The sequence below is a fragment of the Rhodococcus sp. IEGM 1408 genome, assembly GCF_033142235.1.
GTDB lineage: Bacteria > Actinomycetota > Actinomycetes > Mycobacteriales > Mycobacteriaceae > Dietzia.
On the sequence record NZ_JAWLRW010000004.1, the window covers coordinates 234,612 to 291,602 of the forward strand.

Sequence of the window (56,991 nt, forward strand, 5' to 3'; positions counted from 1 at the left end):
GCAGGCGGTGGCCTGTCCCCCGGCCGCGCGGATGGTCTCGACGAGCTCGTCGAGCCGATCGGCGCGGCGGGCCCCCACGACCACGGGATGCCCGAGGGCGGCCAGGGCCTCGGCGGAGGCCCGTCCGATCCCGGACGAGGCCCCGGTCACCAGTGCCGGTCGTAGCCCGGTGTCGATCGACGGCGGGAACCTCAGGCTCATCGGCGCCTCACCTCGACCCGCATGGGCAGGTGGGCGAAGCCGCGCACGTTGGAGGAGTGGACGCGCTCGGAACCCGGCAGGAGCTCGTAACCGGAGATCGAGCGGGCGATCATGTCCAGCGCCACTCGTCCCTCCAGCCGGGCGAGGTGGGCGCCCAGGCAGAAGTGGGGCCCCTGCCCGAAGCTCAGGCTGGCCGTGGTGTCGCGGCCCAGGTCAAAGGCGTCGCCACCCGCGAACACCTCCTCGTCGCGGTTGGCCGCGCCGATCAGGAGCAGCACCTTCTGGTCGGCCGGGATCGTCACGTCGCGCACCGTCACCTCCTGCGTGGTCGTGCGCAGCACCATCTGGCTCGAGGTGTCGAAGCGCAGGGTCTCCTCGACCCACGCCGGGACCAGCTCGGGGTCGGCGAACACCGAGCGGGACTGCTCGCGGTACTCGTGCCCCCAGAACAGTGAGTTCGCGAGCAGCTTGGTGGTGGTCTCGTTGCCGGCCACGACCATGAGGAACAGGAAGGACAGGATCTCGTCCTCGTCCAACCTCTCGCCGTCGATCTCCGCGTCCAGCAGCGCGGAGGTCAGGTCCTCGGTGCGGGCCTTCCGGCGCTCGGCCACCATCCCCTGGTAGTAGGTGATGAGGTCGAGCGCGGCGACCATCGAGTCCTGCGGGACGTCCTGGACGCCCTCGTCGCGGTGCATGACCAGGTCCGCCAGTCGGCGCAGTTCGGCGCGATCGGCGTCCGGCACGCCCATGAGGTCGGAGATGACGTCCATCGGCAGCTTGCCGGCGTAGTCGTCGACGAAGTCGAACTCGCCCTTCTCCAGGCATTCGTCCCAGTACTGGCGGGAGATCTTCTCGATCCCCTCGGAGAGAGCGTCCACCCGGCGCGCGGTGAACCCCTTGCTCACCAGCTTGCGCAGGCGGGCGTGGCGCGGGTCGTCCATGGCCAGGAACGACATCGTCTTGTAGGCGTGCGGGCCGTACGCGGCCGGGTCGAGGGAGACACCTTTGGCGTTGGAGAACACGTCCGGGGCGCGGAAGGCCTCACGGACATCCGCGTGCCTGCTCAGCGCCCAGAAGTCCAGGTCAGCATTGTGGTAGACGGGCGCCTCGGCCCGGAGACGGGCGTAGAGGGGATACGGGTCCTCGTGCACGGCGTAGTCGTACGGGCTGAACACGAGCGGGGCGGAAGTCGCAGAAGTCATTACCGGTGTCACCTCAGGATCAGTCGTGCGGCGGATTCGATCGCGTCTGCCATGTCGGTGTAGGTGCCGTAGCCCATACCTGCTCTGACGAGCGCGCCGGCGTAGACCATCTCCAGCGCGCCGACCACCTCGTCGTCGTTCTCCTCCCCCAGCGCTGCCACCAGACGGCGACGGATGTCGGCGCCGATCCGGATACGCAGATGGGAGACCTCGGGGTCGTCGCCCAGCAGGGCGGCGGTGACCGCGGAGGAGAGCTCGGGCTCGTCCGCCAGCAGCAGCGCGACGCTGCGCAGGACCGCCACCACCCGGTCGACCGTGGTCCCACCGTCGACGGGCTCGGTGACGTGGTCCCCCAGACGCCGCCAGAAGACCTCGGCGATCAGGTGCCCCTTGGACGAGAAGTAGGTGTAGGCCGTGGCCGGCGCGACACCCGCCCGGGAGGCCACGGCGCGGACGGCCAGACCGCCCGCGCCCTTCTCACGCAGCTCCTCGACGGCGGCGGCGGTGAGACGGTCGACGGTCTCTGCCTGCTGGCCGTTCAGGCGCCGCCTGGTCGACTCGAATCGAGCATCACTGGACATGTGTCTGGACAGTACACCACCTGCCGGACTATCGTCTAGACAGTTGTCCACCCGTATTTCCCCAACTGAGTCCACCCACTGAGTCCACCTACCGAGTGCACCCACTGTGAGATGTCCATGAATCCCGACGGAAGGCTCCTCGTGACCGCGAGCACCACCGACACCGCCCCGCTCCTCATCGGCGGCGAGCTGCGCCCCGCCTCCGGGGGAGGCACGTTCGACGTCCTCAACCCGGCCACCGAGGAGCTGATCGGCCAGGCGGCGGACGGAACGGCCGCCGACATGGACGCGGCCATCGCCGCCGCCCGCACGGCCTTCGACACCACCGACTGGTCCACCGACCACACGTTCCGGGCGCGGTGCCTGCGTCAACTCCGCGACGCGCTGCAGTCCCACATCGAGGAGCTGCGCGCGCTGACCATCGCCGAGGTGGGCGCCCCACACATGTTCACCACCGGCCCGCAGCTCGAGGGGCCCGTGGCCGACCTCGGCTGGCTGGCCGACCTCGTCGACGCATACCAGTGGGTCGAGGAGTTGGGCGAGTCCGAGGTAATGGGGATCCGCTCCCTCCGCTCGGCGCGCCGGGAAGCGATCGGCGTGGTGGGTGCCATCACCCCGTGGAACTTCCCCAACCAGATCAACCTGGCCAAGCTCGGCCCCGCGCTGGCCGCCGGCTGCACCGTGGTGCTCAAGCCCGCACCGGACACCCCGCTCATCGCCGCGGCCGTGGCCCGGATCGCCGCCGAGGAGACCGACATCCCCGCCGGCGTGCTCAACGTGGTGTCGTCCTCGGACCACGGCGTGGGCGCGCAGCTGAGTACCGATCCGCGGGTGGACCTGGTCTCGTTCACCGGATCCACCGCCACCGGCAAGAAGATCATGGTGGCCGCGGCGGAGACCCTCAAGAAGGTGTTCCTCGAGCTGGGCGGCAAGTCCGCGGCGGTCGTGCTGGACGACGCCGACCTGAACGCCGCCTGCTTCATGACCGCCCTCAACGCCTGCACCCACGCCGGTCAGGGTTGCGCGCTGACCACGCGACTGGTGGTCCCGCGAGAGAAGTACGCCGAGGCCGTCGAGGCCGCCAAGGGCGCCATGGCCGCGTTCGCGCCGGGCGACCCCACCGACCCCGGCACCCTGTGCGGACCGCTGATCTCCGAGCTCCAGCGCGAGCGGGTCGAGGCGTACATCGCCCTGGCGGTGCAGGAGGGCGGGACCATCGAGATCGGCGGCGGCCGTCCCTCCGGCGCGGACAAGGCCGCGGGGTTCTGGGTCGAGCCCACCCTGATCTCCGGTCTCGACAACTCCGCGCGGGTCGCGCAGGAGGAGATCTTCGGCCCCGTCCTCGTGGTCATCCCCCACGACGGTGACGACGACGCCGTCCGGATCGCCAACGACTCCCCCTACGGCCTGTCCGGCGCCGTCTGGGGCAGCGACCTCGAGCGGGTCGAGAAGGTCGTCGCCGGCATCCGCACCGGCACGCTCGGGGTGAACGGCGGCGTCTGGTACGGCGCCGACGTGCCCTTCGGCGGCTACAAGCAGTCCGGGATCGGCCGCGAGATGGGCCGCCAGGGCTTCGAGGAATACCTCGAGACCAAGTCCGTGGCCACCCCGGCCTGATCGGCCGCGCGAGCCTGACCCGCCACACAAGCCCGACCCACCGCACCACCTAGAGAGAGCAGCACACAGACATGGGACGTTTTGACGGCAAGTCCGTGATCGTGACCGGCGCGGCCGGCGGCATCGGAGAGGCGTACGCCAAGGCGCTCGCCGCGGAGGGCGCGAAGGTCGTGGTGGCCGACGTGTCGGACACCGAGGGCGAGCGCGTGGCCGCGGACATCGTGGCCGCCGGCGGCGAGGCCTTCTTCCAGCACACCGACGTCGCCGACCCGGACTCCGCCGGTGCGTGCGCCGAGGCGACCGTGGAGAAGTTCGGATCGCTGGACATGCTGGTCAACAACGCCGCGATCTTCGGCGGGATGAAGCTCGACTTCCTCATCACCGTGCCCTGGGACTACTACCAGAAGTTCATGCAGGTCAACATGAACGGCCAGCTCCTCATGGTGCGCGCGTGCTGGGAGAAGATGGCGGCGGCCGGCGGCGGCGCGATCGTCAACCAGTCCTCCACCGCGGCGTGGCTCTACTCGGGCTTCTACGGCCTGGCCAAGGTGGGCGTCAACGGCCTGACCCAGCAGCTCGCCACCGAGCTCGGTGGCTCCAACATCCGGGTCAACGCCATCGCGCCCGGCCCGATCGACACCGAGGCCAACCGCACCACCACCCCGCAGTCGATGGTCAAGGACATGGTCGACAAGCTGCCCCTCAACCGCATGGGCCAGCCGGAGGACCTGGTGGGCATGCTGCTGTTCCTGCTGTCGGACGAGGCGAGCTGGATCACCGGGCAGATCTTCAACGTCGACGGCGGACAGATCATCCGGTCATGAGCGGGCCTCAGGACACGGGCGCCGCGCGCATCGGCCCGGGCACGCCCGAGGACTCCCCCGCCCCGGTCGGGTTCATCGGCCTGGGCAACATGGGCGCGCCGATCGCCCGGCGGCTGCTGGACTGGCCCGGCGGGCTGGTGGTGTGCGACGTGCGCGCCGAGGCCACGGAGCCGTTCGTCGCCGAGGGCGCGACGGCGGCCGCGACGGGCGCCGAGGTGGCCCGGACCGCGCGCCTGGTGTCGGTGACGGTGCTCAACGACGACCAGGTCCGCGACGTCGTCGACGGTCCCGACGGCATCCTGCGCACCGCGGCCCCCGGGACGGTCATCGCGGTCCACTCCACCATCTCCGACACCACGGCCGTCGAGCTGGCCGGGGTGTGCGCCGCGAGCGGGGTGCACCTGGTGGACGCCCCGGTCTCCGGCGGCGCTCCGGGCGCGGAAAAGGGTCAGCTCGCCGCCATGGTCGGCGGGCCCCGCGAGGTCTACGAGGCCTGCAAGCCGGTCTTCGCCCTCTGGGCCGCCATGCCGGTCCACGCCGGCGAGGTGGGCGCGGGCACGCAGATGAAGCTGGCCCGCAACCTGCTGCACTTCATCTCCTTCACGGCCACCGCCGAGGCCTCGCGCCTGGCGGAGGCGGCCGGCGTCGACATCGCCAAGCTGGGCCGCGTGGTCCGGCACACCGACGCCATCACCGGCGGCGCCGGAGCCGTCATGCTGCGCGAGACCACCGCACCGATCGCCACCGACGACTTCTGGCACGGCGTGTTCACCCACGTCCGTGGACTGGGCGAGAAGGACCTGTCCCTGGCCCTGGCGCTGGGCGAGCGGCTGGGCGTGGACCTCCCGCTGGGCACGATCGCGCTACGCGACCTGGGCACCGGGTTCGGCGTGGGGCCGGGCGAGATCGCGCGCGCCGCGGGCGGCGACCCGGGTGGCGACGCCGGCGGGGACGCCGGTAGTGGCAACAACGACGACGACGAGGGAGCACGATGAGCGACACCGCAGAGTCCGGCACGACACCCGAGCGCGAGCGCGGCCTGGCCATGATGACCGAGGTCTACGGCTTCGACATGTCCGACGGCCCCGGCGACTACTTCGGGGAGACCGCGGACCACCTGTTCGGGCGCATCTGGGCCCGACCGGGCCTGAGCCACCGAGACCGTCGCCTGCTGCTGCTGGGCGCGCTCACCGCCCAGGGCAATTCCGACATCGCGGACATCCAGGTGGGCGCAGCCCTGGGCAACGGCGAGCTCACCCCGGAGGAACTGGAGGAGATCGTGCTGTTCCTCTGCTACTACGCGGGTTGGCCCAACGCCACCAAGCTGGGCAACGTGGTGGGCCCGCACGTGGCGCGAGCCCGTAAGGCCGCCCGGCGGGCCGCAGCCGCGCCCGCGGCCGCGGCGGACGGCGAGGGCTGAGGGTTGAGGGCGGGAGTTCCAGGCCGAGTGTCGGGCGATAGGTTTATTCCATGACCGCACCCCAGATCGACCAGGCGCTGCTCGACGTGGCGCTCGCCGCCCCCGGCTTCATGCCGCTGGACGAGGGCCGCACCCTCTACGAGATCGCCTGCGAGTACCTGGGCGACGGCGTGGGCGTCGAGATCGGCACCTACTGCGGCCGGTCCACCGTCTTCCTCGGCGCGGCCGCGCGGGTGACCGGCGGCAGCATCGTCACCGTCGACCACCACCGTGGGTCCGAGGAGCACCAGCCCGGGTGGGAGTACCACGACACCACGATGGTGGACCCGCACACGGGCCGCCTGGAGACCCTGGTCGCGTTTCGGCACACCATGTGGGACGCGGGTCTCGACGACGTGGTGACGGCGGCCGTGGGCAGCTCGCGCCAGGTCGCGCGGGTGTGGGGCAAGCCGGCCTCGTTCGTGTTCATCGACGGCGGCCACTCCTCCGAGGCAGCGCAGGCCGACTATGAGGGTTGGGCCCCGTGGGTGGCGATCGGCGGCGCGCTGCTGATCCACGACGTGTTCCCGAACCCCGAGGACGGCGGCCGCCCGCCGTACGAGATCTACTGCCGCGCCCTGGAGTCCGGTCAGTTCACCGAGGTCCGCGCCGTGGACTCGCTGCGCGTGCTGCGTCGCGACTCCGGCGTCGTCGGCGCGCCCCTGCCGTAGGGGCCACTACACCGCCCAGCGGCCGCCCGCGTTCCACGGATCACCCGTGCCCGGGCGGCCGCGGCGCGAGTGCAGGAACCTGCCGACCACGGCGGCGCCCAGGTCGTCGACGTCCGGGGCGACCACCGTCCCGCCGACGCGGCGGGCCAACGCGTCGAGGAAGCGGCCGAGCCCTGGGTCCTCGCCCAGCCGGAAGAACGTCGTCTGCGCCCCGAACCGGGCGACCCGGTCGAGTTCGTCGACGGTGGTGCGGATGGTCTCGGGCGCCGGCGGGTAGCCGAACCACGGTTCCCCGCTGCCGAGTAGATGGGCCGTGGGCTCCCCGTCTGTCACCACCAGCAGGACCGGCTGCATGGACGGGTGCCTGCGGAAGAAGCGGCCGGCCAGCAGCAGCGCGTGGTGCAGGTTGGTCCCCATCTCGTACTCGGCGTCCAGAGAGAGCAACTCCTCCACGGTCCGCGTCTGGGCGAAGCGGCCGAACGAGATGAGCTGCAACTCGTCCTGCCGGAAGCGCGTACTGACCAGGTGGTGCAGCGCGAGCGCCGTGCGTTTCATCGGCACCCAGCGGCCCTCCATGGCCATGGAGAACGACGTGTCGACCAGCAGCGCGACCGCCGCCTGGGTGCGCGCCTCGGTCTCGCGTACCTCGATGTCGTCGGGGAGCAGGCGGATCCCGCCCCGAGGATCACCGCCCTCCGCCGCCAGCCGCGTGATGGCGTTGGTGACGGTCCGCGGCACGTCCCACGACTCGACGTCGCCGAACCGCCACTCCCGGCTGGACCCCGTCTGTTCCCCGGCCGCGCCGGAGACGCGGGTGTCACGGGCGCCCGTCCGACCCGAGAGCCGACGTGCGGCATCCCGCAGTAACGATCCCCCCAGCTTTCGCAGCGCGGCCGGGGACAGCCTGAGGTCGCCGTCGGGGCGCCGGGTCAGGTAGCCGGACTCCCGCATCGACTCCTCGAGCTTCGCCAGGGTCCGCAGGGACACGGCCGCCTCGCCGCCCAGGTGACGGGCCACGGCCTCCAGGTCGAGCTCGGACAGCGGCGACCCCTCGGTGCCCCGCGCGAGCTGTTCGGCAAGCCTGTCCAGGTCGCCGAGCTCGGCCATCGCCGCGGCCCCCTCGGAGAAGCCGAGTCCCTGGTCGCCGCCGAAGTCCTCGGAGCCGTCCCAGTCCTCGCCCGGCCGCAGGGACTGCAGCAGACCATCGAGCCGCCCGAGTTGCGCCATGAGTTCGGGCGACCCGAACGCCTGCTGCGAGAGCGCCATGAGCTCCTCGCGCTGCTCCGCGGTCATCGACCGCATCATGCGCTGCGCGGCAGCCGACCGCTTGGCCAGCGCGTCGATCAGCTCGTCGATGTTCTCGGGCTGCTCCGGGAAGGCGTCGGAGTGCTTGTCCATGAAGCGCTCGAAGTCCTCCGGGGTGTCCTCCCCGCGGGAGTGCTTGTCGAGCAGCTCGGTGAGGTCGGCCAGCATCTCCGACACGGCCTCGCGGTCGGCGTCGGTCGCGTTCTCCAGGGCCTGCTTCATTCCGGCGAACCGCGCGTCCAGAGCTTCCGCCCCGAGCAGGTCCTGGATCCGGCGGTACGCCTCCCGCGCCTCGGCGGACGCCCAGTCGTAGTCGGCCAGCTCCCCGACGGCCGCGGCCGGGGAGTCCGGGAGATTCTCGATGGTCATCTCCCGCAGGGTGCGGTCCATCGGGTCCATCTGCGTGTCGCGGGCGAGCTGCCCGCGCTCGGCCAGCAATGCCGAATTCAGGAGCTCGGCCACCTCTTCCAGCGTTCCGCCCAGGTGGTGCCGATCGAGCAGTTCGCGGCGGCGGCGCTGCACCCTGCCGGCGAGCTCGTCCAGGCCGGTCTGGTCGCTGCCGCCGCGGCGCAGGAACTCCCGCATCGACTGCTCGGGCGAGTACCCGGCCATCACCCCCTCGGATACCGCGTCGAGCGCCTCGGACAGGTCGAGCGGCGGCGCGAGCGGGTCCGGGCCACCGGTGAACCGGCCGTAGCGGGCGCGGCGTTCTGCTCGCGACATCGCGAACCTCCTTGTCCGGCGACCTCCCGGCCGCCTCCCGACCGCCTCGAGGCGCCTCGGATCGTCAGCCGTAGACGGCGGCGCCGTCCCCGGTCTCCTTGGACAGGCGCCGGGCGAGGTACAGCCCCTCCAGCGCGAGTTCGATCGCCCCGGCCCGCTGACCCGCGGAGGTCGCACCCAGGCGCTCGGCGATCTGGTCGTACAACCCCGGCTCGGACAGCTCGGGCAGCGCCGCGAGGAACTCCGCCGCGGTCACGCTGGCGCCGGTCGTCAGCGTCACCGAGCCGTCGAACGACTCGACCAGAGGGGCGAAGTCGAGGCCGCGGAAGAGGTCGCGGACGACGTCGACCGTGGCGCTGCGCAGCAGGTAGCGCAGGATCTCGGGCTCGCGGCCCTCCTCACCGGGTTCGAACTCGACCTTGCCGCGTAGGACGTCGACGGCGGCGTCCACGTCCACGAGCCGCGCGACCGCCTCCCCCGGGTCGTCGGTGCCCCGGACGGCCGCGCGCCGCCGAGCCGCCGCGGCGATGGTCTCCGCGCCCGCGATGGCGAAGCGCGCGGACACCCCCGAGGCCTGGTTGACGGAATCGGACGTCCGCAGTTCGCGGGTGAACCTGGCCAGGAGCTCCAGCAGCGCGTCCGGCACCTCCGCGGTCAGGTCGGCCTCCTGCCGGACCACGGCGATCTCGTCGGACAGGTCCAGCGGGTAGTGGGTACGGATCTCCGCGCCGAAACGGTCCTTGAGCGGGGTGATGATGCGGCCGCGGTTGGTGTAGTCCTCCGGGTTGGCCGAGGCCACCACCAGCACGTCGAGCGGCAACCGCAGCACGTAGCCGCGGATCTGCACGTCCCGCTCCTCCATGACGTTGAGCAGCGCCACCTGGATCCGCTCGGCCAGGTCGGGGAGCTCGTTGAGCGCCACGATCCCGCGGTTCGCGCGCGGCACCAACCCGTAGTGGATCGTCTCCGGGTCACCGAGTCGGCGACCCTCCGCGACCCGCATGGGGTCCACGTCGCCGATCATGTCCGCCACGGAGGTGTCGGGGGTGGAGAGCTTCTCCACGTAGCGTTCGGAGCGGTGCCGCCACGCGATCGGCAGCTCATCTCCCTCGAGTGCGATCCGGTCCCGCGTCACCGCGGTGATCGGGGCGAGCGGGTCCTCGCTCAGTTCGGAACCGGCCACCACCGGCGACCACTCGTCGAGCAGACCCACCAGCGTGCGCAGCAGGCGGGTCTTGCCCTGCCCGCGCTCGCCCAGCAGGACGATGTCGTGGCCCGCGATGACCGCCCGCTCGACCTGCGGGATCACCGTCGACTCGAAGCCGTGCATCCCCGGCCACGGGTCCCGGCCCGCGGCCAGTTGTGCGAGGAGGTTCGCGCGCAACTCGTCGCGCAGGGTTCGGCTGGTGTACCCCGCGGCGCGCAGCTGGCCGAGGGTCTGGATGTCCGGCTTGTCGCTCACACCGCCCACGGTAACCCTGCGGGGCCTGCTGCGCTCGTGTCCTGTTGTCGCGCGCCTAGAGTGGGCGGCATGCGTTCCGTCCTGATCCTGGTCCTCAATCTGATCTGGCTCGTGACGGCCGGGATCTGGTTGTTCGTCGGCTACGTCCTCGCGGGGATCCTGGCGTGCGTCTTCATCATCACGATCCCGTTCGGCGTCGCGAGTTTCCGCATCGCGGCCTACGTCCTGTGGCCGTTCGGTCGCGAGGTCGTGGACCGCGGCCGCCCCGGCGGGGTGAGCGCCGCCGCCAACGTCATCTGGTTCGTCGTCGCCGGTATCTGGCTGGCCCTCGGGCACGTGGCCACCGCGCTCGCCCAGGCCGTCACGGTCATCGGGCTCCCGCTGGCCTGGGCCAACCTCAAGCTCATCCCCGTGACGTGCTTCCCCTTCGGCAAGGAGATCATCCGCTCCGACCGCGCGGCGATGCTCCCGGTCGCCAGTCGCTGATCACCCACCGGTTCCGCCGCTGACCGCCCGCTCAGTCCTCCAGCCGCACCTGGTGGTGACTGGCGATCGACACCCGGTTGAACGCGTTGATCAGCACGATCGACCACTCCAACGCCGAGAGTTGATCGTCGTCGAACACCTCCGCGGCGGCCGCCGTGGCGGCGTGACGCTCCGTCACGTCGTCGAGTGTCGTGAGCGTCTCGGCCAGCCGCAGCGCGGCCCGCTCCGGCTCGCCGAAGTCGTCGAGATCCCGCCACGCCGGCAGCAGGTCGAGGCGCTCCTGGGAGACCCCCGCCTTCCGCGCGGCGGGCACGTGCGTAGCCAGGCAGGCGGCGCAGCCGTTGAGCTGTGAGACCCGCACGTTGACCAGCTCGAGGAGCGTCTCGGACAGCCCGGCGGACGTCGACGCCTCCCGGGAGGCGACCGCGGTGCGCACGAGCTGCTTGTAGACCTCGCGCGGGGCGCGGTCCAGTTGCGGGACCCCCACGTCAGTCGTCCCCGCCGGCCAGCCAGGCCCTGTCCTCGGGGGTGGACGGCCGGTAGGCGCCCGAGAACTCCTCGTCGTTCTTCTCCAGGAATCCCTTGACCATGCCGCACTCGGCCACGACGGGTACGCCTTCGTCGCGGGTGGCCTCGACGGCGCCGCGGACCAGCGCGGTGCCCATGCCCCGGCCGCCGAAGCGCTCGTCGACCACGGTGTGGTGGAAGATCCGCTCGCCGTCGCGCTCGCGGAAGTGGGCGTGGCCGGCGACCTCACCGCTGGCGTCGCGGATCTGGTAGGCGTCCTGCGCCGGATCGCGCTCCACGGTCACGGTGGCGCCGGTCTTGTCGGTGTACTCGGTCATCTCGAGTCCTTCCGTCGGTCAGCTGGGTCTTTTCAGTCAGCTGGGTCTTTTCAGTCAGCTGGGTCTCTGGTCAGCTGGGTCTCTGGTCAGCTGGGTCTCCCGGTCTGCGCCCGCGCGGCCGGGTTGGCGCGCGGCGTGAGAACGGTGCCCGGCAGGGTGGGCGCGGGCAACCGGGTGAGCCCGTCCGGGTCATGGCCGATGTACCCGTGGACCCGCCCGAAGCGGTCCGCCCCCGCCTCCCACTCCTGCCGGTAGCGCACGATCTCGTCGTGGGTGCGGCCGATGAAGTTCCACCACATGACGATCTCCTCGTCGAACGGGGTCCCACCGATCAGGATCATGCGCGCCTGGGTGGACCCGGTGTTGCGGATCGTCAGGGAGGTCTCGCCGACACCCGTGTAGCCCAGCTGGGCGGGTTCGACGGTCACTCCGCCCAGCGTGACGTCACCGGCGTCCACCAGCAGCCCGTGCTCGAACTCCGGGTCCACGTCGAGCCGGAGCGCGGCACCGGGGTCCAGGCGGAGCTCCGCGCCGAGGAGAGGTGAGAAGGTCGTGATCGACGACGACGAGCCCAGCAGCGAGCCCAGGAAGACCAGTGCCGAGCCACCCTCGAAGGCCACGGGCTCGGGCACGTAGTGGTCGAACCCGCGGCCGCTGGATTCGCGGTCACGCTCGGGGAGCACGGTCCACAGCTGCACCCCGTGCAGCGTGGTCGTGTCCTGGGTCGAGACCTCCGTGTGGCAGATGCCGGCGCCGGAGGTCATGAGGTTGAGCTCCCCGGGCCGCACGACCGCGTGGTTGTCCCCGGAGTCGTGGTGGGTCACCTCGCCCTCGAAGAGCCAGCTGACGGTCTGCAGGCCGGTGTGGGGGTGCGAGGGGATGTCCATGCCGCCGGAGGCCGTGACGTCGTCGGGCCCGTAGTGGTCGACAAAGCACCAGGCGCCGATGAGCGAGCGTTGCCGCTGCGGCAGCGTCCGCCTGACGGTCATCGCCCGCGGCCCGCCGAGCGGTACCTCTCGCGAGGTGAGGATCTCCACGGCCGCGCCGCCGGGTTCGGGCCCGCCCGGCGCACCGCCCGCCTCGCACTCGATCTCCTCGGGGCGGGACTCCACGTTGCTCATGTCAGATCCTCCGCGTCTGTGTGGATCAGGGCAGATCACTCACGGCAGATCGCTCACGGCCGCGCCTCCGCCTCGGCGACGCTGAGCGCCTCGGCCGCCTCCCGGCGCAGTTCGAGCTTCTTGGCGTCGATCTTCCCGCCGAGAGCCAGGGTGAGCGCCTTGTCCACCAGTGGGACCGGGAGGTGGTCGAGGAGGCGGCGGCCCAGGTCCCACCGCACCGCGTAGCGGTGGCGGGGCCGGTCGGTGGTGCCGGCGGTCCACACGGCTTCGGCGAGGACTCCGGGGTCGGTGGCCTTGTCGTCCTCGCCCGCCGCCATCTCCCCCATCACCGCGGCCATGGCAGCGAACGGCGAGCCCGGGAGCGTGGACTCCTGGAAGCGACGCCGGATCGATGCGGTCATCCCGGTCCGGAAGGGGCCGGGCTGGATCAGCACCACGTCCGGGCCGAGGAACATGAGTTCGCGCCGCAGCGAGTCGCCGTAGGCCTCGATCGCGTGCTTGCTCATGGCGTAGGCGCCGTTCATCGGCATCCCGTGCTGGGGGCCGGTCTCCGAGCTGATGAGCACCACGCGGCCGCCACTGGAGCGGAGCAGGTCGAACAGGGCGTGGACGGTGCGGACGGTGCCCATGACGTTCACGTCGAGCACCTGCTGGACCCGCTCGGGGTCCGTCTCGGCGAGCGGGCCGATCCCCAGCACCCCGGCGAAGGTGATCACGGCGTCCAGCCGGTTGTGCTCGGCACGGACGCGATCGGCGAGCGCCTTGAGGGACGCGGAGTCGGTGACGTCGGCCGCCACGGACGTGATACCGGGGCCCGAGGGCGGCGCGGTGAGGTCGACGGCGACGACGTGCCAGCCGCGGCTGGCGTAGAGCGCGGTGGTGGCGGCACCCAGGCCACCTCCCGCCCCGGTGACGACGACGACGGGGATGGCGGTGACTTCTGTGTCCATGGACCCAACGGTACCGCCGTACCGGGGCCCCGGTCAGCCGGTCGCTGTCATGCGGTCACTGTCGTGCGCCCGCTGTCATGCGGGAACCTGTCATGCGGACACCAGTCATGCGGACACCAGTCATGCGGACACCAGTCATGCGGGAACTCCGAGGCCGAGCTTCCCGGCCAGGCGCTCGATGTAGGCGAGCACCTCCTCCTCCGACTTGTCCGGGGTGCCGTAGACGAGTTCATGCACACCGAGTTCGCGGTACATCTCGATCTTCTCGGGGACGGGCTTGCCGTCCAGGACCACGATGTACGGTTCGCCCTCGCGACCGGCCTCCGCCCACAGCTCGCGCAGCTGTCGCACGCTACCGGCGATGTCCTCGGAGATCGGCGTGGTCATCCAGCCATCGGCGCTGCGGCAGATCCACTTGAAGTTCTTCTCGTTGCCGGCCGCGCCCACGAGCGTGCGGGGCCCGCCCTTCTGGACGGTCTTGGGCCAGGCCCAGCTGGGGCCGAAGTCCACGAACTGCCCGTGGTACTCGGCCTCGTCCCGGCTCCAGAGCTCACGCATGGCCTCCAGGTACTCGCGCAGCATCGTGCGGCGCAGCTTGGGCGGCACGTTGTGGTCGGCCATCTCGTCGAGGTTCCAGCCGTAGCCCACCCCGAGAACGGTGCGGCCGTCGGAGAGGTGGTCGACCGAGGCGATGGTCTTGGCCAGCGTGATCGGGTCGCTCTCGACCGGGATCGCGACAGCGGTACCGAGTCGGATCGTCGAGGTTACCGAGGACACCGCGGCGAGCGCGACCCACGGGTCCAGGGTCCGGGAGTAGCGCTCGTCGGGGAGCTCGGCACCGCCGGTCCCCGGGTGCGCGGCCTCACGCCGGACCGGGATGTGGGTGTGCTCGGGCACGTAGAACGCCGAGAACCCCGCCCTCTCCGCGGCCACCGCGGCGGTGGTCGGCCGGATGCCCCGGTCGCTGGTGAACAGGGTGAGTCCGAATTCCATGGGTCTCCTCGGGGCGCGTCGTCACCGCCGCGGGCCTCCACGGCCCTGACACCTGATCAGACAAGTGTCCAGTGACGGTTTCCGACAGACTAGCGCACGGAGACGGGGACGGGAGGGCAGATCTCGCCAGGAGCGCACTCGGCCGGATCGCCCGGGTTCGACTCCAGTCGCTGCGAGGTGTGGTCCGAGACGTACCGGAAGATCTCGTTACCCGGCGTGGCGCGCGAGAGCGCGTCCGCGGCCAGCAGCATGACCGCCCCGGTCCACGTGCTCAGCTCCACTGGCCAACGCTTGCCGTCCGCGAACACCAGCCCGGTCCAGTAGGAACCGTCGGTGTCCCGCAGGTGCTGCATGTTGGTGAACTGCTCGAGGGCCTGCTCGTGGCGCCCCGCCGCCTCCAGCGCGAGCACCAGCTCGCACGTCTCTGCGCCGGTGACCCACGGCCGGTGGTTGACGCAACGGATGCCCAGGCTGTCGACCACGAACTCGTCCCACAACGAGTCCAGCCTGTCCTGTGCCTGCTGCCCCACGAAGACCCCACCGAGAACCGGGTAGTACCAGTCCATGGAGAACTCGGGCTTGGGCGTGAACAGTTCCGGATGCGCGCGCAGGGCGTGGCCCAGCGAGTCGGCGGCCGCGTCCCAGTCCGGGGCGGTCTCCCCCAGCTCCTCGGCGATCGCCACCCCGCACCGCAGCGCGTGGTGGATGCTCGACGAACCGGTGATGAGGGCCACCTCGTCGAAGCCCTCCGGCCCGGCACCCCACCACATCTGACCCTCCGGACCCTGGAAGGTCAGGACCAGGTCGAGCGCCCGGCGCACCGTGGGCCACATGGACTGCAGGAACCCGGGCTGGGCGGCGACCAGGTGGTGGTGCCACACCCCGACCGCCACGTAGGCGCAGAAGTTGGCGTCGATGTCTCCGTCGACCACCACGCCGTCCTGCCACTTGACCGGCCAGGAACCGTCACTGCGCTGGGTGTCCCGCAGGAAGCCGTACGCCTTCTCGGCGGCCTCCCACTGGCCCGCGACAGACAATCCCATCGCCGATTCGGTGTGGTCCCACGGATCGGTGTGACCCCCCGTGAACCACGGGATCTCACCGCTCGGACGCTGCACGGAGGCGATCCACGCACCCGTGGCACGCGCTGCCTCGGCGTCGAGGACCCCCGGCACACTGGGCACGGGTCGGGAACGGTCGATTCCGCCTGTCATCGTGTGCACGGACGATCAGGCCTCCGCGGGCTTACGCAGGTAGAAGACGATGGACTTGCCCATCACCGGGTTGAGCAGCTTCTCCGCCGTGCGGGTGATCCAGGGCCCCTTCATGAGGTCCCACACCAGGAGCTGGTGGTAGGCCTTGGGCAGCGGGTGGTCGTCGTTCTGGGTACCCACCGCGCACTTGAGCCACCAGTACGGCGCGTGCAGAGCGTGCGCGAAGCCCGTGCCGGTGACCTCCAGGCCGGCGGAGCGGAGCTTGAAGCCCAGCTCCTCGGCCGTGTAGATGCGGCAGTGGCCGCCCGGGTTCGAGTGGTAGGCGTCGGAGAGCTTCCAGCACAGCTTCTCGGGCCACTCGCGCGGCACGGTCACCGCGGCGACCCCGCCCGGCTTGAGGATCCGGACCAGTTCGGCGATCGCCTTGGTGTCCTCGGGGACGTGCTCGAGCACCTCGGAGATGAGCACCAGATCGAACGTGCTGTCCTCGTAGGGCATGTTCAGCGCGTCACCGGTCGTGGCCTCGCCCCTGGACTCCGGCAGGCCTTCGCCCTCGGCTTCCATCGCGGCGAGCATCTCGGTGACCTGGCGCATCTCATCGGCGTTCTGGTCGAACGCGGTGACATCGGCGCCACGGCGGTAGAGCTCGAAGGTGTGCCGACCGAGGCCGGCCCCCACATCGATGGCTCGCATGCCGGGGGTTACCCCTAGACGATTGAAATCAGCGGTCAGCATGCGCGTCCTCCTGCTCACGAATGGCGTACTCCCCGGAATCCGGGAGCACCTCGGGCACGTCATCGGCGACGTGCTCGTCTATCTCTGTCTGATCCGGCCCGATGACCGGGCCGACGGTCAGGTCCGGCAGCGCGTCGCCGCGGACGCGGGCGATCGCCGTCTGGTAGACCTCGACGGTCCGCCTGGCGACGGCCGCCCAGCTGTAACGCTCCATCACCCGCGCGCGCCCGCCCTGCGACAGGCGTAGACGCTCGTCCGGGTCGGACAGCAGGGCGCTGATCTGGCGGGCCAGCTCGTCCACGTTCCCGGGCTCGACCAACCGGGCCGCCGAATCGTCGGTGCCCACGACCTCGGGCAGGGCACCCGCGCGGGTGGCGACCAGCGCACAACCGCTGGACATCGCCTCGACCGCGGGGAGCGAGAAGCCCTCGTACATGCTCGGCACGACCGAGATCTCGGCGGTGCCCACGAGTCGGGCCAACTCGTCGTCGTCGACCCCGGACACCAGGTCGACGCAGTCGCGCAGCCCCAACGACTCCAGCAGGCGGGCGGCCTCCCCCTTGCGCTTGAGCTTGGAGATCAGCGTGAGCCGCACCTCCGGGTGGTCCTCGCGCACCTTCGCCAGCGCACGGAGCAGGATCGGCACGCCCTTGAGCGGCTGGTCGGCGCTGGCCACGCAGACCAGGCGGCCGGGCTCACGGTCGCGACGGTCGTGGAAGCGGTCGGTGTCCACGCCCAGCGGGATGGTGACGATCCGGTCGGGGTCGACCCCGAAGTCGGACGCGATGTCCTCGGCCGAGTTGCTGGAGACCGTGATGATCTCCTGCAGCTTGCGGGAGACCCGGATCTGCATGCCGAGGAAGCCGAACCACCGCCAGGTGGTGAGCTTCTTCCGCAGCGGCGCCTCCTTCATGGCGAGCCCGCGATCCCGGGTGATCGGGTGGTGCACGGTGGCGACGACGGGGAAACCCGCCTTCTCCAGCTCGAGCAACCCGGTGCCGAGGCACTGGTTGTCGTGCACCACGTCGAAGTCGGCGAGTCGGGGCGTGAGCACCCGCGCCGCCCGCAGGCTGAAGGTGCGGGGCTCCGGGAAACCGGCGGTCCACATGGTCAGCACCTCGAGGAGGTCGATCCGGTCGCGGATCTCACGGGGGTGCGGTGTGCGGAACGGGTTGGCGTCGTTGTAGAGGTCCAGGCTCGGGACCTCGGTGAGCGTCGGCCCGGGGTCGAGCTCCGGATACGGCTGACCGGAGAACACCTCGACGGTGTGGCCCAGCGCTGCCAGCTCGCGGCTCAGGTGCCGGACGTAGACGCCCTGCCCGCCGCCGTGTGGCTTGCTCCTGTACGAGAGCAGTGCGATTCGCACTTCTCGATCGCCCCCTTCCGGTCGTCGGCCCCGCTCCCCCGCGACGGACGCGGCGGACCAGGGCACATCGGGCAAGTCTAGAACACGTTCCCGGCATGCGATAACCAGGCCGGGGATACGCACCGGACCCCCGGCACACGAGGTGCTCGGGGGTCCGGTGTGGGCAGTTCAGCCCTGGTGTACCGCTCGGGTACGCCGGGTCAGTAGCCCAGGTCGTCCAGGCGGACCGACGCGCCGGTGGCGTCGCCGAAGCCGTCCTCGGGACCGTAGAAACCATCGCCGTAGTCCGGGATGGAGTACGCGGCCGCGCGGGCCTCCTCGGTGGGCTCGACCGTCGAGTTGCGGTACTTGTTGATACCGGTACCCGCCGGGATGAGCTTACCGATGATGACGTTCTCCTTGAGGCCCACGAGCTTGTCCGACCGCTTGTTGATGGCGGCGTCGGTGAGCACGCGGGTGGTCTCCTGGAAGGAGGCCGCGGAGAGCCACGAGTCCGTGGCGAGCGAGGCCTTGGTGATGCCCATCAGGACCGGTCGCGCCGAGGCCGGCGAACCACCCTCGGCCAGCACGCGACGGTTCTCCGTCGTGAGCTCGGACCGCTCGACCAGTGCACCGGGCAGGAACTCGGTGCTGTTCGAGTCGTTGATCGCGACGCGACGCATCATCTGGCGGACGATGACCTCGAGGTGCTTGTCGTGGATCGACACGCCCTGCGCGCGGTAGACCTTCTGCACCTCGTCGACGAGGAACTTCTGGACACCGTTCGGACCGAGGATCGCCAGCACCTCGTGGGGGTCCGGCGGACCCTCGAGGAGTGCCTGACCGCGCTCCAGGTGATCGCCGTCGACGATCGGACGGGACGAACCGTCCTCCAGGACGATGTGCGCGAGGCCCTGACGCTTGGACAGCTTCTCGTACACGACCTCGTCCGCACCGTTGTCCGGCGTGATCGTGATGGTGTAGAAGCGCTCCTCCTCCTCGAGGCGGATCCGGCCCGCCTCCTCGGCGATCGGAGCCTTGCCCTTGGGCACACGAGCCTCGAAGAGCTCCTGCACTCGCGGCAGACCACCGGTGATGTCGTCGCCGACGCCACCCTGGTGGAATGTACGCATCGTGAGCTGGGTACCCGGCTCACCGATGGACTGCGCGGCGACGATGCCGACAGCCTCGCCGATGTCGACCAGCAGACCGGTCGCCATCGAGCGGCCGTAGCAGGTCGCACAGACGCCGGTGCCCGTGGTGCAGGTCAGGACCGAACGGACCTTGACCTTCTCGATGCCGGCGCCGATGAGCGCCTCGATGTTCGGGTCGCCGAGGTCGGTGCCGGCCGCCACGATGACGGTGCCCGACGCGTCGACCGCGTCCTCCGCCAGCGTGCGGGCGAACGTCGAGGTCTCGACGTGCTCGTCCCGGTCCAGGACGCCGGTCTCGACGCCCTGGGCGTCCACCTCGCGGCGGGCGATGGTCGTCTCGACACCCTTGCTGGTGCCACAGTCGGTCTCCCGGACGATGACGTCCTGCGAGACGTCGACCAGACGACGCGTGAGGTAACCGGAGTCGGCCGTACGCAGCGCCGTGTCGGCCAGACCCTTACGCGCACCGTGCGTGTTCATGAAGTACTCGAGCACGGTCAGGCCCTCGCGGAACGAGGACTTGATCGGCTGCGGGATGAACTCGCCGTTCGGTCGGGTGACCAGACCCTTCATGCCCGCGAGCGAACGGATCTGGGTCATGTTGCCCGCCGCGCCCGACTTGACGATCGTCGGGATCGGGTTGGAGTCCGGGTAGTTGGCCTCCATGGCGTTACCGATCTCGTCGGTGGCCTCCTGCCAGAGCTTGACCAGGTCGCTCTTGCGCTCCTCGTTGGTGATCTTGCCCAGGCTGTACTGCGACTCCAGGCGCGCGGCCTTGGCGTCGTACCCGGCGAGGATCTCCTTCTTGGCCGGCGGGACCAGCACGTCGGACATGGCGATGGTGACGCCCGAGCGGGTGGCCCAGTAGAAACCGGTGTCCTTGAGCTTGTCCACCGTCTGCGCCACGACGATCATCGGGTAGCGCTCGGCCAGGTCGTTGATGATCACGGCCTGACGCTTCTTGGGCATCTGCTCGTTGACGAACGGGTAGTCCGCCGGGAGCAGCTCGTTGAACATGACGCGACCCAGCGTGGTCTCGGCGATCCACGCCTGACCGGGGGTCCACCCCTCGGGGAAGCGCTCCGCCTCGATCTCGGCGGACGGACGCTGCATCGTCAGTCGCACCTGGATCGGCGCGTGGATGTCGAGCACCTTGAGGTCGACGGCCATGATGGCCTCGGCCGAGGTCGAGTACACACCGGTCGCCGGGGAGTCGACGGCGGCCGGCACGTACGCGCCGGTCCCGTCCTCGTCCAGACGGGTCAGGTAGTACAGACCCGTGACCATGTCCAGTCGCGGCATGGCGAGCGGACGACCCGATGCCGGCGACAGGATGTTGTTCGAGGCGAGCATGAGGATGCGGGCCTCGGCCTGCGCCTCCGCGGACAGCGGGAGGTGCACGGCCATCTGGTCGCCGTCGAAGTCGGCGTTGAAGGCCTCACACACGAGCGGGTGCAGCTGGATGGCCTTACCCTCCACGAGCTGCGGCTCGAACGCCTGGATGCCGAGGCGGTGCAGCGTGGGTGCACGGTTGAGCATCACCGGGTGCTCGGAGATGACCTCTTCGAGCACGTCCCACACCTGGTCGCGCTGACGCTCGACCATGCGCTTGGCGGACTTGATGTTCTGCGCGTGGTTGAGGTCCACCAGACGCTTCATGACGAAGGGCTTGAACAGCTCGAGCGCCATCAGCTTGGGCAGACCACACTGGTGCAGCTGCAGCTGCGGGCCCACGACGATCACGGAACGACCCGAGTAGTCGACGCGCTTGCCCAGCAGGTTCTGACGGAACCGACCCTGCTTGCCCTTGAGGAGGTCCGAGAGCGACTTGAGCGGGCGGTTGCCCGGGCCCGTGACGGGCCGGCCGCGACGACCGTTGTCGAACAGCGCGTCGACGGACTCCTGGAGCATCCGCTTCTCGTTGTTGACGATGATCTCGGGGGCACCGAGATCCATCAGCCGCTTGAGGCGGTTGTTGCGGTTGATCACGCGCCGGTAGAGGTCGTTGAGGTCCGACGTGGCGAACCGGCCACCGTCGAGCTGGACCATCGGCCGCAGCTCCGGCGGGATCACCGGGACGGCACCGAGCACCATCGCGGCCGGGTGGTTGCCCGACTGCAGGAACGCGGAGACGACCTTGAGTCGCTTGAGGGCGCGGATCTTCTTCTGACCCTTGCCGTTGCGGATGACGTCGCGGAGGATCTCGGCCTCGGCCGCGAGGTCGAAGTTGAGCAGCAGCGTCTGGATCGCCTCGGCGCCCATGCCGCCCTCGAAGTACTCGCCGAAGCGGTCCTCGAGCTCGCGGTAGATGCCCTCGTCGACAATGATCTGGTTGATGTCGAGCTTGATGAAGGCGGTCCAGATCTCGTCGAGGCGGTCCAGCTCGCGCTGGGCTCCCTCTCGGAGCTTCTTCATCTCCTTCTCGCCGCCGTCCTTGACCTTGCGGCGCTGGTCGGCCTTGGCACCCTCGGCCTCCAGCTCGGCCAGGTCGGCCTCGAGCTTCTTGGCCCGGGCCTCGATGTCCGAGTCGCGCTCGTCCTCGACGATCTTGCGCTCCTCGAGCATCTGCGCCTCGAGGGTGCTGAGCTCGTTGTGGCGCAGATCCTTGTCCACTCCGGTGATCACGTAGGCCGCGAAGTAGATGATCTTGTCGAGGTCCTTGGGCGCGAGGTCCAGCAGGTAGCCGAGCCGCGACGGGACACCCTTGAAGTACCAGATGTGGGTGACGGGTGCGGCCAACTCGATGTGGCCCATCCGCTCACGGCGCACCTTGGCGCGGGTCACCTCGACGCCGCAGCGCTCACAGATGATCCCCTTGAAGCGCACGCGCTTGTACTTGCCGCAGTAGCACTCCCAGTCCCGGGTGGGGCCGAAGATCTTCTCGCAGAACAGGCCCTCCTTCTCCGGCTTGAGGGTGCGGTAGTTGATGGTCTCCGGCTTCTTGACCTCGCCGTAGGACCAGTTACGGATGTTATCCGCGGTCGCGAGACTGATGACCAGCTCGTCGAAGTGATTGACGTCCTGCACGTAGGCGTCCTTTCCCGGGTGGGATGATGGCGGGCCCCTCGCGGGGTGGGCCGGTGTGGGGCCCGCCGTGGTGGAACGTGGAATTCTCGGGATCGGGGCGCCGGTGAAGCGCGCCCCCGGCGCCTACTGCGCCAGTTCGTCTGCTGCTGAGGACTCGTCGCGGGAGAGGTTGATCCCCAGGTTCGCGGCGGTCCGATCGAGATCGTCGTCCTCGGCACCCTCGCCGAGGGAGACGGTCTGGCCGTCGCTGGAGAGCACCTCGACGTTGAGGCACAGCGACTGCAGCTCCTTGAGGAGCACCTTGAAGGACTCCGGGATACCCGGCTCCGGGATGTTCTCGCCCTTGACGATCGCCTCGTACACCTTCACGCGGCCCACGACGTCGTCGGACTTGATCGTGAGCAGCTCCTGGAGCGTGTACGCGGCGCCGTACGCCTGCATCGCCCAGCACTCCATCTCACCGAAGCGCTGGCCACCGAACTGGGCCTTACCGCCGAGCGGCTGCTGGGTGATCATCGAGTACGGACCCGTGGAACGAGCGTGGATCTTGTCGTCCACCAGGTGGTGCAGCTTGAGGATGTACATGTAACCCACGGACACCGGGTACGGGAACGGCTCGCCCGAACGACCGTCCATCAGGACCGACTTGCCGTCGCCCTTGACCATCCGCTCGCCGTCACGGTTCGGGAGGGTGCAGCCCAGGAGGCCGGTGATCTCCGTGTCCGCCGCACCGTCGAAGACGGGGGTGGCCGTGTTGGTGCCGGCCTCGACGCTGTGGATCTCCTCCGGCAGCTTGGCGGCCCACTCGGGCAGGGAGCCGTCCGCCTCACGCGGCACCTCCCAGCCCGCCTTGGCCAGCCAGCCGAGGTGGGTCTCCATGATCTGACCGATGTTCATACGACGCGGGACGCCGTGCGTGTTGAGGATGATGTCCACGGGCGTGCCGTCGGGCATGAACGGCATGTCCTCGGCGGGGAGGATCTTGCCGATGACGCCCTTGTTGCCGTGGCGGCCGGCGAGCTTGTCGCCGTCCTGGATCTTGCGCTTCTGCGCCACGTACACGCGGACCAGCTCGTTGACGCCGGGGGGCAGGTCGTCGTCGTCATCACGCGAGAACACGCGGACGCCGATCACCTTCCCGGACTCACCGTGGGGCACCTTGAGCGAGGTGTCGCGCACCTCGCGTGCCTTCTCACCGAAGATGGCGCGCAGCAGGCGCTCCTCGGGGGTCAGCTCGGTCTCGCCCTTGGGCGTGACCTTGCCGACCAGCACGTCGCCGTCACGGACCTCGGCGCCGATACGCACGATGCCGCGGTCGTCCAGGTCCGCGAGGACCTCGTCGGAGACGTTGGGGATGTCGCGCGTGATCTCCTCGGCACCCAGCTTGGTGTCGCGGGCGTCGATCTCGTGCTCCTCGATGTGGATGGACGTGAGCACGTCCTCCTCCACCAGGCGCTGCGAGAGGATGATGGCGTCCTCGTAGTTGTGGCCCTCCCACGGCATGATCGCCACGAGGAGGTTCTTGCCGAGCGCCATCTCACCGTTCTCGGTACAGGGGCCGTCGGCGAGGACCTGGCCGGCCTCGACGCGGTCACCCTCGTCGACGATCGGCCGCTGGTTGGAACAGGTGCCCTGGTTGGACCGGGCGAACTTGGCCAGGCGGTAGGTCTCGCGACTGCCGTTGTCGTCCATCACGGTGATGAAGTCGGCCGAGACCTCCTCCACCATGCCGCCGGAGAGGTTGACGACGACGTCGCCCGCATCCACGGCCGCACGCAGCTCCATACCGGTGCCGACGAGCGGCGACTCGCTGCGCACCAGCGGGACGGCCTGGCGCTGCATGTTCGCGCCCATCAGGGCACGGTTGGCATCGTCGTGCTCGAGGAACGGGATCATCGCGGTGGCCACGGAGACCATCTGCCGCGGCGAGACGTCCATGTAGTCGACGTCCTCACCCGCGACGACCTCGACGTCACCGTGCTTCTTGCGCACCAGGACGAGGTCCTCGACGAAGCGACCGTCGGCGTCGACCTCCGAGTTGGCCTGCGCCACGATGTGGCGGTCCTCCTCGTCGGCGGTCAGGTAGTCCACGTCGTCGGTGACGACGCCCTCGACGACCCGGCGGTACGGGGTCTCGATGAAGCCGAACGGGTTGACCCGCGCGTACACGGAGAGCGAGCCGATCAGGCCGATGTTCGGGCCCTCAGGGGTCTCGATCGGGCACATGCGGCCGTAGTGCGACGCGTGGACGTCGCGGACCTCGAGGCCGGCGCGCTCACGCGACAGGCCACCGGGGCCCAGCGCCGACAGACGCCGCTTGTGGGTCAGACCCGAGAGCGGGTTGTTCTGGTCCATGAACTGCGACATCTGGGAGGTTCCGAAGAACTCCTTGAGCGCGGCGGTGATGGGCCGGATGTTGATCAGCGACTGCGGGGTGATCGCCTCGGAGTCCTGCGTGGTCATGCGCTCGCGGACCACGCGCTCCATGCGGGACAGACCCACGCGGACCTGGTTCTGGATGAGCTCGCCGACCGTACGCAGACGACGGTTACCGAAGTGGTCGATGTCGTCGACGTCGACGGGCACCTCGCGGCCGCCCTCGACCTGCATCGACTCGTCGCCGGCGTGGAGCCGCACGAGGTACTCGATGGTGGCGGCGATGTCCTCACGCGTGAGCGTGGTGGTGGAGTCGCCCTCGGGGTCCGGCAGACCGAGCTTGCGGTTGACCTTGTAGCGACCCACGCGGGCCAGGTCGTAGCGCTTCTCCTTGAAGAACAGGTTCTCCAGCAGCGCCTCCGCGGACTCCTTGGTCGGCGGCTCGCCCGGACGCAGCTTGCGGTAGATCTCCAGCAGCGCCTGGTCCGTGTCCTCGACCGAGTCCTTCTCGAGGGTGGACATCATGATCTCGGAGAAGCCGTAGCGCTCCTTGATCTCGGTGGTGGTCCAACCGAGCGCCTTGAGCAGCACGGTCACCGACTGACGACGCTTACGGTCGATGCGGACGCCGACCGTGTCGCGCTTGTCCACGTCGAACTCGAGCCATGCGCCGCGGGACGGGATGACCTTGACGGAGTGGACGTCCTTCTCCGTGGACTTGTCGCGGTTCCGGTCGAAGTACACGCCCGGCGAACGGACGAGCTGCGAGACCACGACACGCTCGGTGCCGTTGATGATGAACGTGCCCTTGTCGGTCATCATGGGGAAATCACCCATGAAGACGGTCTGGGACTTGATCTCACCCGTCTCGGTGTTCTCGAACTCCGCGGTGACGAACAGCGGAGCCTCGTAGGTGCGGTCCTTCTCGCGGCAATCCTCCATGGAGGCCTTGACCTCTTCGAAGTACGAATCCGAGAACGAGAGCGACATCGATCCGGAGAAGTCCTCGATCGGGGAGATCTCCCTGAGGATCGACTCGAGCCCCCCCTCGAAGTTTGTGGCGCCGCGTGATGCGGCCCTTGTTTGCCACTCCTCCGACCCGATGAACCACTCGAACGACTCCGTCTGGAGGTCGAGCAGTCCCGGGACCGGCAGCGGCTCGGAGAGCTTCGCGAACGAAACTCTCCGGGGCGCACCCGGAACGGTGGAAACTGACTTGGTCTGGCGGGAGACTGCCAAGATGGGTCCTTCCAGCACCTCACGTGATCACCACGGGCGGTGATCACAGATGTATCTGCGAGCGGTCCGCCGACGGGTATCCACCCTGGTCCGACCCGATTCGAGGACTCGAAGTACACCCGGGAATACCGGGGCCGAGCCGTCACGGACGGACGAGAGTGCAAATAGCAGCCAGCGCAACGACCTAATCTAGTGCATGGCGGCGCAGAAGTCCAGCCGTCTACGGGGTGGACCCGGAGGCTGTTCACGGACGGGTGCGTCGTCCGTCCCTGCGCTGGTTGCCCTCGTGGCTCTCGCCTCATCGGCTCCCGGTCGGGACGTCGCATCCGCGGGCACTCGCAAGTAGCCCGATGCCCCTAAAGGGTGACGGGTGAAAGGCCATTCGTCAAGGATCCACGCCAGCGCACCGCCAGCAACGCGGCACGACATCGCAGGCCCGGCACCGATTCGTGCGTCACTCCGCCGACTGCCGCCGCGGACTCCGGTCCATCACCCGGAACCCGCGTCGCCCGCTCGTCAGGAGGGCAGGTCGGGGATCCGGGACAGCTTCCACACGCCGTCGACCTTGTCCAGCCCGACCAGGTAGGTGCCGCTGGTACTCCCGGCGGCCACCCCGTCCCGCATCATGGACACGTCCTGCACGAGCAACACCTCGGCCCGGTCGTCGGCGAGGTAGGACAGGCCGGCCTCGCTCACCCGGGCGTCGACGGTGGTCGCCGACTGTTCGTAACTGTCCCGGAGCGCGGGCCAGTTCTTGTCGAGCTCCGCCACGAGGTTCGGGGTGAGGAACTCCCCCAGCGAGTCGTGGTACTCGTCGAGGCTCTGGTGATCGATCGCCACGAGGCGCTGGACGTTGGTGCTGGCCGCCGCCAGGACCTCGTCCGTGGCGGCGCGGTCGACGAACGCCTGGTTGTCCACGTTCACGCCCGGCTCGGTGTACAGGTACGCGCCCGCGGCCCCGGCCACCAGCCCCACCGCGAGGCCGGCGTACGCCAGCGACCGGCCCGTGGGGCGACGGCGACCCGGCGCGCCCCCGGCGTCGGCGGCGCTCCCGGGAGCGATCACCTCGTCGTCGTGACGGGTCTTGTCCAACCAGGATGCGGAACCCGGCCCGGATGCGGGCGCGGGCGCAGGCGTGGACGCGGGTTCGGGCGTTGCGGTGGCAGGGGCGGTGTGACCGGCCAACCGCCGACGCGACGGCGGCGTGACGGGCTTCTGGGTCCTCTTGATGGGTGGCATCAGCTTCTCAGGCGTCCTTACTCATCGACCGGCGGAGGTGGTCGGCGCAGTGGACGACTCCTCCTCGGTGTCGTTGTCGGCGGTGTCGGAGGGGCCTTCCTCCGACTGCGGCGCCTCGAGCTCCTGCACGGACTGGCTGGAGGTCCCGACCGGCACCGTCACGCCCACCTGGTTGACCGCGTCGGCCTTCCACTCGTCGTCCACACGGGTGAGATCCACCCGCATCGCCTGGCGGCCCGTGATGTCGTCCTGGCCCTCTCGTTCGGAGTGGGCGGTGAAGACCACCAGCACGGCGGCGTCGCCGGCCTCGAGGTCCAGAACCTCCACCGCGGTCTGGGAGGGAGTGGCCGTGGTGACCGCCTTCTGCTCCACCACACGGGTGCGGACGTCCTCGGCCCACTGCTCCTGCTCCGCGAGGAAGGCCCCCGTCGAGGCGTCGGCGAGCTGCTGCAGCGAATCGTCCACATCCCGGTGGTCGAAGCTGAAGGCGTTGATGACCACCTGCGTGGCCACCTCGGACACGGCCTCGCGCTCCGATGCCACTTCCTGAGCGGACCGTGCCTCGGCGTAGCGCGAGCCGAACACACCCAGCGCCGCGAGCCCGGCCACCAGCACGATGACGGAGACGACCGCCAGCCACGTCGGGACGGCACGGTCCCGCTCGGCGCGGTCCCCCGCGCCACCGGCGCTGGCCTTACCGGCGCTGTCGGTCACGGCACTGTCCTCAACGGCACTGTCCCCCACTGAAATGTCTCCCACTGAACGGTCGCCGCTCCCTCTCTTGTCCTGCGAACTCATGGCCGCGACGCTACCGGACCCGTGGTGTGCCGGATCACTGCCCGGCCTCGCCGTCACCGCGGGATCAGCCCCTGCAGGACCGCGAGCTGCTCGGCGGCCACGGACAGGTTCAACCGGTCCGGGTCGATCTTGGGCTTGGCGTCCCAGGGCTGCGGCACGTCCGGGTGGGCGTACTCGACCCGCTCGGCGCCGCGGACGGCGGTGGGGCTGCCGAGCGGAACAGTGCACTTGGCGTCATAGTTGGGCGGGAAGTTCTGTTCCTGCGGGTCGAACGACGGGTTCTGCGCCTTGATCTCGTCGATGATCCGTTGGGTGCCCTCGTAACCCTGCGTGCACGGGGTGGGGTTGCCCACCTCCATCACCAGTCCGAAGTGGATGGTGCCGTCGCCCGGTGCCACCGACAGTCCGCCGGCCGCCAGCGCCGGGAGCAACTGCAGGAGCACCTTGAACGACGGGGCGAGCGGATCCACCGTCTTCATGGTGGTCGACAGGTTGCCCACGGCCCTGGTGAGCGGCTCGCCGGAGTTCTCCACCAGGCGACGCGTCTCGTCCGCGAACTCGGGCGCGGTGGTGATGAGCCGATCGAGGTCGGAGTCGGAGTCACGCAGGGCCTCGGTGACCGCCCGCAGGTCGCGGGAGAAACTGATGATCTCCCCGGACTGGTCGGACTGGGTGTCGAGGACGGTCGCGCCGTCCCGGATCAGCGCCTGCAGTTGCGGCATGGTGCGGATCCCGGAGTCGGAGATCGTGATGAGCGAGTCCGACAGCCGCTGGAGCTGGGGGCCACGACCCTCGAACGCCTTACCCAGCTCGTCGACCGTCACCTCGAGGTCGTCGAGCGGGACCGAACGCGCCAGCACGTCGACCGAGGACAGCAGATCCTCGACACGGACCGGGAGCGCCTCGCCGCCCCCCGAGATCACGTCCCCGTCCTTGAGGTACGGCTCGGAATAGGTGTTGGGCCGCAGGTCCACGAACTGCTCGCCGATGGCCGAGCGGTTGGCCACCACGGCCACGGTGTCCGCGGGGATCTCCGGCGTGCTGGAGTCCAGGTCGAGCTCGACCCGGACGCCGTCGTCGGTGAGCGTGAGCTCGCCCACGCGCCCCACCGGGGTGCCGCGGTAGTTGACCGCGGCGTTGGTGAACACGCCGCCGGTATCGGGCAGGTCCAGGAACACCTGGTACTGGCCGATACCGAACAACGAGGGCAATCGGACGTACTTGGCGCCGACGTAACTGATCCCCAGGGCCGCGATCACACAGAATGCGATGAGCTGGGTTCTGAGTGTCTTGCTCATCGGTATCCGGGCTCCCCTGGTTCAGGCAGGTACGTCTCGGAGAACTCCGAGGTACCCGGTGCGGGCCTGGGCACGACGGCCCGGTCCATGATCGGCGGGACCGGCAGCAGCGGCAGGACGATCGTCGTGCGCCTGTCGGGGCCGTTGCCGTTCACCCAGGGGTTGCCCGGGTCCACGTTGTACGGGCCGCTCGTGGTGTTGGGCGAGAGCGACACCGGGTCACCCTGGTTCGCGCCGAGGTTACGGAGGGTCTCGGAGATGGTCGCGTCCACCGAGAGGAACACGTTCGCCGAGCTGCCGACCGTCGAGGCGATCGACGCGTCGGGGAACGGGAAGGTGGGGACGAAACCAGTGAGTTCGATGAGTTCCGGGGTGGACTGCGCCAGGTACTGGAGCACCGGCTGGAGCGCCCGGAGGTCCGCGATGATGTCCTCGCGGCTGGTCAGCAGGATGTCGGAGCCCACCTGGCCCAGTGCGTCGACCCGGCGCAGCATCTCGACCAGCTGGGGGCGCTGCTCCTCGAGAACCGCCACCCCGGCGGGCAGCTCGTCGAGCGCCGCCTGGATCTGTTCCTGCTGGTCGTTGGCACGGGCCGTCATGAGGTTGACGCCCTCGAGAGCCTCCGTGATGCTGTCGCGCTGACGGTTGAGTCCGGAGATGAGCTCGTCCGCCGACCGCAGGGTCTCGGTGAGTCCCTCCTCACGGCCGTCGGTCAGTGAGCGCAGCTCCGTCACGATGGGTTGGAGCTGGTCCACACCGCCGCCGTTGAGGAGCAGCGACAGCGCCCCCAGCACCTGCTCGATGTCGGTCGCGGTCCGGCTGTCGGACGTCGAGACCACATCACCGTCGGACAACCTGCCGGTGGGGGGTTCGTCCTCGGGAGGGGTGAGTTGGATGAACTTCTCGCCGAGGAGATTGGTCTGCTGGATCGACGCCTGGACGTTGGCGGGCAGTTCGAGATCGTCGCGCAGGATGATCTCGACCCGAGCGGTCCACCCGTCGTCCGCGAGCGAGACGTCCGACACGCGGCCGGCATCCAGACCGTTGACCTTGACGGTCGACTGCAGGACGAGGTCGAGCACGTCCTCGAACTGGACGGACACCGTCATGGGATCGTCTCCCACCTCGGCACCACCCGGCAGCGTGTAGTCCTCGAGGTTCATCGAACAGCCGGACGCGAGGGCGGTGACGACGGCCGCTATGCCGAGCGCGCGGACCCTGCGGCCGACCACGGTGTTCGTGTGACGACTCATCATCGTCCCCCTTCCGACGCGGGCGTCATCGGCCATCCGTAGTTGCCCTGCACCGTCCCGGGGACGGGCACGGACTGGTTCATCTCGCCCGCCAGGATGCCGAGGGGCAGGTCGGGGTTGGCCGTCCGCAGCTCTTCATTGCGCTGCGGAGCGAGGTCCTCACAGGCGTCGAGGTCGGCCCGGCGCAGGTTGTCGAGTTCGGCGAGGAGCGCGTCCCCCGGGTTGAGACGGCCCAGCGTCATGATCTGACACAGGACGCCGGCCGGGTTCTGCGTCTCCGGGATGTTCGCGCGCATGGACAGGGTCCCCGACTCCGCGTCGTAGGCGTTGATGAGGTTGAACAACGCGAGAGGGGCGACCTTGAGGATCTCCTCCAGATCGTCGCGCTGGTCGGCGGTGATCTGGCTGAGGGTCACCAGCCGGTCCGCGTTGCTATGGATCACGTCCTGGTTGTCGCGGACCAGCCGGGCCACGTCGGCGAGCGCGTAGCTGAGCTCACCGAGGGCCCCCTGGAGATCCTCGCGCTGACCCGCCACGGTCCGGTTGAACGTGGCCATCTGGGTGTTGAACTCCCGCACCTGGGCGTCGTTCTGGGCGAGCATGGTGACGAACGACTGCAGGTTGACCACGGTCTCGCTGATGTCCTGGCTCGAGTCCGCCAGCGTCGTGGCGGACTTGGACAACTCGTCGATCGACCGGCCGAGCGCCGCGCCGTTGCCGCCGAGCGTCTCGGCCGACGTGGAGACCAACCGGTCGAGCGCGCCGTCCTTGTTGGCACCCTCGGGCCCGAGGGCCTCCGTGAGGTCCTTGACCGACGCGTAGAGCTTGTCGATCTCGACGGGCGTCGCGGTCCGCTCGATCGGGATGTGCGCCCCGGACTCCATGGTGGGCCCGCCCGAGTAGGCGGGCACGATCTGGACGGTGCGGTCCGGGATGACCGACGGGGTCACCTGGACGATCTTCGCGTCGGCGGGGATCTCGACGCCTCTACGGACGTGCAGTTTCACCTCGACCGTGTCGCCCATCGGGGTGACCTCGTCGACCGAGCCGACCATCACCCCGAGGATCGTCACGTCGGTGCCCTGTGAGACGCCGACGGCGGAGGGGAAGGTCGCGGTGATGGTGGTCCGACCCAACCTGGTGACGGCGAGGTAGGTCACCGCCACGATCGCGACGACGACGACGAGGATGAGCGCGACCAGCCAGTACGGCAGCTTCTTGTGCATCAGTTGATCCCACTCTGTCGGGCTGGCGCGCGGGCGCCGGGATCGAAGGGCGGCTCGGGGATGCCCGGCGGGACGAGGTTGGAGACCACGGCGTCGAACCATCGGCCGGTGCCCAGCATGTTGGCGTACAGCCGGTAGAAGGGCGCCAGGTTGTGGATGGACTTCTTCAGGTTGTCCTCATGGTCGGTGAGCACCGCCAGCGCGGAGTCCAGGCTGTCGAGGGTCGGTCCGAACTCGGCCTCGTTCTCCGCGACGAACATCCGGAGCTCGGCCGACAGTCCGCGGGTGGAGGCAAGCACGAGCTTGAGTGTCTCCGAGCGTTCGTTGAGCTCGCCGAGGAGCTGTCCGGTTCCGATGATGAGCCGGCGGAAGTCGTCGTTGCGCTCCGCCAGGATCCCCGAACTGGTCCGGGTGGCCTCGAGCAGTTCGCGGAGCTCGGCGTCGCGGCTGGACAGGGTCTGGGACAACCGGGCCACGCCGTCGACCGCGCCCCGGAACTCCTCTGGTGAGGCCTGCATGGCACCGGTGAGCGTGTCCAGGCTCTCCGCCAGCTTCGTGTCGTCGATCTGGTCGAGCGTCTCGGCGGCCGAGGAGAACGCGGTGACGACGTCGTAGGGCGCCACCGTGCGGTCGAGCGGGATGGGCTCGGATCGGTCCAGCTCGCCCGTCCCCGCGGGGATCAGGGCGAGGTACTTCTGCCCGAGCACGGTCTTGACCTGGATGCTCGCTCGGGTGTCGTCTCCCAGCCAGACGTTCTTGGCCCGGAATCCCACGACGACCTTGTCCCCGTCGAGTTCGACGCCGGACACCACGCCCACCTTGACGCCGGCCACCCGGACCTCGTTCCCGTCGGTCAACCCGGCGGCCTCGGAGAAGTGCGCCGTGTACTCGGGCCCGGCACCCACGAAGGGCAGCGAGTCCAGCATGAAGGACGTCGCGGTGAGGATGAGGATCAGGACCACACCGACCGCGCCGATCGTGGCGTTGGAGAACCTGGGATCGCTCGGGTTGCGCTTACTCATGGGGTCCCCCCTGCATGACACCGGGGCGCCACATTCGTATACACCGGGTGGTTGACCGTCGGTCCGCCGGACGGCAGCAGGTTGGGCACGTCCGTCCCCGGTCCGCTCACCACGTCGGCGCCACAGAGATAGAACTGGAACCACGACCCGAACGACCCCATCCGGATGAGGTTGTCGGTCTTGAGCGGCATGTTCTCCAACACCTGAGCGACGGTGTCCCGGTTGGCGGCGAGGTCGTCCGTGACCATTTTGAGGTCATCGAGCGACTGCGTGACGCTCGGCCGGGTCGCGGTGACCACGTTCTCGGCGGAGGACGTCAGGTCGGCCACCGAATCGAGCGCGCTGCCGATCGCGTCGCGCTCCGCGGCCAGTCCCTCCACGAGTTGCCTGGTGGTCACCACGAGCTGCTGGAACTGGACGTCCCGCTCGTTGATGGTCTGCAGGACCCGGGTGAGGTTGTCGATGACCTCACCGATCACCTGGTCACGGTCGGCGAGGTGGTTGGTGAGCTGCCCGGTCTGCTGGACCAGGCTCGTCACGGTCCCGCCCTCTCCCTGGAGCACGCGGACGAGCGAGTCCGCCAGCGCGTTGACGTCCTCGGGCTGCAGCGTGGTGAACAGCGGACGGAAGCCGTTGAACAGCGCGGTGAGGTCCACGGCGGGCGAGGTGTGCTCGATACCGATCGTCGTGCCCGCCGGCAGCATCGGCTGGACCGGTCCGGGCTCGCGGGCGATGTTCATGTAGCGCTGGCCGATCAAGTTGCGGAACCGGAGTGTGAGGTGGGCGTTGGCGGGCAGGGTGCGGTCGCCCGTCATGGTGAAGTCCACCTTGGCCTGATTCCGTTCGTGGACCTCTAAGCCGGTCACATGACCCACCACGACGCCGGCGATGCGGACGTCGTCGCCCTCCTCGAGCATCGTCACGTCGGAGAAGATCGCCGAGTACTCGGTCCCGTCCTCGCGGGTGCCGCCGCGGATGGTGGTCGCGAGAACCATGCTCAGCACCACCGTGATCACGACGAAGATCGTCAGCTTGACCAACGATCCCAGCACGCCCCCGCGCAGGAGGGCCTTGACCTTGGTGTTCATCGGAAGCTCACCTCCGCCCCGCGGAGCGCAGGCGCACCGATCCCGCCGATCCACGCGGGGATGTCCCCGGCGTCACGTGCGGTGGCGACGCCGTAGACGGTGCGCACGGTGTCGGTTTCCAGCGGCGACCCGGCGTACGCCATCGCCATGACGTCACTGTCGCGGCCCGCGGTGACGGTCGAGGGGAACGGGAGGTTGGACTGCTCCGGGACCGCCCGGCCCGGGGCGGCGGGGACCGCTCCCCTGGCGCGCATCGCGGGAACCGGCCCGTCCTCGAGCAACGGATTGGGCAGGGTCGGGACGTACTGCGGTCCGGGGTTGCGCAGGGGCGGCTGGTAGGACCCGTCGGCGATGGCGCCACCGGGCGCACCGCCGAAGTTCTCCGGCTCCACGGTCGGCTCGTAACACCTCGGGCCGCGGGTGTCGAAGAACCGCGGCTCGTCCTGGTTGGGGACGTACCGGCCCTTCGGGTTGACGACCTCGATGGTCACTCGGATACCCGGGTTCGGGGTTCCGACGCCGAGGATCGCGTCGGAGCGCTCGAGCGCGAGCATGAACTGGTCGACAGTGCACGGCAGTGCGGGTGAGTACTCCGCGAGGTACTCGAGCGACGTGCGGGAGTCGGCAGCGAGCGCGATGAGGTCGGTGCGGTTGGCGGCGAGGAAGCCCGTGAGGACCTCCGCCGAGGTGCTGATCCGCTGCAGTCCGTCCGCGATGTCGGTGCGGCGCTCGATCACGGTGTCCCCGGTCGTGCGCAGGGCGTCGAGCGCGTGGATGAGGTCGGGCAGTGCCTCGGAATAGGTCTGGGAGAAGGTCGCCAGGTCTTCGAGACCCGACTCCAGAGCCGGCATCTCCTCGTTGATCCCGTCGAACACCCGACCGAGCTCCACCAGGCTCGCCCCGATCTCGTCGCCTCTACCCGCCAGGGCCTGGTTGAGGGCCCCGAGCGTGCCGGCGAGCTTCTCCGGCGGGACCGCCTCGAGGACGGGGAGCAGACCGTCGAGGACGCGGCCGAGCTCGATCGCGTTACCGCGGGTGTCCTGCTCGATGGTGCCGCCGGGCTCGATCGTGCCGACGGGCTGCTCGGGGAAGCCGAGATCCACGTAGCGCTCTCCGAACAGGGTCTTGGGGAGCAGTCGACCGCTGACGTTGGCCGGCAGCTGGTCCAGGAAGACCGGGTCGAACTCCATGTTCACGCGGACCTTCTTCCCCTCGGGCACAACCCCGGAGACCCGACCGACCAGGACGCCGCGCGCCTTGACATCGGCGTCGTTGGGCAGCGCGAAGGCCATGTCGTCCGTGTACATCGTGACGCTGTCGGACGCGGTGAACACGCGGTTGTAGATGGCGATGGTGGTTCCTACGAAGGCCAGGACGATGACGAGGAACAGCGCGGCCAACAAGCGCTTGGCCGTGTTGGAGAGTTCGTTCATCCCGCCACCCGCACCGTCGTGGTGGTGCCCCAGAGAGCGAGTCCGACGAAGAAGTTGAGGATCGCGACCACGACGATCGTCGTCCGGACCGCGCGACCCACCGCCACGCCCACACCGGCCGGGCCACCTGAGGCGGTGAAACCGTAGAAGCAGTGGATCATCACCAGGACGAAGGCGAAGATGATCACTTTGATGAAGGAATAGATCACGTCTTCAGGCGGCAGGAAGAGGTGGAAGTAGTGGTCGAACGAGCCCGTGGACTGGCCCTGCAGCATCGTGTTGACGCCCCGGGTCGCCAGGTATGAGGCCAACAGGCCCACGACGTAGAGCGGGATGACCGCGATGAACCCGGCGATGATCCGGGTGGTGACGAGGTACGGCACGCTGGGGATGGCCATCACCTCGAGCGCGTCGATCTCCTCGGAGATCCGCATGGCGCCGAGCTGGGCGGTGAAGCCGCACCCGACGGTGGCCGACAACGCCAGCGCGGCCACGAGCGGCGCGACCTCGCGGGTGTTGACGTAGGCCGAGAGGAAACCGGTCAGGACCGAGCTGCCGATCTGGTCCAGCGCGGCGTAGCCCTGCAGCCCCACGACCACGCCGGTGAACCCGCTCATCATGGCGATGACGCCGATGGTTCCGCCGAGCACGGCGAGGGTGCCCACTCCGAAGGTCACCTCGGCGATCAGGCGCATGACCTCGTGGCGGTAGTGGACGAGCGTCTGCGGGATCCACCGGATGGCCCTGAGGTGGAAGGCGAGCTGGTCACCCAGCGAGTCGAACGACTGGACCGGCCCACGGACGAGTGCGCGGAGTCTGGCCCGGGTGGGCCCGACATCCGTATGGATCGCCATTTACGACCCTTTCGGCGGAACGATCTGCAGGTACATCGCCGTGAGGATGACATTGGCGAAGAACAGCAGGAGGAATGTGAGCACGACACCGAGGTTGACGGCGTCGCCGACCCCCTTGGGCCCACCCTTGGGATTCATGCCGCAGTGGGAGGCGACGACGCCGGCGATGAGGCCGAACACGAGTGCCTTGAACGAGGACATGATGAAGTCGGGCAGCTGGGCGAGCGCACCGAAGGACATGAGATAGGCGCCCGGTGTGCCGCCCTGCAGGAGAATGTTGAACACGTAGCCGCCGGCGATCCCGACGATCGACACGAGTCCGTTGAGCAGCACGGCGATGAGCATCATGCCGAGCACCCTGGGTACCACCAGCCGCTGGATCGGGTCGATCCCGAGGACCCGCATGGCGTCGAGTTCCTCCCGGATGCTGCGGGCACCCAGGTCGGCCGCCACAGCTGAGCCGGCGGCGCCGGCGATGAGCAGCGAGGTCACCAGTGGCGCGCCCTGCTGGACGACGGCGAGGACGCCGGTCGCACCGGTGTAGGCCTCGGCTCCGAGCTGCTGGACCAGCGAACCCGTCTGCATCGCCACGACCGCCCCGAAGGGGATCGCGACCAGTGCCGACGGCAGGATCGTGACCGACGCGATGAACCAGGACTGACTGATGAACTCCCGGAACTGGAACGGCCGCTTGAACACCCCGCGGAGCACGTCGAGGAAGAGACGGAACACCTTCCCCGCCTCGCCGACCGCATTACGGAAACCGCCGCCGACATCCGCCGGCGACACTCCGGTCCTGCCCTCGGGCTGCTGAACCGCACCCTCCGCCATCAGATCCCCCCCGACCTCTCTCGTGCGTTCATTTCTCGTCAGTCCCGTAGGGGGCGTCGACGCCCGTCACTTCTCATCGGACCCGTGGTGCCTGTCGACGCACGTCACTTCTCATCGGAACCGTAGTGGTCGTCCACGCCCGTCCTCACCTCGTGTCGGCCGCCGGCGGTCGCGCCCGCGCCGGCTGACTGGGCCGATCCCGACTTGCCGTTCCCGTGCCCGCGCGCCGCCCACTCGGCCCGGATGGCTTCCTGAGCGCCCTCGGGGAGCGTGTCCATCATCTCGGCGACCCTCTTCTCGCGGCGGGTCTCCCCCTGCCGCTCGGGCCCACCCGGCGTCGGCTGCATCTGCGACGGGACACCCGTCACCTCGTCCTCGCCCGGGGAGCCGTCGTTGTGGCCGGCGTCGGCCTGCGCCTGCTCCTCGCGCATCTGGGCGTCGTCCTTCTCCTCGGACATCCCGATCGGACCCAGCTTGGAACCACGGAGGAACTGCCGGACCGACGGCTCCTCGCTGGTGAGGAGCACCTCGCGGGGGCCGAACATCACGAGCTTCTTGCGGTAGAGCATGCCGAGGTTGTCCGGCACGGTCCGGGCGAGGTTGATGTTGTGCGTGACGATGAGGATCGTCGCGTCGATCTGCGCGTTGATATCGATGAGCAACTGCGCGAGGTAGGTGGTGCGGACCGGGTCGAGTCCGGAGTCGGGCTCGTCGACCAGGATGATCTCGGGGTCCAACACGAGGGCCCGGGCGAGGCCCGCGCGCTTGCGCATGCCGCCCGAGATCTCACCGGGGAGCTTGCCCTCGGCCCCGGTGAGTCCGGTGAGCTCGAGCTTCTCCATCACGATGTCCCGGATCTCGCTCTCGGACTTCTTGGTGTGCTCGCGGAGCGGGAACGCCACGTTGTCGTAGAGGTCCATCGAGCCGAAGAGCGCGCCGTCCTGGAACAGGACCCCGAACAGCTTGCGGATCTCGTAGAGCTCCTTGGCGGTGCACTGGAGGATGTCCGTGCCGTCGATGATGATCTGGCCGGCCTCGGGGCGCAGCAGCCCGATGAGCGACTTGAGGAACACCGACTTACCGGTGCCCGACGGCCCCAGGAGCGCACTGACCTCTCCCTGGGGAAGGGTGAACGTGACGTCCTCCCAGATCTTCTGCGATCCGAAGGACTTGGTCAGTCCCTCTACAGATATCTCGATACCCACGTCACCACTCCTCACGGCAGCCATCGTCTGTGGCCACGGTCACTGTAAACTACCGCTCGGGGAACCCGCTTTGTTACATACCGATAAGTATTGGATCACCCCGATCTCAGGCGCCACGACCTCGGGATACTCCGCTGCCGCCCCCGGAAGTGACCCGGACACGCCGAAGGGGCGGCCCGGCGACTACGCCGGACCGCCCCTGGCGGTACTACTGGTGAATCAGGTCACTTGAGCGACGCGGTGGCGCCGGCGGCCTCGAGCTTGGCCTTGGCAGCCTCAGCGGTGTCCTTGTCGGCCTTCTCGATGATCGCCTTGGGAGCGGACTCGACGAGATCCTTGGCCTCCTTGAGGCCCAGGCCCGAGACGAGCTCGCGGACGACCTTGATGACGCCGATCTTCTTGTCGCCGGCCGACTCGAGGACGACGTCGAACTCGTCCTGCTCGGCGGCGGCCTCAGCGGCGGCCGGGGCGGCGGCCGCAGCGGCGACCGGAGCGGCCGCGGTGACCTCGAAGGTGTCCTCGAACAGCTTCACGAACTCAGAGAGCTCCAGGAGAGTCATCTCCTTGAAGGCTTCGAGCAGCTCGTCGTTGTTGAGCTTCGCCATGGTGGCGTCCTTTCGTTTGGTCCCGGCGCCGCTGAGCGACACCGGAAACGTGTGGGGGGTGTGTCAGTTCTTCTTGTCTTCGAGCGCCGCGAACAGACGTGCCAGCTGCGAAGCGGGCGCGTTGAACAGGCCGGCGGCCTTGGCCTGGTTGCCCTTGAGGGCACCGGCCATCCGCGCGAGCAGGACCTCGCGGGATTCGAGCTCGGCGATCTTCTCGAAGTCGGTGGTGGACAGCGGCTTGCCGTCCATGACACCGCCCTTGATGACGAGCGCCTTGTTGTCCTTGGCGAAGGTCTTGAGCGCCTTGGCGGCCTCTACGACTTCACCGGTGACGAACGCGATGGCGGTGGGGCCGGTGAGGAGGTCGTCGATACCCTCGACCCCGGCGTCCTTCGCTGCACGCTTGACCAGGGTGTTCTTGGCCACGGTGTACGTGGCCGAGTCCCCGAGGGCCTTGCGCAGCGCGGTGACCTGCGGAACGGAGAGTCCGCGGTACTCGGTGACCACGGCCGTGCCGGAGTTCTGGAAGTGCTCCGTGATCTCCGTGACGGCCTGGACCTTTGCGGGCTTTGCCATGTTTCGCCTCCTTTCTGCTTCGTCTCGCCCGGAAATGCACGAACGCCCCGTGCGCAGGCGGCACGGGGCGTGGAGGTCGCGGCCCGAGGGCACGCACAACTTTCCGACGCTGACCGGTGTTCTCCTGCGCGGGCCGTCCGGGCGCTCCCGGACCCTTCGACCACCCCCGGCGGGAGCGGCGACCTGCGGTCTTCGGTGAAACTTGATCAGTTGCCAGACGGACATCGCCGTCAGGCGTTCAAACTTCCCAGCAAGGATATAGCCCGCCGGCTACTCACGCCAAATCCGCCTGGTATGCAGTGAATGGCGGGCCCGGCACGTTTCTGACACTGTTGTGCCGTGTCCCCTGCCTCCTCCCGTGTCGCCGTCGTCTACAACCCCATCAAAGCCGGTACAGACGAGGTCCGCCGTCGCGCCGTCGAGAGGGCGTCGATGCACGGCTGGTCCGAGCCGGTGTTCTACGAGACCACCGAGGAGGATCCGGGAACCGGTCAGGCCGAGGAGGCCGCGGCGAGCGGTGCCGGCCTCGTGATCGTGTGCGGCGGCGACGGCACGGTGCGCTCGGTCGCCCAGGGTCTGATAGGCAAGAACATCCCCATGGGTGTGGTCCCGCTCGGCACCGGGAACCTCCTCGCACGCAACCTGGACATCCCCCTGGACGACGTCGACCGTGCACTCCGCGTGGCGATGAGCGGGAGCAGCCGGACCATCGATGTGGGCGAGGTCCGGTACACCGACGGCGACGGCGACTCCCACGACGATGTCTTCCTGGTCATGCTCGGCGCCGGGATGGACGCCGACATGATCGCGGGCACGGACGACAAGCTCAAGGCCCGGGTGGGCTGGTTGGCCTACGTGGGCGCCTTCGCCAACACCCTGCTGCGTGGCCACCGGATCAAGGTGCAGTACTCCCTCGATGACGGCGCGGAGATCCATACCCGCGCCCGGACCCTCCTGGTGGCCAACTGCGGGATGCTGCAGGCGGGGATGGTCCTGGTTCCCGACGCCGTGATCGACGACGGTCTGCTCGACGTGCTGGCCCTACGGGCCAAGGGCCCGCTCGGCTGGACCCAGGCGGGCGCGCTGCTCGCCCATCACACGTTCCGACACCGCGTCAGCGCGCTCCGCAAGAAGGGTGCTGCTCCGGCCACGGAGAAGGAGAGCCTCCAGACGCGGCCCCTGGACTTCCGCCAGGGTGCGGCGGTGTCAGCCCGGGTGCTCGAGAAGCCCGCCGCGTTCCAGATCGACGGCGAGGACTGCGGAACCGTCACCGAGTTCGCTGCCCGGATCAAGCGGAGGGGACTCACCGTCCGGGTCGGGTAGTGACCCGCTCCCCCCTCAGAGCCCATCTAGAGTTCTTGGAGTAGGCGCCGGAGGGCGCGACCTCCGGGCACACACCGGGACGCACGAGGACGGGGAGCACGTGGAACCGACACACGCGGACGCGGGCCGCACCGGCCCTCTCGACGGCATCGTGGTCCTCGAGCTGGGCACCCTCATCGCCGGTCCGTTCGCGGGCCGGCTCCTCGGCGACATGGGCGCGCGGGTGATCAAGATCGAGGATCCCGGGCGCCCCGACCCCCTGCGTACGTGGGGGCAGGGCGAGCGCGACGGACGCCGCCACTTCTGGACCGTCCACGCCCGCAACAAGGAATCGGTGACACTCGACCTGCGCTCGGACGACGGCGCCGGCCTCTTTCTCGACCTGGTGGCCCGCGCCGATGTGGTTGTGGAGAACTTCCGCCCCGGCACCCTGGAGAAGTGGGGGCTGGGGCCGGACCGGCTCCACGAGATCAACCCCGGCCTGGTGATCGGACGGGTCTCCGGCTACGGCCAGACCGGTCCCCAGTCCGCACGCGCGGGTTACGCCTCGGTCGCCGAGGGCGTCTCCGGCCTGCGGCACCTCAACGGCTTCCCCGACCGGCCACCGCCCCGTCTGGCGCTGTCGCTGGGCGACACCCTCGGCGGGATGTTCGCCGCCCAGGGGATCCTCGCGGCGCTGCTCTCCCGCGCGACCACCGGCCGCGGTCAGGTGGTCGACGTCGCGCTGACCGAGGCGTGCCTGGCCGTGCAGGAGTCGGTGATCCCCGACTACGACGCGGCGGGAGTCATCCGCGGCCCGTCCGGGACCCGGCTCGAGGGAATCGCCCCGTCGAACCTCTACCAGTCCTCCGACGGCGTGTGGGTGATCATCGCCGCCAACCAGGACACCGTCTTCCGTCGGCTGTGCGGCGCGATGGGCCGTCCGGAGCTCGCCCACGACCCGCGGTTCGTCGACCACTCCGCCCGCGGTGCCAACCAGGACGAGATCGACGGGATCATCGCCGACTGGGCCGGGCAGCGCCCGGCCGAGGAGATCCGCTCGGTTCTCGACGCCGCCGGGGTGGTCGTGGGTCCGGTCAACACGGTGGCCGATGTGATGGTGGACGAGCAGTTCCTCGCCCGCGGCATGCTGGTGCCACACACGGTTCCGGGGGTCCACGACACCGTGCTCGGCCCGGGGGTCGTCCCCGTCCTGGACACCACACCGGGATCGGTCCGCCGGGGCGGGGCGCCCGAGCCGGGATGGGACAACAGAGCCGTCTACTCCGACCTGTTGGGCCTGGACGACGAGCGGCTTGCCGACCTCACCGCCCGTGGTGTCATCTGAGTCCGGGCTCAGGCGCCGGGCAGGGTCCAGTCGAACTCGCGGCCGTTGCCGTGGGCGCCGGCCGAGGCTCGTGACCGCGAGGTCTCCCCCAGCTCGGCCAGCATCCGGTCCCCGGCCCCCACGAGGGCGTGGAAGGCTTCCGGCCCCAGCCAGTCCGGGCGCAGGGCGAACACCACGTCCTCGGTGGCGGTGTTTCCGGACGCGCCGGGCGCGAAGGGGCATCCGCCCAGCCCGCCGAGCGCGGAATCCACCATCCCCGCTCCGGCGTCGACGGCGGCCAGCGTGTTGGCCACGCCCATCCCCCACGTGTCGTGGCCGTGGAAGACGATCCGGCGCCCGTCCGCCGCCCCCGCAGCCGCCGCGACGAGGGCGCCGACCTGCCGCGGATGGGCCTGACCGAGGGTGTCGGCCAGCACCACGTCGACGGTGCCCTCTCCCCGCGGGTCAGCGATCAACCGCAGCACCCGGTCGGGGTCGACCGCACCGGTCAGCGGGCAGGTGAACGTGGTCGCCAGGCACAGTTGCACGGTCCCGCCCACGGCGGCGGCGGCCGCAACGGCATCGGGCAACGCAGCCATGCTGGCCTCGGTGTCTCGTCCGATGTTGGCTCGGTTGTGCTCGTCTGTGACGGACAGGCAGTACTGGAACCGGCGGACCCCGGCGTCGGCGGCGCGACGGACGTGACCCGGGGTGGCCACCCACACCCAGCAGCGCCTCCGCTCGGACTCGGTCAGCGCGGCGACCACCTCGAGCGTGTCTGCCAACGCCGGGACGAGGTCGGGCCGGGCCATGGACCCCACCTCGAGTTCCGGGACGCCCAGCCCGAGAAGGGTGCGGACCAGCTCGACCTTGGCGCTGGTGCGCAGGCGACCCTCGGTCAGCTGGAGGCCGTCGCGGAGCGCCACGTCCCGCACCGCGACGGATCCGGTGGGGCGCAGGGAACCGGAGGGCTGCGTGGTCATGGGGCCATCCTTCCGCATCTTCGATCCGGCCGGAGCGACGACGGCGCCGGACCACCTCGGCGCGGCGCCATCGCCGGAGAGAGCCTCCGCCGGAGTCGCCGGGGTCGCCGGGGCCGTCGGGGCCGCCAAATAAGGGGGGCCCCGCGCCGGAACACCGGACGCGGGGCCTCCCCCGAAGCAGTTCAGCTTATGCGGAGTCGGCGTCCGACTCGAGCAGCTTGACGACCGCCGTGTTGTCGACCGGGATGCCGGGTCCGGTCGTGGTGGAGATGGTGACCTTCTGCAGGTAACGGCCCTTGGAGGAGGACGGCTTGAGACGCATGATCTCGTCGATGGCCGCCTGGTAGTTCTCCGTGAGCTGCTCCGCCGTGAAGGACGCCTTGCCCACGATGAAGTTCAGGTTGTTGGCCTTGTCGGTGCGGAAGGTGACCTTGCCGCCCTTGATGTCGTTGACCGCCTTGGTCACGTCCATCGTGACGGTGCCCGTCTTGGGGTTGGGCATGAGGCCACGCGGGCCGAGCACGCGGGCCACACGGCCGACCTTGGCCATCTGGTCCGGGGTGGCGATCGCGGCGTCGAAGTCGAGCCAGCCGCCCTGGATCTTCTCGATGAGGTCCTCGGAGCCCACGACGTCGGCGCCGGCGGCCTCGGCCTCGGTGGCCTTCTCGCCCGCGGCAAAGACGATGACGCGAGCGGTCTTGCCGGTACCGTTCGGCAGGTTCACGGTGCCGCGGACCATCTGGTCCGCCTTGCGGGAGTCGACGCCAAGTCGCATGGCGACCTCGACGGTGGCATCCATCTTCGTCGAGGAGGTCTCCTTGGCCAGAGCCAGGGCTTCCAGAGGCGAGTACAGCTTGGTGCGGTCGACCTTTTCAGCCGCAGCCTTGTAGGCCTTACTGTTCTTGCTCATGTGAATTCCATTCCTGCCGCGTGACTACGCGGCGGTCGGGTGTGGTGCGGGCCTGAGCTGCCCTCCCACAGATACGTGTGGTGGTGGAGGTCAGGCCTCGACCGTGATGCCCATGGAACGGGCGGTGCCGGCGACGATCTTCGCCGCGGCGTCGATGTCGTTGGCGTTGAGGTCTTCCAGCTTGGTCTGCGCGATCTCACGAACCTGGTCCATGGAGACCTTGCCGACCTTGGCCGAGTGCGGGGTGCCGGAGCCCTTCTGCAGGCCGGCGGCCTTGAGCAGGAGCTTGGCGGCCGGAGGCGTCTTGAGCTTGAAGTCGAAAGAGCGGTCCTCGTAGACCGTGATCTCGACCGGGACGACGTTTCCGCGCTGGTTCTCGGTGGCGGCGTTGTAGGCCTTGCAGAACTCCATGATGTTGACACCATGGGCACCAAGAGCCGGACCGACCGGCGGGGCCGGGTTGGCGGCTCCGGCGTTGATCTGGAGCTTGATTAGCCCAGTGACCTTCTTCTTCTTCTTCGGAGGCATCGTTTTCCTGATTCTTCGACGGGATCTCGGTCCACGCTGTACACGTGGGAGGCCGACTGTCGTGTGCGCCGCTCGCCGCGTGCCGACCCGTCAGGCGGGCAGGCATGCGGTAGCGCAGTCGCAACCTTGTAGATTCTACGTTCAACAGTCGTTCAACGACTAATCGTCGTTGCCGCTCGCCCGAACATGCCTAACGACGAACCCGCCCCGCGCTGGGCGCGGGACGGGTCGGCTGAGCAGAGTGCGTGGTCAGTCGATCTTCTCGACCTGGGAGAAGCCGAGCTCCACCGGGGTCTCGCGGCCGAAGATCGAGACGAGAACCTTGAGCTTCTGCGAGGCCGGATCGACCTCGGAGATGCTGGCGGGCAGGGTGGCGAACGGGCCGTCCATGACGGTGACCGACTCGCCCACCGTGAACTCCACCTCGATGGCCGGCGGAAGGAGCCCGCCCTCGCCGTCGGCGCCTGCCGCGGGCGACTTCTTCTCCGGCTTGGGCGCCAGGAACTTGGCCACGTCACTCAGGGAGAGCGGGGTGGGGGTGCCGGCGGCACCGCCGGTCGCGCTCACGAACCCGGTGACGCCGGGGGTGTTGCGCACGACGCCCCAGGACTCGTCGTCGAGGTCCATGCGGACCAGCACGTAACCCGGGAGGACCTTGCGGTTGGCGACCTTCTTCTGGCCGTTCTTGACCTCGGTGAACTCCTCGACCGGGACCTCGACCTGATAGATCTTGTCCTCCGCGCCGAGGGTGACCGCGCGGGTCTCGAGGTTGGCCTTGACCTTGTTCTCGTAACCGGCGTACGAGTGGATCACGAACCAGGAACCCGGGAGCTTCCGGAGCTGACGCTTGAAGGCGATGATCGGGTCGATCGCCGGCGCGGCGTCCTCGGTGGGGGCTTCTGCCGGGTCGCCCTCGGCGTCGCCGTCGGTCGCATCGGTCTCATCGCGCACGTCGTCGTCGCCGACGGTCTCGTCGATGACGTCGTCGTCGCTGTCAGCGCCGACGACAGCGTCGATGGCCGCGTCAACCGCCTCGGCGGTCGGCGGGACCGCGGTATCGGTGGGATCCGCGGAGGTGTCGCCGAGCACCGCGTCTGCCTCGGTCTCAGCCTGCTCGGCGGCAGCCGGGCTCTGCTCGACGTCCTCGGACTCGGGGCTCTGGTCGATGTCGCTCACGGAAATTGCGGTCCTCTCGAAGTTCGGCGGTCCGGATCTCGCTCCGGACCCATGCGGCTGGTATCAGCGGTCGAAGACGAGCTCGACGAGCTTGCCCGCTCCGAAGTCGACGCCGGAGACCAGCGCGGTCATGAAGATGAGGAACAGGAACACCACGATGGTGTAGGTGACCATCTGGTTGCGCGTCGGCCAGATGACCTTGCGCAGCTCCTCGACGACCTGTCCGACGTACTGGAACGGGTTCGTCCGGTTGCTCCGCGTGTCCTCCGGCTTGTCCGCATCCGTGCGGACCCGGTCGGCGACGGTGGTGTCGCCTCGACCCGCCTTGCCGGTCGGAACTGCAGCGGCGTCGGAGTCGCGGGCGCCGCGGGTGTCGACGTCGTCGTCGCGATCCTGGCTCACGCGATTACCTCCGGGTCGTGTGGTGGATGGCGGGGAAGTGCAGGGGCGACAGGACTTGAACCTGCAACCTGCGGTTTTGGAGACCGCTGCTCTGCCAGTTGAGCTACGCCCCTTCGGCCGGTTTCCCGGCCACCCGTGCCGTCTGCTGATCACGGACCGCACGAACGCCTCGACTCTACAGTGTCGGCGACTGCCTCAGGCAGCGCGGGCCGCGACCGCGGGCGGTCGGGTTACCCAGTGTACGACAGCGCCGCCGATGGCCCGAATCGCGCCTCGTGAACCCGCCCACACCCCGCTGCGACCTGCCTGATCACAGGCCGCCCAGCGAGACGGTGACGATCGCCTTGCCGAACACCTTGACCCCTCCGCAGGTCACCGCGAGCGCCATGTCAGCCGTGGAACCGTCATCGGCGACCTTCTTGACCGTGCCGGCCACCTCCAGCCTCGCGGGGCCGTCCGCGGGCACCACCACGGGTCCGGCGAACCGGATCGACGTGGCCAGCACGCGATCGGCTCCCCCGGCCCACTCGGCCACCAGCCCGATGACCAGAGCGGCGGTGAGCATCCCGTGCGCCACTACGCCGGGCAGACCGAGCGCCCGGGCCGCCTCGTCGTGCAGGTGGATGGGGTTGTGGTCGCCTGCGGCGTCGGCGTACCGGCGCAGGTCCTCTCGCGTGATCTGACACGTGCGGACGGGCAGCGCGTCGCCGGGCCTCGTCGTCGTCGTCGTCGTCTTAACCGTCGAGTCGTGCGTCGTCACTCCTCCACCTCCGCCGTGAGCAGCGCGCTGGACAGGGACTGGACGTCGCTGCCGTCGGCGTCGCGCAGCACGGTGTCGAAGCCGATCATGCGCCCGCCGCGAGCGGACCGTACGCCGGTGACCGTTGCTGTGGCGGTGAGGGTGTCGCCCACCGCGATGGGCCGGTGGTGCTCGGAGGACTGCGCCGTGTGGAGGGTGCGGGACAGGTCGATCCGCAGCGCGGGGTGCTCCATCACCGCGCGTTGGACCGGCGCGGTCAGGGCGGCGGCCAGCGTCGCGGGGACCTGGCCGGCGGGGGCGCCGACGGCCTCGGCGAAGCGCGCCACCACCTCGGCGGTGACGGTGACGGGATCACCGACGACGACGAGGTCGTCAGCTGCGTTATCTGTGCTCACACCGGCCGACGCTACCCGACCCGTTCCACCCGGAACCGCCGGCGCGAGGCGGCTGCGGCTCCTACGGTGGGGGCAGTCGACCAGGGAGTGCGCCCGTGAACCAGAACGACCGGACAGATCGACCCGAGACCGGGCAGGGCCCGAACGGGCAGGGGCCGAACGGGCAGGGTGCGGTGGCCGGCCACGGCGGCTCCCACGCCACCGCCGTCGCCGCCGCCCACGGGGTGCGGACCATGTTCACGCTCTCCGGCGCGCACGTCTTCCCTATGTACGACGCCGCGGAGAAGGAGGACCACGGTGTGGCGTTGCTGGACGTGCGGCACGAGCAGACCGCCGCGTTTGCCGCCGAGGCCACGGGCAAGCTCACCCGCTCCCCCGGCTTGGCCGTGCTCACCGCGGGGCCCGGCGTGACCAACGCGGTGTCCGCGCTGGCCCAGGCCTCGTTCTCCGGCGCCCCCATGGTGGTGCTGGGCGGCCGCGCCCCCGCGGGCCGCTGGGGCACCGGCAGCCTGCAGGAGTTCGACCACGTCCCGGTGGTGGCGCCCGTGACCGTGTCCGCGGAGACGGCGCGGGACACCGCCGACATCGCCGCGGCCACCCATCGGGCGTTCACCGCCGCGCGCACCGCGCACCGGGGACCGGCGTTCCTCGACGTCCACATGGACCACTTCTTTGACCGGTGCGAGTCCGTGCGGCCGGGGCCCGGCTCCGGCCGCGGAACCGGCGCGGGGACGGGGACCGATTCTGCGGCCGACCGCTCCCCCGACACCGACGCGGTCGACCGGATCGCCGACCTGGTGGCGCGCGCCGAGCGACCCGTGCTCGTGCTGGGCTCGGACGTGTGGGCCGACGGCGCCGAGCATGCGGCACTGCGCTGCGTGGAGGCGCTGGGCCTGCCGGTCATCGCGAACGGCATGGGCCGGGGTGTCGTCCCGGCCGGCCACGGCCTGCTCGTGTCCAGGGCACGTGGCATGGCGTTCGGGGCGGCGGACCTCGTCGTCGTCGTGGGTACGCCGTTGGACTTCCGCCTGGGCTACGGCGTGTTCGGGGGCAGGGACGGCGCCCAGCCGGCCACGGTCGTCCACGTCCAGGACTCCGACGGCCAGCTCAGCCACCACGCGAACCCCGCCGTGGCCACCTCGGGCGACCTGGGGCTCGTGTTGGACGCGCTCACCGAGGCCGTGCAGCGCCGAATCGCGCGCCCGGACTGGAGCGGCTGGGTCCGGACGCTGCGGGAGAAGGCCGATGCCACCCACGCCGCCGACCTCGCCCTGCTGAACGCGAGCGCCGACCCCATCCACCCGGCACGCATCTACGGCGAGCTGCTGCCCCGGCTGGCCGAGGACGCGGTGGTGATCGGCGACGGCGGCGACTTCGTCTCCTTTGCCGGCAGGTTCATCGAGCCCGCCCGGCCCGGCAGCTGGCTCGACCCGGGACCGTTCGGCTGCCTCGGCGCCGGCCTGGGCGCGGCGATCGCGGCCCGTATCGCCCGCCCCTCGAGTCAGGTGGTGCTGCTGCTGGGCGACGGCGCGGCCGGGTTCTCGCTGATCGACGTGGACACCCTCGTGCGCCACAACCTGCCCGTGGTGATGGTGATGGGCAACAACGGCGCGTGGGGGCTGGAGAAGGGCCCGATGCAGATGCTCTACGGCTACGACGTCATCGCCGACCTCGCCCCACGGACCCGCTACGACGAGGTGGTCAGGTCGCTGGGCGGGGCCGGTGAGATGGTCACGGATCCCGCGCAGATCGGGCCCGCGCTGGACCGCGCCTTCGCCAGCGGGGTGCCGTATCTGGTCAACGTGATCACAGACGTAGAGGCCGGGTATCCGCGCTCGACGTTCGGGGTCTGACCGCCGTCGCGGAACCGGGGTCTCGGAATCGGCGTCGGAGCGGGATCCGCCCACGACAAAGGCCGCCCGCGACTGCGGGCGGCCTTTGTTGGTGTCGTACCGGTGGGGGGACTCGATCCCCCGACCTCACGATTATGAGTCGTGCGCTCTAACCAGCTGAGCTACACCGGCATGCTCTGCCAGCCGGGCTGTCGAACCGCCCGCACAGTGCGAGCCCCCTGTCGGAATCGAACCGACGACCTATTCCTTACCATGGAATTACTCTACCGACTGAGCTAAGGGGGCCAGCTACCCTGAGTCGCGGATCGCTCCGTGGCTCGGGGTTAAAGCCTCTAGCAGATTACACACACGCTCGAACGGGGCACAAATCGCCCGGTCGGACGCGCTCTGCCCGTCCACTGGCAGGATGAGGAGCATGCGCATCTCCGTCGTCGTCCCCGTCCTCGACGACGCCCACGAACTCGCCGGATGTCTGGTCTCGCTGGGCTCCCAGACGCGCCTTCCCGATGAGATCGTCGTGGTCGACAACGGGTGCAGCGACGACAGCGTGGCGGTGGCGCGCGCGGCCGGTGCCCGCGTGGTCGTCGAGCCCGTGCGGGGGATCCCCTCGGCCGCCGCCACCGGTTACGACTCGGCTGCCGGCGACCTGATCGCCCGGCTGGACGCGGACTCCCGACCCGGCCCGGACTGGCTGGAACGGATCGAGAGCGCGTTCACCGATGACCCGGAGCTCGTCGCGCTCTCGGGTCCGGGCGAGTTCATCGGGCTGAGCGGGTGGCGGGCCGTAGCCGCTCGCCTGCTCTACATGGACGCGTTCTTCTTCTCCGTCGGCGCGGCGATGGCCCACCCGGTGCTGTTCGGCTCGAACCTGGCGATCCGCCGGGAGGCCTGGGAGCGGGTCCGCGGCGGGGTCAACCGGACGGACCCGGAATTGCACGACGACATCGACCTGTCGTTCCAGTTCGGTGCCTCCGACCGGCTGCGCGTGGACCGCACGTTGACCGTGGGCATCTCCGCGCGGCCGTTCGACGATCCCGCCGCGATGCGCCGACGCTTCTCGCGGGCGTTCCGGACGATCTTCCACAACTGGCGCACCAGCCCGCCCTCGGAGCGGTGGATCGAGCGCGTCCAGCGCTGAGCCGGCGGGGCTTCCGGCTCGACTCCGCCTCGTTACCGAGGCTCCGCTCGCGCACTCAGGCCCGGCCGGGCAGACGGGCAGCACGTCCCGCCTCGGATACGCTGCCTCTTCGGCGTCTGCTGCCTGTCTGCACCCAAATACCGGGCCTACGCTGGCCGAATGGACCATTCAGTCAGCGTAGGACAAGGAGGCAGCGTACCCGGGGCCGGATATGCTGGCGCTCTGTCCGTCCCGGCTGCCGGGTGCTCCGCAGACCCGGAGCGCAGCGAAGTCGGGGCCGGGTGCCTCAGGTCCAGACGAGCACCGACCACAGCACGAGCTGCGTCACGCAGAACCCGGCCAGCATGTTGAGCACCAGGAAGCGCCTCCAACCCTCGTTGGTGCGCTCGGCATCGGCGTCGGTGACCCGCACGTAGGCGGCCACGGTGGCCAGGTACGGCAGGATCGCGAACGCGGCCCCGGAAGCCGGCCAGGGGGCCGCGACCAGCAGGACCAGCACCGCGGCCGCGTAGCAGGCGACCGCGAACCACACCGTCGTCCGCGCCCCGAGCACGGTGGCGACGGATTTCAGGTCCGCCTCGCGGTCGAAGCGCACGTCCTGCACCGCCCCGAACGCCTGGGAGGCGGCGCCCCACAGCATGAACGCGATCAGGCACGCCCACACTCCCCCGGACAGCTCGGCGCCGGCGATGGTCCAGCCGACGATCGCCGGGGAGACGAAGTGGAACGCCGAGGTGATCGAGTCCAGGAACTGGATCTCCTTGAACCGCAGCCCCTTGGCGCTGTACGCGATCACCGCGAACGCGCTCGCGGCCAACCACAGCGACGACTCCCACGAGCCCACCAGCACCAGGTACGCCAGGAACGGCACTGTCGTCACCGCGGAGGCGACGAGCGTGGCGGTGTGCCGGGACCGCTGGAGCACGGATCCCTCGACGCCGCCCTTACGGGGGTTGCGCATGTCGGACTCGTAGTCGAAGACGTCGTTGATCCCGTACATCGCGAGGTTGTACGGCACCAGGAAGAAGACCGTGCCGATCACTCCGACAGCATCGAACCCGCCTGTGGCCAGGAAGTAGGCCAACGCGAACGGCGCGGCCGTGTTGACCCACGAGACCGGTCGAGAGGACCAGAACAGCGTGGTCAGCAGTCCGGGGGTCGCGGGCTGCTCGAGGATGCGGACCTCGTCGTCGTCGACCTCGGGTGGTTCCTCCCGCGGCCCCGCGGTGAGCAGCGACCACACCGACGGCACGAACACGGCGGCGGCGACGGCGTAGGCGAAGTCCTCGATGGGCGCCACGCCCAGGCGGATGCCGCTGGTGAGGGCGTCGTCGTAGGCCACGAGCCCGGCGGAGATCATGACGTTGTCGAAGATCGCGGTGAGCACCAGCACCACCGCGAGTGCGCCGCCGACCCCGGTCAGCCAGCGGCGGCGCTCCGGCCCGCGCAGACGCCAGGCGGCGAGCAGCGCCACGGCCACCACGGGGATGGACATGGTGAGGTTGAGGGTCGTGTAGAGGCTGGTCACCGGCGGTCCCCCGTCGTGCGGGCGCGGGCAGCAGTCCGTGCCGCCGCGAGGTGCTCAGCGGCGAGCGAGACGCCCGCCGCGCACACCAACGCGAGGTGGGACAGGAACGCCAGGAACACGACCTCCTCGATCGGGACCTCCGGCGCCACGGTCAGCCCCGTCATGAAGTCGGTCTGCCCGCGGAAGAACACCCCACTGCGGACGCCGAGCACATCCCAGGTGAGCAGCAGCGCCACGGAGGCGGTGACGGCGAGCGCGGCGGCGGCCGGGGCGCGGAACGCCGCCAACCTCCAGCGGTGGTCGATCACCAGGATGCCGGTGAACGAGACCACCTGGACCGCCAGGTAGGCCAGCCCGATCACCGGTCGAACACTGCTCGGTCGAACACCGTGCCCCCGCCGGGCTCGGCCACGGGAGCCGTGCTCGTGTCGCCCCGGAGGTGTTTGAGTATCAACTCGGCGCTGATGAGACACATGGGCAGGCCGATCCCCGGGATCGTCGAGGCTCCCGCGTAGTAGAGCCCGTCGACGTGCTTGGAGACGTTGCGGGTGCGGAAGAACGCGCTCTGCGTGAGCGTGTGGGCGGGACCGAGGGCGGTGCCGCGCCAGGCGCCGAGGTCGGACTCAAGGTCCGCGGGGGCGATGGTGCGGCGGACGACCACCCGCTCCGCCAGGTCCCCGATGCCGGTCCAGGCGGCGATCTGGGCGATCGCCTGGTCGGCCGCGGCCTCGATCGTCGGGTCGCCGGCGCCGTCCACCCCGCCGCGGCCGAGGCCGGGATCGGCGGGGATGGGGACCAGCACAAAGAGGTTCTGGTGCCCGGCGGGGGCGATCCCGGAACCCTCGGCGTCGGTCGCGCTGGGCCGACAGACGTAGAGGGAGGCGGGGTCGGGGATGTGGGTCTCCTCGCCGAAGATGGCGTCGAAACCCTCCTCCCACTTCTCCGTGAACAGCAGCGTGTGGTGCGCGAGCTGCGGCAGCTCGCCGCGGACGCCGAGCAGGAGCAGCAGCGCGCCCGGCCCGGGGGTGCGCTTGTCCCAGTAGGACTGGGGGTAGGTGCGCAGGCTCTCGGGCAGCCACCGGGTCTCGAGGTGGTGCAGGTCGGCGGCGCCGACGACGAGGCCGGCCGGGAGCGTCCGCTCCTGCCCTGCGCGGTCGCGCACCCGCACCCCGGTCACCTGGGCCCTGGCCTTCGCGGACCCGCGGCCGCCGCCGCTCGCGGGTGTGGTGGTGAGTTCAACCGCTTCGGTGCCCGTGTGGATGCGCACCCCCTGCGCCTCGGCCACCCGTCGCACGGCCGCGATGAGCTCGGTGAACCCACCCCGCGGGTAGAGCACCCCGTCGGTGAGGTCGAGGTGGCTCATGAGGTGGTAGATCGACGGCGCGAGGTACGGCGAGGACCCCAGGAACACGGCCGGGTAGCCGAGGATCTGCTGGATGCGGCGGTCGGTGAACCGACGGGCCACGAAGGACTGCAGTGGCTGCACCAGGCGTGCGACCAGCGTCCCGGCCCGGGCCAGCACGTCCGGGCGCACGAGCGCCGGATAGGAGGTGAAGTTGGTGTAGAGGAACCGCCGTAGGGCCAGGTCGTAGGTGGTCCTGGCCGAGTCGAGGTACTTCCCGAGCGTGGCGCCGGCCCCGGGCTCGAGCGACTCGAACTGCGCCGTCGACGCCTCCCGGTCCGAGCGGATGTCCACCGGCTCGGCGTGACCCTCGAAGTAGACGCGGTAGCCGGGGTCCAGGCGGACCAGGTCGAGCTGCTCGGCGGCCGAGGTGCCGCACAGGCGGAAGAAGTGGTCGAAGACCTCGGGCATCAGGTACCAGGACGGTCCGGTGTCGAAGCGGAACCCGCCGGCCGACCAACTCCCGGCGCGGCCGCCGACGGAGTCCGTGGCCTCGACCAGCGTGACGTCGCGGCCCTCGTGGGCGAGCAGCGCCGCCGTGGCCAGGCCGGCGATGCCGCCGCCCACCACCACCACGGGCCCGTCCGGGGCACCGCGACGCGCGCGGGCGCCCGGCAGTCGGGAGGTCTGGGCGCGGGCACTCATCGGGACCCCGCCCGTCCACGTGCTGCTCTGCCATCCCCTGGTCGTCCCCGCCCCGGTCTTCCGTGCCCCGTGGCGGCCCGGCCGATCACGGCGAGCTTGACCGGGTTCGGCACCCGGACGCGGCCCGCGCCCACCCCGGCGGCGCCGGCGGCGCCGGCGGCCCGGAGCCGGTCGTTGAGCTCGGCGAACAGGTCGTGGGCGGCCAGCACGGCCAGCCGATCCCGCCCGGGGATCCGGTCGATCGTCGCCCGCGCGACGCGCAGGTCCGCGTCCACGTCGTCCGCGAGCTCGGTCACGTCCCGGTTGGTCAGGGCCCGGGGATCGCGACCGGGCAGGTAGTTCCGGCCGAGGTCCAGCGAGTCCTCCCGGACGTCCCTGAGGAAGTTGACCTTCTGGAACGCCGAACCGAGTGCGCGCGCGCCCGCGGCCATCTCGTCGTCGTCGCCCAGTCCCCCGCCCGCGAAGGTCCGCAGGCACATCTCGCCGATCACCTCGGCCGAGCCGTGGATGTAGCGCCGCAGCGACCCCTCGGTGTGCTCGGTGACATCGAGGTCGGCTTCCATCGAGTCGTAGAAGGGGTCGATCAGTCGGGCGTCGATCCCGAACCGGCGGGCGGTGTCGGCGAAGGCGTGGGTGACCGGATCCGGGTCCAGGCCCCGCTCGAGGGCGCGGTGGGTGCGCAGCCGCGCGTCGGCGATCAGCTCACGGGCCCCGGTGGGGTCGTCCATGGCGCCGTCGACGACCTCGTCCCCGACCCGGGCCCAGGCGTAGACCGCCGCGACGTGCGGCCGGGTGGCCGGCGCCAGCAGTCGGCAGGCCAGGGCGAACGACGTGGAGTACCGGCGCAGGATCACCTCACTGCACTTGCGTGCGGCCTCCGTGAACTCGGCGTGCGGGCTCTGCGGGGTCATCGGGTCCTCTCGAGGGCGGTGGCCAGGTGGGGTCCGAGGGCGGCTCGGAGCTCGTGCGGGACGGCCGGGGAGTCCAGCGCGGCGCGGGCGGCGGTCACCAGGTCCGCGGCGATGCCCAGCGCGTGGTCGCGGGCGCCGCACTCGCGCAACAGCGCCCGCGCCGTGGACGGGTCGGGCAGGGCGTGGTCGGAGTCAGCCCTGGAATCAGCCCTCGAGTCAGCCCTCGCGTCAGCCCTCGCGGAACCGGCCCTCGTGGAGTCAGTCCTGCCGAGTGCGGCGTCGATCCGCGGCCACGCGTCGGTCGTGGCGGCAAAGGCGAGCAGGACGGTGGGGGCCCGGCGCAGCAGGTCGCCCTCGTTGGACTTGCCGGTGACGGCCGGGTCGCCGAACACGCCCAGGACGTCGTCTATCACCTGGTACGCGGTGCCCAGGTGGCGGCCGGTCTCGCGCAACGGGGGGATCAACTCCTCGGGCGCCCCGGCCAACACCACGCCCAGCACCAGCGGCAGGATCACCGAGTAGGCCGCGGTCTTGGCGGCGCCGATCGCCAGCGCGTGCTCCCGGGTCGGGGGCTCGTCGTCGGTGGCCCCGTGGACGTCGGCGTACTCGCCGGCGACCGAGGCCACCACGGCGCGCTCGACCTCCTCCAGGGCGCGGCGCAGCACGGGGGGTGAGACGGGCAGGCGCGCGAACTCGCCCATCGCGGCCACGAGCAGCAGGTCGCCGCCGAGCAGTCCCCCGACCATGCCGAGGTGGCCCGCGGTCTCCGCCGGCACCCCCCGAGCGGCGGCCCTGGCCGTGGTGCGGCCCTGCAGGTTCGGCTCGCCCCGGCGGTGGTCGTCCCCGTCGGCCAGGTCGTCGTGGACCAGGAAGGCCTCGTGGAGCAACTCGAGCGCCTGGCAGGCGGCGGCCCGGACCGCCTCGTCCCGGCCCCCGGCGGTGGCGTAGACGGCGTCGAACAATGCGGAGCGCATGCCCTTGCCCGAGCGGGTGGTGCGTCCCAGGTCAGCCGCCCAGTCGTCGACGGCGGGGCCGAGGCCCGCGGGCACGTCGCGGGCGGTCATCCGGTGGGCGGCGGTTACCGATGCCAGTGTCATGTCTGGTTGTTCGGAGCCGGGGCTGGCATGGATACGTCTCACCTCGAATCTCGTTGACGAGATGCGGCGTCTCGGGGCTCAGTGCACGTGACCGCGAGTGACAACGATTGCACACGACAACCCTAGCGCGGCCCCGAAATGCACGAAGACCCCCGCTTGTGGCGGGGGTCTCGCGTGCCAGATGATGGATTCGAACCAACGTAGGACTAAGCCGACGGATTTACAATCCGCTCCCTTTGGCCGCTCGGGCAATCTGGCGTGCACCTTGAAGGCGCTACGACACGATACAACGATCGTGACCCCCGGTGCCAAATCGGGGGCGAGCCGATCAGGGGTGCGGACAGGGTGGCCGGGGCGGGCGGCCCTGCCGGGTAGCCTGGCCGGGATCGACCCTCACCCACGTCAGGAGCGCGTCCATGGCCTCGGAATCCTCATTCGACATCGTCTCGGAGTTCGACCGCCAGGAGGTGGACAACGCCCTCAACCAGGCCGCCAAGGAGCTGGGCACCCGGTACGACTTCCGCGGCACCGACGCGAGCATCGACTGGAAGGGCGAGGACGCGGTGGAGATGATCGCCAACTCGGAGGAACGCGTGCTGGCGGCCAAGGACGTCTTTGTGGAGAAGCTCGTCCGCCGCGGGCTGAGCATGAAGGCCCTGGAGGTGGGCGACCCCATCCCCTCCGGCAAGACGTTCCGCCTGGTCGGCTCCCTCAAGCAGGGCATCGACAAGGAGAACGCCAAGAAGATCACCAAGCTCCTGCGCGACGAGGGCCCCAAGGGCGTCAAGGCGCAGATCCAGGGCGAGGAGATCCGGGTGTCGTCCAAGAAGCGCGACGACCTGCAGGAGTGCATGGCGCTGCTCAAGAAAGCCGATCTCGAGGTCGCGCTGCAGTTCACCAACTACCGGTAGACCGCCGACGGTGGCTGGCGTCCGAGTGGTGGCAGCGGCCGTGGGACTGTCCCTCCTCGCGGGATGTTCGGTCGGGGGCGACGACGACGAGGTCGCGCAGACCCTGACCGTCTTCGCCGCCGCCTCACTCGCGAGCGCGTTCACCGAGATCGCCGAGGACGTCGAGCAGGACGATCCCGGGGTGGACGTCCGACTGTCCTTCGACGGCTCCTCCGGCCTGGTCGACCAGATCGCCGGCGGCGCCCCCGCGGACGTGTTGGCCTCGGCTGACACCACCACCATGGACCGGGCCGTGACCGAAGGTCTGGTCGCCGGCGAGCCCGCCGTGTTCGCGACCAACGCGCTGACCCTGATTACCCCGCCCGGGAATCCCGCCGGGATCACCGGACTCGACCGCTCCCTCGCCGGCACCCGCCTGGTCATGTGCGCGGAACCGGTCCCCTGTGGCACCGCCGCCCGCACACTGGCCCGGGCGGCCGGGGTCGAGCTGCGCCCGGTGAGCGAGGAATCAGGCGTCACCGACGTGCGCGGCAAGGTCGCCTCCGGCGAGGCGGACGCGGGGATCGTCTACGTCACCGACGCGATCGCGGCCGGGGACCGGGTCGAGCAGGTCAGGATTGCCGGGGCGCCGGCCGATCCCAACCGCTATCCCGTCGCCGTCCTGGCCGGGGCCGACGATCCCGCGCTGGCCCAGCGGTTCGTCGACGCCGTCACCGGCGCGGAGGGCCGGGCCGTCCTGGCGCGCCACGGGTTCGGCCCACGGTT

At 69.9% G+C, this 56,991-nt stretch carries 52 protein-coding genes and 4 tRNA genes (2 of these 56 running past the window's edge); 12 read left to right on the top strand and 44 right to left on the bottom strand.

The genetic code is table 11. The features are described from left to right. The 3 genes in view from R4P08_RS08430 to R4P08_RS08440 are tightly spaced (at most 8 nt apart) and all read right to left on the bottom strand, a layout consistent with a single transcriptional unit that may run on beyond the window. A protein-coding gene (locus R4P08_RS08430; protein WP_317813349.1) for an SDR family oxidoreductase crosses the window boundary here: on the bottom strand, positions 1-201 show its 5' end (the start). The gene continues 594 nt to the left of window position 1, outside the view; the window shows 201 of its 795 coding nt (coding positions 1-201); the start codon lies at positions 199-201; its stop codon lies beyond the left edge, outside the window. Next, a complete protein-coding gene (locus R4P08_RS08435; RefSeq protein WP_317813350.1) occupies positions 198-1,403 on the bottom strand; it encodes a cytochrome P450 in 1,206 nt (401 codons plus the stop codon). The genes R4P08_RS08430 and R4P08_RS08435 overlap by 4 nt, the downstream gene beginning before the upstream one ends. A gap of 8 nt (positions 1,404-1,411) precedes the next feature. Then, positions 1,412-1,984, bottom strand: coding sequence for a helix-turn-helix domain-containing protein (locus R4P08_RS08440; RefSeq protein WP_317813351.1), 573 nt, complete (start codon positions 1,982-1,984; stop codon positions 1,412-1,414). 141 nt (positions 1,985-2,125) lie between these two features. Here R4P08_RS08440 and R4P08_RS08445 point away from each other — a divergent pair, with 141 nt between their 5' ends. The 5 genes from R4P08_RS08445 (at position 2,126) to R4P08_RS08465 (ending at position 6,555) form a co-directional block, all read left to right on the top strand. Then, entirely contained in the window at positions 2,126-3,601 is a 1,476-nt protein-coding gene (locus tag R4P08_RS08445) for an aldehyde dehydrogenase (RefSeq protein WP_317813352.1), read from the top strand. A 71-nt stretch (positions 3,602-3,672) separates the two neighbouring features. Beyond that, the gene (locus R4P08_RS08450; RefSeq protein ID WP_317813353.1) at positions 3,673-4,425 is read left to right on the top strand and encodes an SDR family oxidoreductase; all 753 of its coding nucleotides are present in this window, start codon (positions 3,673-3,675) and stop codon (positions 4,423-4,425) included. Further along, positions 4,422-5,420 (top strand): NAD(P)-dependent oxidoreductase, encoded by a 999-nt coding sequence (locus R4P08_RS08455; RefSeq protein WP_317813354.1) that lies wholly within the window; start codon positions 4,422-4,424, stop codon positions 5,418-5,420. Before R4P08_RS08450 ends, R4P08_RS08455 begins: the two co-directional genes overlap by 4 nt. Further along, positions 5,417-5,845, top strand: a complete 429-nt coding sequence (locus R4P08_RS08460) for a carboxymuconolactone decarboxylase family protein (RefSeq protein ID WP_317813355.1) — start codon at positions 5,417-5,419, stop codon at positions 5,843-5,845. Before R4P08_RS08455 ends, R4P08_RS08460 begins: the two co-directional genes overlap by 4 nt. 50 nt (positions 5,846-5,895) lie before the next feature. Further along, a complete protein-coding gene (locus R4P08_RS08465) occupies positions 5,896-6,555 on the top strand; it encodes a class I SAM-dependent methyltransferase (protein ID WP_317813356.1) in 660 nt (219 codons plus the stop codon). 6 nt (positions 6,556-6,561) lie between these two features. On the opposite strand, the gene R4P08_RS08470 is transcribed toward R4P08_RS08465, so the two are convergent. Further along, entirely contained in the window at positions 6,562-8,583 is a 2,022-nt protein-coding gene (locus R4P08_RS08470; protein ID WP_317813357.1) for a VWA domain-containing protein, read from the bottom strand. Positions 8,584-8,647: 64 nt separating this feature from the next. Beyond that, positions 8,648-10,045: a sigma 54-interacting transcriptional regulator gene (locus R4P08_RS08475; protein WP_317813358.1), complete on the bottom strand. Its 1,398-nt coding sequence runs from the start codon at positions 10,043-10,045 to the stop codon at positions 8,648-8,650. Positions 10,046-10,114: 69 nt separating this feature from the next. Between R4P08_RS08475 and R4P08_RS08480 the strand changes: the two genes are divergently transcribed. Further along, on the top strand, positions 10,115-10,531 hold the full coding sequence (locus R4P08_RS08480; protein ID WP_317813359.1) for a YccF domain-containing protein: 417 nt from the start codon (positions 10,115-10,117) through the stop codon (positions 10,529-10,531). Positions 10,532-10,562: 31 nt separating this feature from the next. Here the strand turns inward: R4P08_RS08480 and R4P08_RS08485 are convergent, their stop codons facing one another. The 23 genes from R4P08_RS08485 to rplJ form a co-directional block, all read right to left on the bottom strand. After that, positions 10,563-11,018 (bottom strand): carboxymuconolactone decarboxylase family protein, encoded by a 456-nt coding sequence (locus R4P08_RS08485; protein ID WP_317813360.1) that lies wholly within the window; start codon positions 11,016-11,018, stop codon positions 10,563-10,565. A 1-nt stretch (position 11,019) separates the two neighbouring features. Next, complete coding sequence (locus R4P08_RS08490) at positions 11,020-11,376, bottom strand: GNAT family N-acetyltransferase (RefSeq protein WP_317813361.1); 357 nt, start codon at positions 11,374-11,376, stop codon at positions 11,020-11,022. Positions 11,377-11,462: 86 nt separating this feature from the next. Beyond that, the gene (locus R4P08_RS08495; RefSeq protein WP_317813362.1) at positions 11,463-12,497 is read right to left on the bottom strand and encodes a pirin family protein; all 1,035 of its coding nucleotides are present in this window, start codon (positions 12,495-12,497) and stop codon (positions 11,463-11,465) included. A 53-nt stretch (positions 12,498-12,550) separates the two neighbouring features. Next, positions 12,551-13,447 carry an SDR family NAD(P)-dependent oxidoreductase gene (locus R4P08_RS08500; protein ID WP_317813363.1) on the bottom strand — a complete coding sequence of 299 codons (897 nt, stop codon included), beginning with the start codon at positions 13,445-13,447 and terminating at the stop codon, positions 12,551-12,553. A gap of 135 nt (positions 13,448-13,582) precedes the next feature. After that, the gene (locus R4P08_RS08505) at positions 13,583-14,440 is read right to left on the bottom strand and encodes an LLM class F420-dependent oxidoreductase (RefSeq protein ID WP_317813364.1); all 858 of its coding nucleotides are present in this window, start codon (positions 14,438-14,440) and stop codon (positions 13,583-13,585) included. Between the two features lie 89 nt (positions 14,441-14,529). Further along, positions 14,530-15,654, bottom strand: coding sequence for a prenyltransferase (locus R4P08_RS08510; protein ID WP_317813526.1), 1,125 nt, complete (start codon positions 15,652-15,654; stop codon positions 14,530-14,532). A gap of 15 nt (positions 15,655-15,669) precedes the next feature. Next, positions 15,670-16,389, bottom strand: coding sequence for a class I SAM-dependent methyltransferase (locus tag R4P08_RS08515; RefSeq protein WP_317813365.1), 720 nt, complete (start codon positions 16,387-16,389; stop codon positions 15,670-15,672). After that, a complete protein-coding gene (locus R4P08_RS08520) occupies positions 16,376-17,755 on the bottom strand; it encodes a glycosyltransferase family 4 protein (RefSeq protein ID WP_317813366.1) in 1,380 nt (459 codons plus the stop codon). Before R4P08_RS08520 ends, R4P08_RS08515 begins: the two co-directional genes overlap by 14 nt. Positions 17,756-17,955: 200 nt before the next feature. After that, positions 17,956-21,915: a DNA-directed RNA polymerase subunit beta' gene (locus R4P08_RS08525; protein WP_317813367.1), complete on the bottom strand. Its 3,960-nt coding sequence runs from the start codon at positions 21,913-21,915 to the stop codon at positions 17,956-17,958. Positions 21,916-22,038: 123 nt separating this feature from the next. Next, entirely contained in the window at positions 22,039-25,548 is a 3,510-nt protein-coding gene (locus tag R4P08_RS08530; protein WP_317813368.1) for a DNA-directed RNA polymerase subunit beta, read from the bottom strand. 498 nt (positions 25,549-26,046) lie between these two features. Then, entirely contained in the window at positions 26,047-26,769 is a 723-nt protein-coding gene (locus tag R4P08_RS08535) for a hypothetical protein (protein ID WP_317813369.1), read from the bottom strand. Between the two features lie 21 nt (positions 26,770-26,790). Continuing rightward, positions 26,791-27,483 carry a hypothetical protein gene (locus R4P08_RS08540; RefSeq protein ID WP_317813370.1) on the bottom strand — a complete coding sequence of 231 codons (693 nt, stop codon included), beginning with the start codon at positions 27,481-27,483 and terminating at the stop codon, positions 26,791-26,793. Positions 27,484-27,620: 137 nt separating this feature from the next. After that, complete coding sequence (locus tag R4P08_RS08545; protein ID WP_317813371.1) at positions 27,621-28,865, bottom strand: MCE family protein; 1,245 nt, start codon at positions 28,863-28,865, stop codon at positions 27,621-27,623. Further along, a complete protein-coding gene (locus R4P08_RS08550; protein WP_317813372.1) occupies positions 28,862-30,118 on the bottom strand; it encodes an MCE family protein in 1,257 nt (418 codons plus the stop codon). The genes R4P08_RS08545 and R4P08_RS08550 overlap by 4 nt, the downstream gene beginning before the upstream one ends. Continuing rightward, complete coding sequence (locus tag R4P08_RS08555) at positions 30,118-31,344, bottom strand: MCE family protein (protein WP_317813373.1); 1,227 nt, start codon at positions 31,342-31,344, stop codon at positions 30,118-30,120. Before R4P08_RS08555 ends, R4P08_RS08550 begins: the two co-directional genes overlap by 1 nt. Continuing rightward, positions 31,344-32,366, bottom strand: a complete 1,023-nt coding sequence (locus R4P08_RS08560; RefSeq protein WP_317813374.1) for an MCE family protein — start codon at positions 32,364-32,366, stop codon at positions 31,344-31,346. Before R4P08_RS08560 ends, R4P08_RS08555 begins: the two co-directional genes overlap by 1 nt. Beyond that, entirely contained in the window at positions 32,363-33,454 is a 1,092-nt protein-coding gene (locus tag R4P08_RS08565) for an MCE family protein (RefSeq protein WP_317813375.1), read from the bottom strand. Before R4P08_RS08565 ends, R4P08_RS08560 begins: the two co-directional genes overlap by 4 nt. Next, positions 33,451-34,887: an MCE family protein gene (locus tag R4P08_RS08570; protein ID WP_317813376.1), complete on the bottom strand. Its 1,437-nt coding sequence runs from the start codon at positions 34,885-34,887 to the stop codon at positions 33,451-33,453. The genes R4P08_RS08565 and R4P08_RS08570 overlap by 4 nt, the downstream gene beginning before the upstream one ends. Beyond that, positions 34,884-35,741: an ABC transporter permease gene (locus R4P08_RS08575; RefSeq protein ID WP_317813377.1), complete on the bottom strand. Its 858-nt coding sequence runs from the start codon at positions 35,739-35,741 to the stop codon at positions 34,884-34,886. The genes R4P08_RS08570 and R4P08_RS08575 overlap by 4 nt, the downstream gene beginning before the upstream one ends. After that, on the bottom strand, positions 35,742-36,572 hold the full coding sequence (locus R4P08_RS08580) for an ABC transporter permease (protein ID WP_317813378.1): 831 nt from the start codon (positions 36,570-36,572) through the stop codon (positions 35,742-35,744). A gap of 104 nt (positions 36,573-36,676) precedes the next feature. Then, entirely contained in the window at positions 36,677-37,777 is a 1,101-nt protein-coding gene (locus R4P08_RS08585) for an ABC transporter ATP-binding protein (protein ID WP_317813379.1), read from the bottom strand. A 224-nt stretch (positions 37,778-38,001) separates the two neighbouring features. Continuing rightward, entirely contained in the window at positions 38,002-38,382 is a 381-nt protein-coding gene (rplL, locus tag R4P08_RS08590; protein ID WP_317813380.1) for a 50S ribosomal protein L7/L12, read from the bottom strand. A gap of 63 nt (positions 38,383-38,445) precedes the next feature. Continuing rightward, the gene (gene rplJ, locus R4P08_RS08595) at positions 38,446-38,958 is read right to left on the bottom strand and encodes a 50S ribosomal protein L10 (protein ID WP_317813381.1); all 513 of its coding nucleotides are present in this window, start codon (positions 38,956-38,958) and stop codon (positions 38,446-38,448) included. A gap of 339 nt (positions 38,959-39,297) precedes the next feature. On the opposite strand from rplJ, the gene R4P08_RS08600 reads away from it, so the two are divergent. Next, complete coding sequence (locus R4P08_RS08600) at positions 39,298-40,281, top strand: diacylglycerol/lipid kinase family protein (RefSeq protein WP_317813382.1); 984 nt, start codon at positions 39,298-39,300, stop codon at positions 40,279-40,281. Positions 40,282-40,381: 100 nt separating this feature from the next. Continuing rightward, a complete protein-coding gene (locus tag R4P08_RS08605; protein ID WP_317813383.1) occupies positions 40,382-41,608 on the top strand; it encodes a CaiB/BaiF CoA-transferase family protein in 1,227 nt (408 codons plus the stop codon). A gap of 8 nt (positions 41,609-41,616) precedes the next feature. On the opposite strand, the gene R4P08_RS08610 is transcribed toward R4P08_RS08605, so the two are convergent. The 8 genes from R4P08_RS08610 to hadA form a co-directional block, all read right to left on the bottom strand. Next, positions 41,617-42,570: a hydroxymethylglutaryl-CoA lyase gene (locus tag R4P08_RS08610; protein WP_317813384.1), complete on the bottom strand. Its 954-nt coding sequence runs from the start codon at positions 42,568-42,570 to the stop codon at positions 41,617-41,619. Between the two features lie 187 nt (positions 42,571-42,757). After that, positions 42,758-43,480 carry a 50S ribosomal protein L1 gene (rplA, locus tag R4P08_RS08615; RefSeq protein ID WP_317813385.1) on the bottom strand — a complete coding sequence of 241 codons (723 nt, stop codon included), beginning with the start codon at positions 43,478-43,480 and terminating at the stop codon, positions 42,758-42,760. Positions 43,481-43,570: 90 nt separating this feature from the next. Continuing rightward, on the bottom strand, positions 43,571-44,008 hold the full coding sequence (rplK, locus tag R4P08_RS08620) for a 50S ribosomal protein L11 (RefSeq protein WP_317813386.1): 438 nt from the start codon (positions 44,006-44,008) through the stop codon (positions 43,571-43,573). A gap of 249 nt (positions 44,009-44,257) precedes the next feature. Beyond that, on the bottom strand, positions 44,258-45,184 hold the full coding sequence (nusG, locus tag R4P08_RS08625) for a transcription termination/antitermination protein NusG (protein ID WP_317813387.1): 927 nt from the start codon (positions 45,182-45,184) through the stop codon (positions 44,258-44,260). Between the two features lie 63 nt (positions 45,185-45,247). Further along, entirely contained in the window at positions 45,248-45,586 is a 339-nt protein-coding gene (gene secE / locus R4P08_RS08630) for a preprotein translocase subunit SecE (protein WP_317813388.1), read from the bottom strand. Between the two features lie 40 nt (positions 45,587-45,626). Further along, positions 45,627-45,699 (bottom strand) — tRNA-Trp (locus R4P08_RS08635). 197 nt (positions 45,700-45,896) lie between these two features. Then, positions 45,897-46,346, bottom strand: a complete 450-nt coding sequence (locus R4P08_RS08640; protein WP_317813389.1) for a MaoC/PaaZ C-terminal domain-containing protein — start codon at positions 46,344-46,346, stop codon at positions 45,897-45,899. Next, entirely contained in the window at positions 46,343-46,741 is a 399-nt protein-coding gene (gene hadA, locus R4P08_RS08645) for a (3R)-hydroxyacyl-ACP dehydratase subunit HadA (RefSeq protein WP_317813390.1), read from the bottom strand. Before hadA ends, R4P08_RS08640 begins: the two co-directional genes overlap by 4 nt. 173 nt (positions 46,742-46,914) lie before the next feature. Here hadA and R4P08_RS08650 point away from each other — a divergent pair, with 173 nt between their 5' ends. Then, positions 46,915-48,594 (top strand): acetolactate synthase, encoded by a 1,680-nt coding sequence (locus tag R4P08_RS08650; protein WP_411741185.1) that lies wholly within the window; start codon positions 46,915-46,917, stop codon positions 48,592-48,594. A 97-nt stretch (positions 48,595-48,691) separates the two neighbouring features. On the opposite strand, the gene R4P08_RS08655 is transcribed toward R4P08_RS08650, so the two are convergent. Together R4P08_RS08655 and R4P08_RS08660 are read right to left on the bottom strand one after the other, a co-directional pair. After that, positions 48,692-48,765: transfer RNA gene (locus R4P08_RS08655), tRNA-Met, on the bottom strand. Between the two features lie 41 nt (positions 48,766-48,806). Then, positions 48,807-48,879: transfer RNA gene (locus R4P08_RS08660), tRNA-Thr, on the bottom strand. 121 nt (positions 48,880-49,000) lie between these two features. Between R4P08_RS08660 and R4P08_RS08665 the strand changes: the two genes are divergently transcribed. Continuing rightward, on the top strand, positions 49,001-49,732 hold the full coding sequence (locus R4P08_RS08665; RefSeq protein ID WP_317813392.1) for a glycosyltransferase family 2 protein: 732 nt from the start codon (positions 49,001-49,003) through the stop codon (positions 49,730-49,732). Positions 49,733-50,018: 286 nt separating this feature from the next. Here R4P08_RS08665 and R4P08_RS08670 read toward each other — a convergent pair whose 3' ends face one another. From R4P08_RS08670 to R4P08_RS08695, 6 genes are all read right to left on the bottom strand, one after another. Next, the gene (locus tag R4P08_RS08670) at positions 50,019-51,260 is read right to left on the bottom strand and encodes a prenyltransferase (RefSeq protein ID WP_317813393.1); all 1,242 of its coding nucleotides are present in this window, start codon (positions 51,258-51,260) and stop codon (positions 50,019-50,021) included. Further along, positions 51,257-51,622, bottom strand: coding sequence for a lycopene cyclase domain-containing protein (locus R4P08_RS08675; RefSeq protein WP_317813394.1), 366 nt, complete (start codon positions 51,620-51,622; stop codon positions 51,257-51,259). Before R4P08_RS08675 ends, R4P08_RS08670 begins: the two co-directional genes overlap by 4 nt. Next, positions 51,619-53,307, bottom strand: a complete 1,689-nt coding sequence (gene crtI, locus R4P08_RS08680) for a phytoene desaturase family protein (protein ID WP_317813395.1) — start codon at positions 53,305-53,307, stop codon at positions 51,619-51,621. Before crtI ends, R4P08_RS08675 begins: the two co-directional genes overlap by 4 nt. Then, complete coding sequence (locus R4P08_RS08685; RefSeq protein WP_317813396.1) at positions 53,304-54,218, bottom strand: phytoene/squalene synthase family protein; 915 nt, start codon at positions 54,216-54,218, stop codon at positions 53,304-53,306. Before R4P08_RS08685 ends, crtI begins: the two co-directional genes overlap by 4 nt. Then, the gene (locus tag R4P08_RS08690; RefSeq protein ID WP_317813397.1) at positions 54,215-55,315 is read right to left on the bottom strand and encodes a polyprenyl synthetase family protein; all 1,101 of its coding nucleotides are present in this window, start codon (positions 55,313-55,315) and stop codon (positions 54,215-54,217) included. The genes R4P08_RS08685 and R4P08_RS08690 overlap by 4 nt, the downstream gene beginning before the upstream one ends. 175 nt (positions 55,316-55,490) lie before the next feature. Beyond that, positions 55,491-55,573 (bottom strand) — tRNA-Tyr (locus R4P08_RS08695). A gap of 158 nt (positions 55,574-55,731) precedes the next feature. Here R4P08_RS08695 and R4P08_RS08700 point away from each other — a divergent pair. Together R4P08_RS08700 and modA are read left to right on the top strand one after the other, a co-directional pair. Further along, a complete protein-coding gene (locus tag R4P08_RS08700; protein WP_317813398.1) occupies positions 55,732-56,226 on the top strand; it encodes a YajQ family cyclic di-GMP-binding protein in 495 nt (164 codons plus the stop codon). Positions 56,227-56,236: 10 nt separating this feature from the next. After that, positions 56,237-56,991: the 5' portion of a molybdate ABC transporter substrate-binding protein gene (modA, locus tag R4P08_RS08705; protein WP_317813399.1), read on the top strand. It continues 91 nt past the right edge of the window; the window shows 755 of its 846 coding nt (coding positions 1-755); the start codon lies at positions 56,237-56,239; its stop codon lies beyond the right edge, outside the window.

What these genes read in the sequence shown, in the direction of transcription:
- R4P08_RS08435 (WP_317813350.1), bottom strand. Translation starts at nt 1,403, where the DNA reads ATGACTTCTGCGACTTCCGCCCCGCTCGTGTTCAGCCCGTACGACTAC.
- R4P08_RS08440 (WP_317813351.1), bottom strand. Translation starts at nt 1,984, where the DNA reads ATGTCCAGTGATGCTCGATTCGAGTCGACCAGGCGGCGCCTGAACGGC.
- R4P08_RS08450 (WP_317813353.1), top strand. Translation starts at nt 3,673, where the DNA reads ATGGGACGTTTTGACGGCAAGTCCGTGATCGTGACCGGCGCGGCCGGC.
- R4P08_RS08455 (WP_317813354.1), top strand. Translation starts at nt 4,422, where the DNA reads ATGAGCGGGCCTCAGGACACGGGCGCCGCGCGCATCGGCCCGGGCACG.
- R4P08_RS08460 (WP_317813355.1), top strand. Translation starts at nt 5,417, where the DNA reads ATGAGCGACACCGCAGAGTCCGGCACGACACCCGAGCGCGAGCGCGGC.
- R4P08_RS08465 (WP_317813356.1), top strand. Translation starts at nt 5,896, where the DNA reads ATGACCGCACCCCAGATCGACCAGGCGCTGCTCGACGTGGCGCTCGCC.
- R4P08_RS08470 (WP_317813357.1), bottom strand. Translation starts at nt 8,583, where the DNA reads ATGTCGCGAGCAGAACGCCGCGCCCGCTACGGCCGGTTCACCGGTGGC.
- R4P08_RS08480 (WP_317813359.1), top strand. Translation starts at nt 10,115, where the DNA reads ATGCGTTCCGTCCTGATCCTGGTCCTCAATCTGATCTGGCTCGTGACG.
- R4P08_RS08490 (WP_317813361.1), bottom strand. Translation starts at nt 11,376, where the DNA reads ATGACCGAGTACACCGACAAGACCGGCGCCACCGTGACCGTGGAGCGC.
- R4P08_RS08495 (WP_317813362.1), bottom strand. Translation starts at nt 12,497, where the DNA reads ATGAGCAACGTGGAGTCCCGCCCCGAGGAGATCGAGTGCGAGGCGGGC.
- R4P08_RS08500 (WP_317813363.1), bottom strand. Translation starts at nt 13,447, where the DNA reads ATGGACACAGAAGTCACCGCCATCCCCGTCGTCGTCGTCACCGGGGCG.
- R4P08_RS08505 (WP_317813364.1), bottom strand. Translation starts at nt 14,440, where the DNA reads ATGGAATTCGGACTCACCCTGTTCACCAGCGACCGGGGCATCCGGCCG.
- R4P08_RS08510 (WP_317813526.1), bottom strand. Translation starts at nt 15,654, where the DNA reads ATGACAGGCGGAATCGACCGTTCCCGACCCGTGCCCAGTGTGCCGGGG.
- R4P08_RS08515 (WP_317813365.1), bottom strand. Translation starts at nt 16,389, where the DNA reads ATGCTGACCGCTGATTTCAATCGTCTAGGGGTAACCCCCGGCATGCGA.
- R4P08_RS08535 (WP_317813369.1), bottom strand. Translation starts at nt 26,769, where the DNA reads ATGCCACCCATCAAGAGGACCCAGAAGCCCGTCACGCCGCCGTCGCGT.
- R4P08_RS08545 (WP_317813371.1), bottom strand. Translation starts at nt 28,865, where the DNA reads ATGAGCAAGACACTCAGAACCCAGCTCATCGCATTCTGTGTGATCGCG.
- R4P08_RS08550 (WP_317813372.1), bottom strand. Translation starts at nt 30,118, where the DNA reads ATGAGTCGTCACACGAACACCGTGGTCGGCCGCAGGGTCCGCGCGCTC.
- R4P08_RS08555 (WP_317813373.1), bottom strand. Translation starts at nt 31,344, where the DNA reads ATGCACAAGAAGCTGCCGTACTGGCTGGTCGCGCTCATCCTCGTCGTC.
- R4P08_RS08560 (WP_317813374.1), bottom strand. Translation starts at nt 32,366, where the DNA reads ATGAGTAAGCGCAACCCGAGCGATCCCAGGTTCTCCAACGCCACGATC.
- R4P08_RS08565 (WP_317813375.1), bottom strand. Translation starts at nt 33,454, where the DNA reads ATGAACACCAAGGTCAAGGCCCTCCTGCGCGGGGGCGTGCTGGGATCG.
- R4P08_RS08570 (WP_317813376.1), bottom strand. Translation starts at nt 34,887, where the DNA reads ATGAACGAACTCTCCAACACGGCCAAGCGCTTGTTGGCCGCGCTGTTC.
- R4P08_RS08575 (WP_317813377.1), bottom strand. Translation starts at nt 35,741, where the DNA reads ATGGCGATCCATACGGATGTCGGGCCCACCCGGGCCAGACTCCGCGCA.
- R4P08_RS08580 (WP_317813378.1), bottom strand. Translation starts at nt 36,572, where the DNA reads ATGGCGGAGGGTGCGGTTCAGCAGCCCGAGGGCAGGACCGGAGTGTCG.
- rplL (WP_317813380.1), bottom strand. Translation starts at nt 38,382, where the DNA reads ATGGCGAAGCTCAACAACGACGAGCTGCTCGAAGCCTTCAAGGAGATG.
- rplJ (WP_317813381.1), bottom strand. Translation starts at nt 38,958, where the DNA reads ATGGCAAAGCCCGCAAAGGTCCAGGCCGTCACGGAGATCACGGAGCAC.
- R4P08_RS08610 (WP_317813384.1), bottom strand. Translation starts at nt 42,570, where the DNA reads ATGACCACGCAGCCCTCCGGTTCCCTGCGCCCCACCGGATCCGTCGCG.
- rplA (WP_317813385.1), bottom strand. Translation starts at nt 43,480, where the DNA reads ATGAGCAAGAACAGTAAGGCCTACAAGGCTGCGGCTGAAAAGGTCGAC.
- rplK (WP_317813386.1), bottom strand. Translation starts at nt 44,008, where the DNA reads ATGCCTCCGAAGAAGAAGAAGAAGGTCACTGGGCTAATCAAGCTCCAG.
- R4P08_RS08665 (WP_317813392.1), top strand. Translation starts at nt 49,001, where the DNA reads ATGAGGAGCATGCGCATCTCCGTCGTCGTCCCCGTCCTCGACGACGCC.
- crtI (WP_317813395.1), bottom strand. Translation starts at nt 53,307, where the DNA reads ATGAGTGCCCGCGCCCAGACCTCCCGACTGCCGGGCGCCCGCGCGCGT.
- R4P08_RS08685 (WP_317813396.1), bottom strand. Translation starts at nt 54,218, where the DNA reads ATGACCCCGCAGAGCCCGCACGCCGAGTTCACGGAGGCCGCACGCAAG.
- R4P08_RS08690 (WP_317813397.1), bottom strand. Translation starts at nt 55,315, where the DNA reads ATGACACTGGCATCGGTAACCGCCGCCCACCGGATGACCGCCCGCGAC.
- R4P08_RS08700 (WP_317813398.1), top strand. Translation starts at nt 55,732, where the DNA reads ATGGCCTCGGAATCCTCATTCGACATCGTCTCGGAGTTCGACCGCCAG.